This window comes from Streptomyces sp. 3N207 (genome assembly GCF_052246355.1).
In the GTDB taxonomy this organism is placed as follows: domain Bacteria; phylum Actinomycetota; class Actinomycetes; order Streptomycetales; family Streptomycetaceae; genus Streptomyces.
This window is the reverse complement of sequence record NZ_JBQQBV010000003.1, coordinates 230,687-287,776: the sequence shown is the minus strand read 5'-3', so window position 1 is coordinate 287,776 and position 57,090 is coordinate 230,687. Positions and strand designations below refer to the sequence as shown.

Here is a 57,090-nt window from a genome sequence, read left to right as displayed (position 1 = left end):
TTGCGCGCCTCGTACAGCACCTCGTAGACGGCCTTGTCCGCCTCGTACGCGCGCAGCAGTACGGCGTCGTCGCGCGGGTCGCGCCCGCATGCCTCCGCGTAACCGGCGCAGTACGCCGCCCGGTTGGCCGCCGCCCACTCACCGGAGAACGCGGTGCCGGGCCGGGCCGGGCCTTGGCAGGCCGCGTAGTCGAAGGAGCGCAGCATGCCCGCGATGTCCCGCTCCACCGGCTGCGGTGCGCGACGCTCGGTCAGCGGGCGGGCGGGTTCACCCTCGAAGTCGATGAGGGTCCAGCTGTCCGGGACATCCGGTGCGCTGCCGCCCTCGCTCCCCAGCGCCTGGCCGAGGTGCAGATCGCCGTGTATGCGCTGGGTGGGCACCGAGCGCCTGCGACTGCTGTGGCTGCCGTGCGCGGCCAGCGCCCGGAAGGTGTCCAGCAGCGCCGCCTTGTACGGCCGCAGTGCGGGCACCGCCGCGCTTGCCGTCTCCAGCCGCCCTGCCATGCGGTCCGCCGTCCGCTCCAGCTCCCTGCCGTTCAGCGTGGAGGTGGGCAGTGCCTCGGCCAGCCCGGTGTGGACGTATGCCGTCGTACGGCCCAGCGCGCGGGCCGCGGGAGTGAAGTCGGCGCCCGCCGCGAGCGTCCGCAGCGCCAGCTGCCAGCCGTCGCGGGTGCCGGGGAGGTAGGGCTGGAGGATGCCCAGGGTGCGTAAGGCGCCGGCGCCGCATCCGGTCCCGTCGCCGTTCGCCTCGAACCATGCCAGCGGCGGTGGCACCTGCGGGCAGCCGTGCCGGGCGAGGGCGAGGGTCAGTTCCAGTTCGGGGTTGACGCCGGGCTCCACCCGGCGGAAGACCTTCAGTATGGCCGCGTCGCCGTATACCACCGAGGAATTGGACTGCTCGGCATCGAGGGGGCGGGGTGCCGGGCGTCCCGGGAGCGGGGTGCCCGGCTCCCGCACGAAGCGCAGCGGCCCGAGGGTGCCAGGAGTGCGGAGCCGTTCCAGCAGCAGCCCGGTCAGCCGCGGGTCCCGTAACGCCTCGTAGACCGCCGTACCGCGTAACGGCCCCGTCGTCGGCCGCCCGATGAGGGCGGGAGCCAGCTCGGGCGGCAGCACCTCGCGCACGCCGAGCAGCAGTTGATAGCAGTCACCGTCCTTTGGCGGTCGGACCCGGACCAGCAGGTGGAGCAGGCCGGGATTACCGTCACCGCCTGTGCTGTACGGGAGTACTTCGGTGGCCGCCACCAGCGACAGACCCGCCAGCGGACGCCCCTTCCCCGCGAACCAGCGCTGCCGAGGGAGCCACTCCATCAATAACGGACCCAGCTCCGACATGGCGTCCTCTCCCTTTCGGTCGGACCTTGCGCGCCCCGAAGGGGGCGCGGGGAACTGCGCGCCGAGCCACAACTCACCCGCAGTCTGCGGGACCGAGCAAGGGGCCCCCTCATCAGCACAGCCGGGGGCTAACGCTTACGAAGCCGGAACCAATAAAAACCGTGCCCCGCAAGCGTCAGCAGATAGGGCAGCTCCCCGATGGCGGGGAACCGCACGCCGCCGATCAGTTCCACAGGAACCCGCCCCTGCCACTCCCTCAGATCCAACTCCGTCGGCTGCGGGAACCGCGAAAAGTTGTGCACGCACATCACCAGGTCGTCCCCGCCGCCGGGGAGTCTGAGCTCCCGCAGGAAGGCGAGGACCGCCGGGTTCGAGGAGGACAGCTCCTCATAGGAGCCCAGCCCGAACGCCGGATTCTGTTTGCGGACCTCGATCACCCGTCGCGTCCAGTGCAGCAGCGAACTCGGCGAGCTCATGGCCGCCTCGACATTGGTGACCTGGTAGCCGTGCACCGGGTCCATGATGGTCGGCAGGAACAGCCGCCCCGGGTCGCAGGAGGAGAACCCCGCATTGCGATCGGGCGTCCACTGCATCGGCGTGCGGACGGCGTCGCGGTCGCCGAGCCAGATGTTGTCGCCCATGCCGATCTCGTCGCCGTAGTAGAGGATCGGCGAGCCGGGCAGCGACAGCAGCAGTGCGGTGAACAGCTCGATCTGTTTGCGGTCGTTGTCCAGCAGCGGCGCAAGCCGGCGCCGGATGCCGATGTTGGCGCGCATCCGCGGATCCTTGGCGTACTCCGCGTACATGTAGTCGCGTTCCTCGTCGGTGACCATCTCCAGGGTCAGCTCGTCGTGGTTGCGCAGGAAGATGCCCCACTGGCAGCCGGAGGGGATGGGCGGCGTCTTGGCCAGGATTTCCGAGACGGGGTAGCGGGACTCGCGGCGTACGGCCATGAAGATGCGCGGCATCACGGGGAAGTGGAACGCCATATGGCACTCGTCGCCGCCCTTGGTGTAATCGCCGAAGTAGTCGACGACGTCCTCGGGCCACTGGTTGGCCTCGGCGAGCAGCACGGTGTCCGGATAGTTCTCGTCCACCATCCTGCGCACGCGCTTCAAGAAGGCGTGGGACTGCGGCAGGTTCTCGCAGTTGGTGCCCTCCTGCGCGTAGAGGTAGGGGACGGCGTCCAGCCGGAAGCCGTCGATGCCCAGGTCCAGCCAGAACCGCAGCGCGGAGATCATCTCGTCCTGGACGAGCCGGTTCTCGTAGTTGAGGTCCGGCTGGTGCGAGAAGAAGCGGTGCCAGTAATACTGCTTGCGCACCGGGTCGAACGTCCAGTTGGACACCTCGGTGTCGATGAAGATGATGCGCGCGTCCTGGTACTGCTTGTCGTCGCCGGCCCAGACGTAGTAGTCGCCGTACGGCCCCTCGGGGTCGCGCCTGGACTCCTGGAACCACGGGTGCTGGTCGCTGGTGTGGTTCATGACGAAGTCGATGATGACGCGCATCCCGCGCTGGTGGGCGGCGTCCACGAACTCCACGAAGTCCGCGATGTCGCCGAACTCGGGGAGCACGGAGGTGTAGTCGGAGACGTCGTAGCCACCGTCCTTCAGCGGCGACTTGAAGAACGGCGGCAGCCACAGGCAGTCGACGCCCAGCCACTGGAGATAGTCCAGTTTCGCCGTGAGCCCTTTGAGGTCGCCGATGCCGTCCCCGTCACTGTCCTGGAAGGACCGGACGAGCACTTCGTAGAAGACGGCGCGCTTGAACCAGTCAGGGTCGCGGTCCTTGACGGGTGTGTCCCCGAAGGTGTCGGGGACGGGCTCATTGACGGTCATGAGTGGGTGACCCTCCGGTCGGTGAGGACGGTCGCAGGGTGAGGATGTGGGCCGCGGCGGGAGACTCACCTCCCGGCGTGAGCCGCACATAGTTGTCCCTGCCCCAGTGATAGGTCTCTCCGGTGAGCTCGTCGCGCACCGGGAAGGACTCGGCACCGCTCAACTGAGCGGCACTCAGTCCGGATGCGAATTGCGCCATGTCCAACGACACCGTCGCCTCGTGGGTGTGGTGCGGGTCGAGGTTGACAACGACGAGCACGGTGTCGATCCGGGGCCGGGTCGCGTGCTTGGAGTAGACGAGGACGTTCTCGTTGTCCGCACGGTGGAAGTGCAGGTCACGAAGTTGCTGGAGCGCCGGGTGGCGGCGGCGCAGCCGGTTGAGCGCGGTGATCAGCGGGGTGATCGAGCGGCCCCCGCGGTCGGCGGCGGCCCAGTCGCGCGGGCGCAGCTCGTACTTCTCCGAGGACAGATACTCCTCGCTGCCGGGCCGCACCGGCGTGTTCTCGCACAGCTCGTACCCGGCGTACATCCCCCACGTCGGCGAGAGCGTCGCCGCCAGCACGGCGCGGATCCCGAAGGCGGGACGGCCCCCGTGCTGGAGGTAGGCGTGCAGGATGTCCGGGGTGTTCACAAAGAAGTTGGGCCGCAGATACGCCGCGGACTCGCCCGTCAGTTCCGTCAGATACTCCGTCAGCTCCTGCTTGGTGTTGCGCCAGGTGAAGTAGGTGTACGACTGCTGGAAGCCGGTCCGCGCCAGGGTGTGCAGCATCGCGGGGCGGGTGAACGCCTCGGCGAGGAAGAGGACATCGGGATCGGTGCGGTTGATCTCGGCGATGACCTTCTCCCAGAACACCACGGGCTTGGTGTGCGGATTGTCGACGCGGAAGATGCGCACGCCGCGGTCCATCCACAGCCGCAGCACCCGCAGCGTCTCGCGCAGGATGCCCTCGGCGGCCGTCGGGTCGTCGTCGAAGCACAGCGGATAGATGTCCTGGTACTTCTTCGGCGGGTTCTCGGCGTAGGCGATCGTGCCGTCCGGGCGCTTGCGGAACCACTCGGGGTGCTCCTTGACCCACGGGTGGTCGGGCGAGCACTGGAGGGCGAAGTCCAGGGCCACCTCCATCCCCAGCCCGCGGGCGCGTGCGACGAAGTGGTCGAAGTCCGCCATGGTGCCCAGATCCGGGTGGACGGTGTCGTGCCCGCCGGCCGCCGAGCCCACCGCCCAGGGGGAGCCCACATCGTGCGCCGAGGCGGAGAGGGTGTTGTCCGGACCCTTGCGGTAGGCGTCGCCGATGGGATGGACGGGCGGCAGATAGACCACGTCGAAGCCCATCGCGGCCACCGCGTCGAGCCGTTCGGCGGCCGTCCGCAGCGTACCGCTGACCGGCGGCTCACCCTCCCGTACGACCGCGCCCTCGGAGCGCGGGAACAGCTCGTACCAGGAGCCGAACAGTGCCCGCCGGCGCTCCACCTGGAGGGGGAGGGGCGGTGAGGAGGTGACCAGTTCGCGCAGCGGATGGCGGCCGAGGACGGCGGTGACCTCGGGCGTGAGTGCCGCGGCGAGCCGGGCCGCTGCGGGGCTGTCGGTGTCGCGCAGTGCGTCGGCGGCCTCCAGCACCACGGAGCGGCCCGCGCGCCGGGGTAGCTGTGCTGCGGCGCGCTCGTGCAGCGCGGCGCCTTCGGCCAGGACGAGTTCGGTGTCGATCCCGGCCGGGACCTTGATCTGCGCGTGCTGCCGCCAGGTGGTGACCGGGTCGCTCCACGCCTCCACCGCGTAGCTCCAGCGGCCTTCCGCATCCGGGGTGACTCGGGCTTCCCATCGGTCGGTGCCGGGCGCCAGTTCGCGCATCGGTGTCCATGGACCCGTCTGCCCTGCCGGACCGCGCAGCACCACGTTGGCGCCGACCGCCTCATGGCCCTCGCGGAAGACCGTTGCCGAGATCGGGACGCTCTCACCCACCACGGCTTTCGCGGGACGGCTTCCGCACTCCACGAGGGGGCGGACATCGAGCACGGGAATGCGACCGATCATGGGCTCACCTATGGGCATAGGGATATATAACGGGCGCGCGTAGGACGACTCCTCCCCGCGTCACCCGGGTGGAGGATGCGGGCTTCGAGTACGTAACTCCGATATGAGCCGCGTTCCCGACACTACGTGATACATCCGTGACCGCAAGGGCGCTCGCCTGATCAAATCCCTTTGAAAACCCGGGAGTTGAGCAGGCATATCGCTGCGGCAATACCCATGCCGTACACACGCGAACGGCCCCGCCCCCCAGAGGGGACGGGGCCGGTGTGCCGTGGGTCAGGTCGGAGCCGGGGGCCAGGGGGCGAAGCCCCCTGGTTCACTTCCCGCCGCGACGGCGCCAAGCCACGGTGGCGAGGGTCGTGGCGGAAGAAAAGATCGCCGCAACGACCGCGATCAGCTACCCGTAACGTTCACCCCGGTCCAAGCGGCCTTGACTGCCTTCACCTCGGCGCTGTCCTTGCCGTACAGGTCGGTGGCGGACTTGATGGTCGCGTTGCGCGCGCCCGCGTAGTCCGTCGTCGAGGTCATCTGCTCGGTCAGCGCCTTGAACCAGATCTGCTCGGCCTTCTTGATGCCGATGCCCTTCAGCTTCGAGCCGTCCTTGGTGGGCGAGTCGTACTTCACGCCGTTCACCTCCTGCTTCCCGCTGCCCACGGACAGCAGGAAGAAGAAGTGGTTGGCGATGCCGGAGGAGTAGTGGACGTCCACGTCGCCGGCGTTGGTGTCCCAGTAGTCCAGCGAGTTGCCGTCCTTGCTGGGCTTGTCCATGTAGCGCAGCGGGCTGCCGTCGCCGTTGATGTCGATCTTCTCGCCGACGAGGTAGTCCGGCACGTCCTCCGGGCTGTTGGCGTGGAACTCCACCGCGGCGGCGAAGATGTCGGAGGTGGCCTCGTTGAGGCCGCCCGACTCGCCCGCGTACTCCAGGTTGGCCGTGGCCGAGGTGACGCCGTGCGACATCTCGTGCGCCGCGACGTCCAGCGAGGTGAGCGGCTTCTTGTTGCCCTCGCCGTCGCCGTAGGTCATGCAGAAGCAGGAGTCGTCCCAGAAGGCGTTGACGTAGTTGTCGCCGTAGTGGACGCGGCTGGCCGCTCCCTTGCCGTCGCCCTTGATGCCCTCACGGCCGTGCGTGTCCTTGAAGTAGTCCCAGGTCTTTCCCGCGCCGTAGTGCGCGTCCACGCCCGCGGTCGCCGGGTCCTTGGCGGAGCCGTCGCCCCAGGTGTCGTCCTCGTCGGTGAACGGCTCGCCGTCGCCGCTCTCGCCGTTCTTGAGGTTGGTGGTCTTGTTGCCGCCCCGCTTCTCGTCGGTCATCGTGAACTTGCCGTCCGAGCCCGAGGTGCCGATCTCGACCTTGCCGCTGTACTGGCTGTTGCCGGTGCCCTCCTTGATCCCCTGGAACTCGAAGAGCTTCTTGCCGGTCTTCGCGTCCGTGATCACGTGGAGTTCGTTGGGTGCGCCGGACTTCTGGAAGCCGCCGATGACGGTTTCCCAGGCGAGTACGGGCTTGCCCTCGGCGGCCCAGACGACCTTCCGGGGCGCCTCGCTGCCCTTGGCCTTGGCGGTGGTGGGCTTGTGCGCGCCGGAGACCGAGGTGTTCACCGCGATCTTCGTGTTGGTGGCCTTGGAGGTGCCGGTGCGCTTGCCGCTGGCGTTCTTGTGCACGACGAGGTCGCCGCCGAGGACGGGCAGCCCGTCGTAGGTGCGCTCGTAACGGACGTGCGTGGCCCCGTTCTTGTTCTTGATGACGTCCTTGACGTGGAGCTTCTCCTTGGCTCCGAGGCCCAGTGCGCGGGTGTCGGCGGACTTCGCCGCCTCGGTGTCCGCCGCTTTGACCAGCTTGGTGTGCTGGGCCGCGGTCAGCTGCGCGGGCAGCGCGCCGTTCGCGGAGGTCTTCCCGCCGGGGGCCGCGCCTGCGGTTCCCGCGGTGATGCCTGCCGCTACCAGGGCCGCGGTGGCGGCCAGGGCGGATATCCGCTGCTTGGAGGTGAGGGGTCTCACGTCGGTGGCTCCTTCTGCCATGGGGACCGGACGGCATGGGAGATCAACCGTCCGGGCAGAACTGAAGTGCGGTACGCCACGCGGAAGTACGGCCGCTGGTCGTGCTGCTGTACGAGTCCCGCATCGCGTGCAGGCGAGCCTGCCACCATGAGCATGGGCATGTCACTGGCGCGTCGGTCTCTGACCGGAGGTTGGCCAGATTCTGTTCGTTGATACGAAACCCGCGCCCGTATAGCGGACAAGTGGAAGCGGGTGCCTCCGCCCCCACCTGGGAATTGACTCCGCGTCAGTCCTGGTCGGCGGGGTAGACGACCTCCAGCAGCGTGCGGACGTACCGGACGGGGTCATCCAGCCCGGCTGCCGCCAGCGTGTGCTCGCCCCTCGCCAGCAGATGCGGCAGTGCGGCGTGCATGACCAGGGTGACGACGGTCGCGCGCTCCGGGGTGACGGGGAGTCCAGCGGCCCGCTGTGCGGCGCCGAGCGTGGTGAAGTCCGAGGCGGCCATCGGATCGATCACCGCGGACAGCCACGGCTTGCGCGCCGCCTCCGCCTGGAGCTCCAGGCAGGCGAGCAGCCGGGATCTTCCGGGGCCCTTCACGTTCTCCAGCAGTCCGCTCAACAGCGCCTCCAGCCCCGCCCTTTCGGACGGCGGCGGTCCTGCCGCGGCGAGCTCTTCGGCGATGGTGCGGTACTGCTCGACGCACCGCTCCGCCACTGCGCGCAGCAGCGCGTCGCGGGTCGGGAAGTAGTTCTTCGCCGTACCGGAGGGCACCTCGGCCGCGGCGTCGACGGCCCGATGCGTCAGCCCGCGCCCGCCCTCCTCGGCCAGCACCTCGATGGCGGCGTCCCGCAGTCGGTCGCGGCGGTCGGGGTTCATCGCTGCTCTCCTTGCGGCTTGGCGGCTTGGCGGCTTGTTGGCACGGGTGGCCTTTGCGAGATTACCCCAGGCGTGGTACCACAGGTGTGGTGGTCGGCTGCTCCGGTCGACCCGATGCCAAGGGGGAGACGTCATGCACAGCAACTCCGTACCGAGTGGGTCGGCACGCGCGGCCGTGGTCGTAGGGGCGGGGGTCGGGGGACTGGCGACGGCGCTCGGGCTGCGGCGCGCGGGCTGGCAGGTGACAGTGCTGGAACGGCGTACCGAACTGGAGCGCTACGGCACCGCACTCGGTATCCACCCCACTGCGCAGGCAGCGCTCGGCCGGCTCGGAGAGAGCGTGGCCGCCATGCTCAACCGTCGCGGCGTGCCCTACCGCACCGCGCACGCCCGCAGGCCGGACGGCAGCGAGCTGGCCCGCCTTCCGCTGGAGCGCATCGAGAAGAAGGCCGGCCGTCCGGAACTGCTCATCTTCCGGCCGTATTTGATCGACGCACTGGTCGAAGCGCTGGACGGCTACGGCGACGTGGCGCTCAAGCTGGGCGAGCGGGTCGACGAACCCGCCGCGCTCGCCCGCCAGTACGACCTGGTGGTCGGCGCCGACGGCATCAACAGCGCGGTACGCACCGCCTTCTTCGGCACCCGCAGCCGTCCCCGGCACATCGGCACCGTCGCCTGGATCGGCACCGCCGAGTTCACCAGCCCCGTGTACGGCGAGACCTGGGGCCAGGGCCACTTCTTCGGAATGACCCCCGTCGAGCCCGGCCGTACCAATTGGTACGCCGTAGCGCCCGAGGCCACTACCGCCGACGAACTGTCCGGACTGTTCGCCGGCTGGCACGACCCGATCCCCCGCATCCTCGCCGAGACGGACCCGGCCGACCGGCTCCGGTACGAGATGCGCCACCTCTACCCGGCGCTGCCCTCCTTCGTGCAGGGCGGCCACATCGCCCTCGTCGGCGACGCGGCACACGCCATGACCCCCAACCTCGGCCAGGGAGCCTGCACGGCGCTCCTCGACGCCGAAGCTCTCACCCGCGCCCTCGCCCGGCACGGCGAGGCGGGCGGGCTGCCCGCGGCACTGCGCGCCTACGACACGGAACGCCGCCGCAGCGCCCAGCGCACCGCACTGGCCTCCCGCACCCTGCACCGCCTCATGACCACCCGGCACACCCGCACCCGCGACGCATTGCTGCGCCTGCTGCCGTGACCAGGGGGAGACGCGCCCCGAAGGGGCGCGGGGAACTGCTCCCCCAGCCTCCGGCCGGGAGGTGCCCCCACAAGCCAGAAGACACCCGCAGCCTGCAAACATCAGTCAGGGGCAGCCCCTCGCCAGCACACGCCTTAGGCGCTGACATCCCGCGCAGGCACGCAGGCTTCCCCGGCGGAGGCCGGGGCACCCGAACGAGCTGTCACCGCACGCAGATTGCGGACAGCCGGAACGGCAAGCAGTGCCGCGCTGATGCCGACCATGATGACGCCGCCCGCGAGCAGCACCGTACGGCCGCCGAGCAGTTGGGCGGCCGGGCCCGCCAGCGCCTGGCCCGCCGGCATCATGGCGAGGGAGCCCGCCACCTCGTAGGCGTGGATACGGTTCAGGATCTCGCCGGGCACCTGGGTCTGCACGCTGGTCGCCCACATCACGCTCCAGATGCCACCGCCCACGCCCCACAAAGCTGCTGCCGCCATCATGGCGGCCGGCGGCAGGCCCAGCCCGACAGCGGCGGGGTAGAAGCAGCAGCTGACCAGCGCGATCGAACCGGCGCGCAGTTGCAGCACCGGTCTGAAACGCAGCGCCAGCAGCCCGCCCAGCGCGGTGCCGCCGCCCAGCGCCGAGTTGACCAGGCCGTACACGCCGGGACCGTCGGCCGGAATGATCTCGGACGCGGTCAGCGGCACCAGCGGGCCCGAAACGGTGACCATGTAGACCATCCAGATGAGGATGACGCTCCACATCCAGGTGCGCGCCCGGAACTCCCGCCACCCCTCGACCAGATCGGCCCGGTAACCGGGGCGCTCCGCAGGCCGCCGCTCGGCCGCCGGGGGCAGCCGGAGCAGCGCCAGACAGAGCGCGCTGAGCAGGTAGGTGGCGGCGTGCGCGGCGAACACCCCGCCGGGCGAGAAGGCACCCACCAGCGCACCGGCCAGCGCGGGGCCCAGCAGCATCGCCAGTGACTCGGCGGTACGGATCAGCCCGTTGGCACCCTGCACATCGGCGGCCACCCGGGGGATGGTGCTGGCCACGCCCGGCTGGAACAGGCCCGCACAGATACCGTTCACGGCGCCGATCGCGCACACCTGCCACAGCACCACATGTCCGCTCAGGAACAGCGCGGACATTCCCACCTGGGTGACCACCCGCACCAGGTCGGAACCGATCATCAGCGCCCGGGTGTTGAACCGGTCGCAGAAGACACCGCCGAAGATGACGAAGCCCGCCAGGAACACCGTCAGCGAGGCGAGTGCGGCGCCGATCGCGCCCGGCCCATGCCCGTGCTGGATCAGCCCGGCCGACAGCGCGATGGGCAGCATCGCGTCGCCCAGCTTCGCGACGGCCCGGCCGGTGAAGAAGAGGGTGAAGTTGCGGGAACGGAGGGAAGCCGCCGGGGCACCGGGAGGGGTCACGTCCAACGAGTGTGGGACCGGTGGAGCATGGGGGCGAACTCTTTTCCGCCGAACCGGTGGCGGCCCGGCCGACTCCGGCTCCCTCCTCCGATCCTTCCCGGCGGGGAAACCTCGCTCACTCGTGTGATCGCGGTGTCCCTGTCGCATGCGCTTCGTTGGTCCGTTCGTCCAGGTGAGCACGGCAGCGGAAACGCACCGGACAGTACGTACGCACAGGAGCGGGGACGGTATGGGACGGGGCGCACAGGCCACGACAGCACGAGACGGCGGGGTGCCGCACCACTGCGCGCGGGATGTGCGGCGGGCGCTGCGCTCCCTGGTGGCCGCGGTGGGGCTCGCGCTGCTGTGTGCCACGCCTGCCGGCTGCGGCGTGATGGACGACGGCAAACCACCCGGCGACGCCATCCGCGTGACACCAGGCGACGGTTCCCGCAGCGTTTCGACGGACGCCCCGGTGGAGGTCTCCGTACCCGAGGGAAAGCTGCGCAGCGTCCGAATGCAGCGCAAGGGGAAGGACGCCGGGCGGGCCATCGCGGGCCGCTTCTCCGCCGACCGGCGCAGCTGGCGCCCGCTGCCCGCCGACCGCGCCAACGCCCCCGGGAGCAGAAGCACCGGCCGGCGCGAGGGCACCGTGCTGGAGCTTGCGAGCACCTATGCGGTGGACGTGGTGGCGGTCGACGGCGACGGGGACCGGGTGATCCGGCACGCCACCTTCTCCACCCGCGTCCCCCCGCACCGTTTCCTGGGCTACTTCCGGCCCGAGCACCGGCAGACGGTGGGCACCGCGATGATCGTCTCTCTCGACTTCAGCCGTCCCATCGCCGACCGGGCGGCCGTGGAACGCGCCATCAGCGTCACCTCCCGCCCCCGCGTCTCCGTCGCCGCACACTGGTTCGGCCGCAACAGGCTCGACTTCCGGCCGCGTACGTTCTGGCGGCCCGGCACGGAGGTCACCCTCGATCTGCGGCTGCGCGATGTACGCGGGGCGCCCGGCGTCTACGGCACCCAGCAGAAGAAGGTGCACTTCACCATCGGCCGTGACCAGCGCAGCGTCGTCGACGTGGGCCACCGCACCCTGACCGTCCAGCGCGGCGGGCGCACCGTCGACCGGCTCAGGATCACGGCGGGGACGAAGAAGAACCCCACCTACAACGGCCTCATGGTGCTCAGCGAGAAGTTCGAGGAGACCCGGATGAACGGCGACACCGTGGGCTTCGGCGGCGAGTACGACATCAAGGACGTCCCGCACGCGATGCGGCTGACCCGCAGCGGCACCTTCCTGCACGGCAACTACTGGGCGCCCCGGCGCACGTTCGGCGAGAAGAACACCAGTCATGGCTGCATCGGTCTGGAGGACAAGCGCGGCGGTGACGACAGGTCACCCGCCGGGCGGTTCTTCCGCCGGTCGCTGGTCGGCGACCTGGTGACCGTGCGCGGCTCGCACGACCGGACCGTGGCGGCGGACAACGGGCTCGGCGGCTGGAACATGCCCTGGGAGAAGTGGGTGGCGGGCTCGGCCCTCAAGTGAGCTCCGGCCGCGACGACCTACCCGGCTTCCGCGTCGAAAGCCGCGGTCTCCTTCCGTCCTCCCCAAAACCGCGACCGAACGGTGACCACCAGACGCCGCTCGGTGTCGTTGTGGTGTGGTTATCTAACAAGGCGGATGCGCGCCGCCGTTCATGGTGCCCCGGCCTTCGGCCGGAAGACCCCACATGACCGGGCGGCGCGGCGTTGTGTTTTTCGGGGGCGCACACGGGTGCGCGAAACCGTGTGAGGACGAAGGATGGGGCCGTCTTGGATCTGAAGACCGTGGCCAGGGACAAGCTCAAGTGGGAGACGATCCGGGGGGACAGCCGCGCCCAGGTCATCGGCGGCTCCGCCGTCGGCCTCGTCGTGCTGCTGGTCGTACTGCTGCTCACACTGACCACCTGCGGCGGGGGCGGCGGTTCCGGCGCCCGCGCGAACGGCAAGAACGACGACGACAAGCCGGCCAAGGGCCCCTCCGAGGCCGTGGTGACCGTCGCACCCAAGGACGGCGCCGACGGTGTACGGACCTCCGGCGCGCTCAAGGTCGCGGCAGCCAAGGGCAAGCTCACCAAGGTGACCGTCCAGGACAGCAAGGGCAAGAAGATCAAGGGCGCCCTCGCCAAGGGCGGCACGGTGTGGCGGCCCGCCACCCATCTGTCGGCCGGGACGAAGTACACGGTGGACGCCGTTGCCAAGGACTCCGAGGGCCGGGCCTCGGCCAAGCACGCCGCATTCACCACGTTCGTGCCGCAGAACACCTTCGTCGGCTACTTCACGCCGGAGAGCGGCGACAAGGTCGGCGCGGGGATGCCGTTCTCGGTCAACTTCAACCGCCCGGTCGCCAACCGCGAAGCCGTCGAGAAGGCGATATCCGTGAAGGCCGACCCCGAGGTCGAGGTGGCCGGCCACTGGTTCGGCAACCAGCGCCTCGACTTCCGCCCCCGGGAGTACTGGAAGTCCGGTACGAAGGTCACCGTCGATCTCAACCTGAGCGGTGTCGAGGGCTCCGACGGCGTCTACGGAACACAGCGCAAGACGGTCAAGTTCACCGTCGACAGGCAGCAGGTCAGCGTCGTGGACGCCAAGAAGAAGACGATGACCGTGACCCGGGACGGCAAGAAGATCAAGACCATCCCGATCACCTCCGGCCGCCCGGCCAACCCCACCTACAACGGCAAGATGGTCATCAGCGAGAAGCACGAGGTCACCCGGATGAACGGGGAAACCGTCGGCTTCGGCGGTGAGTACGACATCAAGGACGTGCCGCACGCGATGCGGCTGAGCACCTCGGGCACCTTCATCCACGGCAACTACTGGCTGCCCAAGTACCAGTTCGGCAAGGTCAACGGCAGCCACGGCTGTGTCGGCCTGTTCGACATGCGTGGCGGTGGCGCCAACGGTTCACCCGGTGCCTGGTTCTTCCAGAACTCGATGGTCGGTGACGTGGTCGAGGTCAAGAACTCCCAGGACGAGACGATCAAGCCGGACAACGGCCTCAACGGCTGGAACATGTCCTGGGCGAAGTGGACGGCGGCGCAGTAGGCCGGAATCCCCTGCCGTACGGGCCCCGGTGCTGTGAGGAACGGCACCGGGGCCGCGGCGCGTAACGGCCGTTAACCTTCCCTGCATGACGGACAACGAACCCGGCGCCACCGCGCGCCTCGAGGTCGCCGACGGCGTCGGCACCATCCGGCTCGACCGGCCGAAGATGAACGCCCTCGACATCGCCACCCAGGACCTGCTGCGCGAACTCGCCGAGGAGGCGGCACGCCGCGTTGACGTGCGTGCCGTGGTGCTCTACGGCGGCGCGAAGGTCTTCGCGGCCGGCGCGGACATCAAAGAGATGCGCGAGATGGACCACGCCGCGATGGTCGTACGCTCCCGTGGGCTTCAGGAGGCGTTCACCGCCGTCGCGCGCATCCCCAAGCCCGTTGCCGCGGCCGTCACCGGCTATGCGCTCGGCGGCGGCTGCGAGCTGGCGCTGTGCGCGGACGTCCGGTTCGCGGGCGAGAGCGCCAAGTTGGGCCAGCCGGAGATCCTGCTGGGGCTGATCCCGGGCGCCGGGGGCACCCAGCGGCTGTCCCGGCTGGTGGGCCCGGCCAAGGCGAAGGACCTGATCTTCACCGGGCGGACGGTGGCGGCGGACGAGGCCGCCCGGATCGGACTGGTCGACCATGTGGTGCCGGACGCCGAGGTCTACGAGCAGGCGCACGCCTGGGCCGCGCGGCTCGCGGGCGGCCCGGCGCTGGCCCTGCGGGCGGCCAAGGAGTCGGTCGACTTCGGTCTCGAGGCCGACATCGAAACGGGTCTGGCGATCGAACGGAACTGGTTCGCGGGGCTGTTCGCTACGGAGGACCGGGAGATCGGCATGCGGAGCTTCATTGAGGAGGGCCCTGGAAAGGCGCGGTTCCGCTAGCGCCGGCCCCCGGTTGTTCCGGGGAGGGGGTGCCCGTGCTTCTCGTCCGCGGGCTGCGGGTGAGCTGTGGCTTGTCGCGCAGTTCCCCGCGCCCCTTACGGGGCGCGTCCCCCCATGCCAGGTGCGCGCTCTGGGCGGGGTGGTGGGGGGTGGCGTGCCCGCCGTGTGGGGGAATTGGCCGGGGCCGGGTGGGGGCGGGCTGTGATCACTTGTATGCGAGGTGTCATTGCTGGTCAGCGGGCATATGCGCGGAGCCGCAGTGGCGCGGGGCCGCGTGCGTGCGCTGCGGACGGCGCGGGTTCGCCTTTTCGGAAACCGCCGAACCGCCCCCAGGGGCTCTCAGCTGCCGCCATGATGGGGGTCATGGCGGGTCAGGGAGATGTGGCGAGCGTGACCGAACGGGTTCCGGAAGGCCCAGCACAGACATGGTGCGCCGAGCCGGTGAGCACCGTTCTCGACCGGGCGGGCGATCCGACCGTACGGGAGGTGCCGCTGCCGAACCTCCCGGAATCCGCGCGTCTGGCCCGTCGGCTCGCCGAGGCGGTCCTCCGGCAGCGCTGGGCCCTCTCCGCGCAGCGCACCGAGTACACCGTGCTGCTGGTCTCCGAGCTGGTCGGCAATGCGGTCCGGCACACCGGCGCACACACCATCGGCATCCGGATGCTGCGCCGCTCGGGCCGGCTCCGTGTCGAGGTCCGCGACCCCTCGCGCGGGCTGCCCTGCCTGCTGCCGGTCGGCGAGCTGGACACCAGCGGCCGCGGGCTCTTCCTGGTGGACACCCTGGCCGAACGCTGGGGCGTGGACCTGCTGCCCCGCGGCAAGACCACCTGGTTCGAGATGCTCTCCGCGGACTGAGCACCCGTCAGGCCGCTACGTCACCCCCGCCCATCGCAGCCCCGCGGTGACCGCCGCGGCACCCAGCACGGTGCCCAGGAACGGCGCCCGGAACCACGCCAGGGCGGCGCCCGCCAGCACGCCGGCCGGACGCGACCAGCCGGCGAACCCCTGCCCCTCCATCAGCGCCGAGGTGGCGATCAGGGCGCAGAGCAGCACGGTCGCCGCGTCGGTCAGCAACTGCTGGGCCCGGGCCGGGATTTCCGTACGAGCGCGCAGCACGGGGCCGCACAGCCGCAGCCCGTAGGTGCCGACCGCCAGCAGGGATATGGCGACGAGCGTCATACCGAACCTCCTTCCGGGCGGGGTGACGCCTTGCGCGCACCCCGCGCCAGCAGGCCCAGCAAGGCCAGCAGCACCGGCGTGCCCGGCGGCAGGAACGGAGTCGCCACGAGTGCCAGTACCGCACCGGCGAGTGCGGCGCGCCGGGTGGCGGCGCCGTTCTCCTCCGCGCTCCCGCTCCGGCCGCGCCGGAGTGCGGGCAGCACCAGGGCGAGCAGCACGATGGGTTCGGCGGCGTCCAGTCCCAGCGCACCCGGGTCGCTCAGGGTGCGGCCTGCCAGTACGCCGAGCAGGGTGCCGAGGTTCCAGGCGAGGTAGAGCGCGCCGCCGCAGGCGAGGAAGACGGTGCGGCGGCGCGCCGGATCGCGTTCCGCCAGGGCGAGCGCGGCCGACTGGTCGACCAGCAGCTGGCTGCCCCACAACCGCGCGCCCCTGCGCTCGCCGTGCACATCGGGCAGCGCGAAGCCGAAGAGCGCCAGCCGGGCGTTGAGCACCAGTCCGGCGGTGACGGCGGCAGCCGTCCCGGCGCCGCCGAGCGCCAGGTCGAGGGAGGCGAACTGGGCCCCGGCGGCGAAGACGGTCAGCGACATCGACAGCGGCACCCATGGCGGCTCGCCCCGTGAGACCGCGACGGCGCCGAAGGAGAGCCCGACCAGCCCGATGGCGATCGCGAGCACGGTGATCTCCCGCAGCGGGAGCCGGCCGGGGCTTTCCCCGGGTGTTCTCTGTGGCGAACGCATGGGCGATATAGTGAACAGCCCAATGAGTGTTCGTCAAGGAGAACCGGTGGACCGAAACGCCGAACAGCCCTCGCCCCGCCAAGCGCCCGGGGGTGCCGCCCGGCCGCCCCTCGCCCGTATCGCCGCCGCCATCCGCGCGGAGCGCACCGGCGCCGGGCTCTCCCTCACCGAGCTCGCCAAGCGGGCCGGAATCGCCAAGTCGACGCTCTCGCAGCTGGAGGCCGGCACCGGGAACCCCAGCGTGGAGACGCTGTGGGCGCTCGGCGTCGCGCTGGACGTGCCGTTCAGCAGGCTTGTCGATCCACCCCGCCCGCGCTCCCGGGTGCTGCGCAAGGGGGAGGGCATCGCCGTCCCGTCCGAGCAGGCGCAGTACGTGGCGACGCTGTTGTCCGCCTGCCCGCCGGGTGCGCGCAGGGATCTGTACACGGTGTACGTCGAGCCGGGTGCGCCCCGCGCCTCCGAGCCGCACTCACCCGGCACGTACGAGCACGCCGTCGTCGCCTCGGGCCGGGTGCGCATCGGGGCCGCGGACGAGCCGGTGGAGCTCGGGCCCGGCGACTGCATCAGCTATCCGGGCGACGTGCCGCACCTGTGTGAGGCGTTGGAGCCGGGAACGAGCCTGGTGCTGCTGATGGAACACCGCTAGCACCCGTGGTGCACGTGTGGCGCCTTGCGCATGTGGAACTCGGGGGTGGAAGCGCACCGGTGCGGTCGCCGTCCGGACCGCGAAGGCGGAGGATGGAAATCGGGAACCGGTCGAAAGTTCCTATAGCGGACAGACCTATAACGGACAGACGACCGACAGTGCCGACCGCGACAGCACCAGACCGTAGATTACGGAGGAACCATGCCTGCAGGGTCGAACCGCAAGCGCGAGCGCCAGTACGAGCACATCAAGGAGGGCGCCCAGCGTCGTGGCACCTCCACAGGCCGGGCCAAGGAGATCGCGGCCCGCACGGTGAACAAGGAGCGTGCCCAGAAAGGCGAGTCCAAGAGGGCCAGCCGCACCTCCGTGCAGGACAAGCCGGCGCCCAAGCGCGGCGGCCAGCGCTCCGGCAACCGCACCGGCCCCGTCGGTCCCACCCGTGACCAGCTCTACAACGAGGCCAGGCAGCGTGGCGTCGAGGGCCGCTCCCACATGAACAAGGACGAGCTCCGGCGCGCCCTCGGCCGCTGACCGTCCCGCTGCGTGCATCCTTCGCCCGCTGCCGGGGCACCAGCGCGCCTGCCGAAGTGGCGGAGGAACCGCGGGGAGAGGGCTTCGGCACGCCGCGGGCGGGCTGTTGACATAGCCGAGCGACCGACCGCCGTGCGAACGGCAGTCGGCAGGTCGGCGCTGCTCTCCCTACGTTTTGCCCCCTCCGAGGATTGGAGCGCACCGTGGCACCCCACCATGCATCCACCAACGGTTCGAAGCCGTCCTACACCGTCCCGGGAATGTCCACGGCCGACGGTGGCAGCGTCATCAAGCTTCTGCGGATGCGACTGCACGCTCTCAACGACCTGGCGCTGACGCTGAAGCATGTGCACTGGAACGTGATCGGACCACACTTCATCGCCGTTCACGAGATGCTCGACCCACAGGTCGAGGAGGTCCGCGAGATGATCGACAACACGGCCGAGCGCATCTCGACGCTGGGCGGCTCGCCCTGGGGCACCCCGGGGGTGCTGGTCGCCGAGCGGACCTGGGGCGACTACTCGCTCGGACGGGCCGAGGCCATCGAACACCTCGGTGCCCTCGATGTCGTCTACACCGGTGTGATCGAGGACCATCGCAAGGCGGTCGAGGCCACCGACACCTCGGACCTGGTCACCCAGGACCTGCTCATCGAGCACTTGCGGAAGCTGGAGCTCTTCCAGTGGTTCGTTCGCGCCCATATCGAAAACTCCGGCGGCAAGCTGTCGACGGGCCCGCACGACTCGGAGTCGGCCGCCGCGGAGAAGGCCGCCAGCCAGGCCCGCGGCAAGCCCTGATCCCGGTCCGCGAGCCCCGACCCCGGTCCGCGAGTCCGGGGCGCGGCCGCCGGGGACGGCGAGCCGGACCCCCGCCATCAGCAGCGCGGGGGTCCGTGGCTGCCGAGGCGCGGGAGGGCGTTTCCCCGGGCGCACCACTCGACGGGCGACGGCGGTCGGCTGCCCGCATGATGGGGAGGTGGTCCCGCCCAGCGCCGCCGCGGCTGTCGCTGAGCGGGGACCCAGGCACCGGGGCCACGCGATCGGGAGACAGCGATGCACCGCTTCCGCCAACCGAGCACGGGGCCCACGCAGCGCGGCGATCCACCGGTTGCCGCCCACGTCGCGCTGGCCGTCAACGGGATGGGCAGCTTCTGCTGGGACCTGAACACCGGCGAGATGCGGTACGACGATGCCGGTCTGACCGTCCTCGGGTTCAAGCCGGGGGAGTACGACAACCGCCCCGCCACCATCGCCGAACGGATGCTGCCCCAGGAACTGCCCGAGATCCAGGCGCACGTCGGCCGCGCCCTGAAGGAGCGGACGGGCTACAGCCTCTACTTCCGGGTACGCCACCCTGACGGAGCGCTGCGCTGGACGCACACCCAGGCCACCGTCATCAGCGACGAGAAGGGCACACCTGCGCAGGTCATCGGGATCATCCGGGACGCCAGCCAGGAACTCCAGGCCATCGATCAGACGCGGGAGCTGCGGCAGGCCAAGAGCGACCGGCGCCGGCAGGCCGACATCGTGGGCCACGTCAACGACGCCCTCGCCCCCACCGTCACCGTGGACGACGTCGCCGAGGCGCTCACCGCCACCCGGCTGGTGCAGCGGCTCGGCGCGGCCAGCATCATCGTGGGGCTGGCCGACAGCGGACGGATCGGGCTGGTGGGCTCCAACGGCGTCCCGGACGAGGCCATCCGCGACTTCCACCTTGCCCGCATCGGCGCCCCACTGCCGCTCACCGAGGCGATCCGCACCCGGGAGCCGGTCTTTGTGACGGACCGCGAGCAGTTCGCCCAGCGCTACCCGGGACTGCGCCGCTATCTGAAGCTGGTGCCCGACGCCACCGCCGCCGTCTACCTTCCGCTGATCGCGCACGACACCGCCATCGGCGCCGTGGGCCTCACCTACGAGGGCAAGACCCGCTTCACCCACGACGAGCGCACCGTGCTGACCGCGCTCAGCAGCACCATCGCCCAGTCGCTCCAGCGGGCCCTGCTCTTCGACCAGGAGCACGAGCTGGCCGCCGGTCTCCAGACGGCGATGCTCCCCGGGCACATCCCGCATGTGGCAGGGCTGGGCATGGCGACCCGCTACCGGCCCGCGCGGGCCCGCGGCGGTATCGGCGGCGACTGGTACGACGCCGTCACGCTGCCGGACGGCCGGATCGCCGCGGTCGTCGGTGACGTACAGGGGCACGACGTGACCGCCGCCGCCGTGATGGGGCAGCTGCGGATCGCGCTGCGCGCCTACGCCGCCGAAGGGCACCCGCCGCTCACCGTCATGGCCCGCGCCTCGTCCTTCCTCGCCGAACTGGACACCGACCGGTTCGCCACCTGCCTCCTCGTCCTGTTCGACCCCCGCACCGGCGTCGCCGTCAGCGTCCGCGCCGGTCACCTGGAGCCCGTGCTGCGCCGCCCGGACGGCAGCTGCGTATGGGTCGACGTCCCCGGCGGGCTGCCCCTCGGACTGACGGCGCCGGGAGCCCAGCCCCCGTACCGGATGTCCGAAACGGTGGTGGAGCCCGGCTCCACGCTGCTGCTGTTCACCGACGGCCTCATCGAGTCCCGTACCCAGGACATCGACGAGGGGCGGGCGAAGCTCCTGGACGCGGTACGGGCCGGTCCCGTACGCCCCGACAACCTTGCCGACCATCTGCTGCGCACCATGGGCGACTTCACCGGCGAGGAGGACGATGTCGCCCTCCTGCTGCTGCGCCGCGCCTCCGGCAGGCGGGCCGCCGCACCGCAGATGGCCGTCACCATCTCCCCCAGCGACCCGGGATCCCTGCACGCGGCACGGCAGGCCCTGCGTACGGCGTTGCACCGCTGGTCCCTCGGCACCCTCGCCGACACCGCCGAACTGCTCGCCAGCGAGATGGCGACCAACGCGCTGCTGCACACCGAAGGCGACGCCACCCTGACAGCGCGGCCGGTCCGCAACGGCGGCCGCGCCCTCCGTATCGCCGTCACCGACACCTCACCGACCTCCCCGCAACGCCGGGCCGCCACGGAGCAGTCCACCTCGGGGCGCGGCCTGATGCTCATCGAGGAGCTCGCCACCGACTGGGGGGTCGAACCGCGCGGCAACGGCAAACGGGTGTGGTGCGAAATTCCGCTGGCACCGCACTAGGTGCCGGGCTCCGGGTGAGCGCGGACCGGGGGGATTGACGCCGCGGGCGACGGGCACCCGGGCGGGACGCCGCAGACGACCGGAGGAAGCCGCCGCAGTGCCTACCGCAACACCCCCAGCCAGTCAGGAGTCCGTCAAGGTCAGCATCGTCGTCCCCACGTACAACACGGGAGAGACGGTGCTGACCGGGTTGCGCTCCTTCCTCGCGCAGACCATGCCCCGTTCCCAGTTCGAGATCATCTACGTGGACGACGAGTCGAGCGACAACACCGTCGCACTGCTGGAGGCCGAGATAGCCGAGCAGGGCGCCGAGGCGACGGCGCGCGTGGTGCGTACCGAGCACTCCGGCTGGCCCGGACGCCCCCGCAACATCGGGACGGAGCTGGCCCAGGGCGAGTTCGTCCACTACGTGGACGACGACGACCGGCTCGCGCCCGAGGCCCTGGAGCGGCTGTACGCGCGGGCGCGGGAGACCGGTGCCGACATCGTCATCGGCCGGATGGCCGGGCACGGCCGGCGCGCGCCGCGGGCCCTGTTCGAGCAGCCGATGACCTCCTGCGACCTGCGTACCGACACCGCACTGCTGGCCTCGATGACGGTCCACAAGCTCTTCCGCCGCGCCTTCCTGCGTGAGCACCGGCTGCGCTTCCCGGAGGGCAGGGTGCGCTTGGAAGACCACATGTTCACCCTGCGCGCCTTCCTGCTCACCGACCGGGTGGCCACGGTGCACGACTACACCTGCTACCACTGGGTGCGGCACTCCGACGGCAAGCACAACGTCAGCTACCGGACCATCGAGCCGCACCCGTACGTCGAGAGCATCCGCCGGGTCCTCGCGGTCCTCGAAGCGCCCGACACCTATGTGCCGCCGGGCCGGCACCGGAACCGGCTGGTGGCCAAGTGGTACGGCAAGAAGGCGCTCGACCGTATCGCCGGGCAGCCGTTGCTGGACCAGCCCGAGGAGCGCAGGACCGAGTGGATCGAAGCCGTCGGCGCGCTGGCCGCCGAACTGCCCCCGGAAACGGACACCGCACTGCCCACCCGGCTGCGGATCGTCGCAGCCCTCGCCCGGCACGGCGATCGCACGCTGCTGGAGGAGCAGGCGCGGTTCGAGGCCGGAGTCGGGCACCGGCCGCGCGTGGAGTCGGCGTGGTGGCGCGAGGGGCAGCTCACGGTCCGCTGTTCGGCCTCCCTGGTACGACGTGCAAGCGGCCGGGGGAGGGGGCGGGGCTCTGTTCCCCTCGCCTTCACCCGCGACGGCGACCGCCGTGTGCTGCGGCTGCCGCCGCGGGTGGCCGCCGTGGACGCGGTCGCCGCGCGGGCCGACTTCGCCAAGGCCGTACGGCGCAGCAACGTCCGCGGCCAGCTCCGTCACCGCGAGGGCGGCACCGTGCTGAATCTGGCGACCACTTGGCGTGTGGTGGAGGTTCCGGTCGCGGTGCCGGAGGGCTCCCGGCCGGGCGGACGGACTGCCCGAATCCGGTCGGCCTGCCGGAAGGCGGCGCGCCTGGCCGCGCGGCCGGCCGCACGGCTTTTCGCGCGCCTGACCGGTCGGCCCGGCGGGCGGCTCTCGGGTGCCGGTCGTCGCGGGGAGGACGTCTGCACGCTGCGGTACGAGGCGGAGTTCACCATCGACCCCGCAACGGCCGACCACGGCCGTCCGCTGGCGCCCGGCACCTGGGACCTGCACTTCCAGCTGGGCTGCGGCGGCTGGTGTACCTCGCGCCGACTGCGCGGCCACTCGATCGCCGTACCGGAGGCGACGGGGCGTACCGCGGAGTCGGCACCCCAGCAGGTGCCGTCCCCGCGGCAGCCCCGTACGCCCAGCACGGCGGCCCGCACCTGACGGGCGGGCAGCCGGTCACCGTTGCTGCGGCGGCGGTTGCGGCGCTGCCGCGACCGGGTGCCTCAGGTGGCGACCTTCTGCAACCGCACCGGGCGGCGGTCCTGCTTGCGTTGGAGGGCGCGGAAGTCGTCGAAGAACCCGTAGCTGCGGGCCGGCAGGCCGTCGCGGGGCTGTTCGACGGTGCGGTTGGAGTAGAGGCTGTTCAGCAGCCAGGGCTGCCCCGTCGTATCGCGGTGGACTCGGCAGGTCCTGCATCCTGTCGCGTGTGTCTCCACCGCCGTCGTGTGGGCCGCTCAGGCAGTGGCAAGCAAGGCGATGGCGGCAGGGCCGAAGGCGGCGCCCAGCAAGTAGCAGAGGTTGAACAGGCCGATGGCCGAGGGGCGTTCGGTGTCAGGCAGGGCGGCGGTGGCCTGGACGGCGAAGACGCCCTGCCCGGAGGAGGCCGCGATGGAGGCAATTGCCTGGGCGGCGAGCAGCAGCAGGGGTGCGGTGCTGAAACCGGTGACCACCGGTGCCGTGAGGCCGAGGAGCAGCAGTACGACGATGATGGGGCGACGGCCCAGCCTGCCCGAGATAGCGACCACGAACCAGGACAGCGTCCCGCCGAGGAGCGCCGGCCAGACCATGGCGGCGCCGATCTGACCGGGCAACCAGGTGGTGTGCTCGTCCAGCCGGTCCGCGGTGGCGTACAACAGCCCGAAGTTGACCACCGCCAGGAGGAAGGCCAGCGCGGATGGGAGCAGGAACGCCGGCTTGCCCACCACCGCGGCGGGGACGAATCCGCGCGGCCGGTCCCGCAGCCGCTGAATGAGCAGGAGCAGGCCGACGACGGAGCCCACGGCCGCCGGCAGCGGGTAGTGCGGGACGAAGACCAGCGCGGTCACCAGCAGCGTCAGCAACAGCGCACCGAGGGCGTCGGACCGCTCGGCGGTGAACGTCTCGCGCGTGGAGTGGCGCAGCACAGCCGGCACGGCGAGGACGCTGAGCACGGGCAGAGCGAGCGTCAGCTTCCAGGACAGCACGTCGTTGGTGAGCGAACCGGCCAACGGTGCGGTGGATCCGACCACCGCCAGTGAGGCGGTGATCAGGCCCACGCGCAGGGGCGAGGAGCCCGCCAGGTGCATCGCCGTTGCGGTCAGCCCCGCGGTGCCCAGGGCCTGCAGAGCACATCCCGCGATCAGGGCGGGCAGGGCAGGCACGGCGAACACAAGGGCGGCCCCGGCCAGCACCAGCAGAGCGCAGGCCGTCAGCGTGGCCCGCGCGCCCCGGTGCCGGAGCAGACCCGCCATCAACGGGGTGCCGACCGCTATGCCCCAGCCGAATGCGGTGACCGTCCAGGTGGCGGCGCCGGTCGTCGTGTCCAGGGCCCGGGCGATGGTGTCGAGCACCAGGGAGGGCGCGGCGATGCCGAAGGAGAGGGGGCCGGCGATCAGAGCGAGCCACAGGACGGGCACCGGACGGGCATCCGGTGATCGCTCATGGCGCACTGCAACGGAAGTTTTCTGAGCGGTTGTTGAGTGACGCATCAGTTCTCCACAAAGTGTGGTTCGGCCGGGGAGAGGACTGCGGCCCGCGCTTGCGGGCTCGTGACGACGGCGGTCAGCCACGCACCGGCAGCGAGTGCGCGGCTCCCTCAGTGCCGCCTTCCTGCTTGTCCTCCTGATGCGACCGTGCCCGACCGGACGGGGTCGCCCCGCGGCGGTCGCGCAGCATGGTGAGCGAGATGGCCGCGCTGACCGCGGTGATGACGGCGCAGGCGATGCCGATCGCGTTGAGCCCGTTGGTGTAGGCCGCCTTGGCGGCGGTCAGCAGAGCGTCGCCGGCTTCGGCGGGCAGCCGGCGGGTGGCGGTGACGGCGTTCTCCATGCTCGTCCCCGCAGCTTCGGCTGCGCCCGCCGGGGTGCCGGCGGGAGGTGTGAGGGTGTCGCGGTAGACGGCGGCGCCGAGGCTGCCGAGGGTGGCGACTCCGAGAGCGTTACCCAGGTCGCCGCTGATGGAGGACAGAGCTGCCGCCGAGCCGCCCCGCTCGGGCGGGACGGACCCCACGACCATGTTGGTGCCGAGAGCTCCGAACGTACCGACACCGACGAAGATGATGACGAAGCCGGCAAGGAGGAGCGGTAGTCCGCCGATGGGGTCGACGAAGACGAGCATCGCGTAGCCGGTCGTGCCGATGAGCAGGGACACCCCGATCACCGTGCCCAGCTGGAAGCGCTTGGCGAGGATCGGCGCCGCCTGCGCGGCGAGGATCGACGCGAGGGCCGAGGGCACCATCCACAGACCCGCCTCCATCGGCGAGAATCCCTCCACCATCTGCAGGAATCCGGTGATGAACAGGTAGCCGCCGCCGGTGCCGAGCATCGACACCGTCAGGATCAGCAATGCGGCGGTGAACGCGCCCACCCGGAACAGCTTCAGATCGAGCAGCGGGTGCTCCAGCTTGCCCTGCCGGTTCACGAACACAGCGCCGACGGCAATACCGACGACGACCGCGACGACGGGCGCCGTCTCGAAGCCGTTGCGTGCCAATTCCTTGAGTCCGTAGATGAGCGACAGGATCGAGGTCAGCGACAGCAGCACGCTGAACAGGTCGATCCGGCCGGCGTTCGGATCCCGGTACTCCGGTAGTACGAGCGGCGCGACGATCAGCAGTAGTGCCATGACGGGCACGCCGAGCAGGAACACCGAGCCCCACCAGAAGAACTCCAGGAACAGCCCGCCGACGACCGGGCCGAGCGCCGTACCGCCCATGAAGCAGCTGGCCCACACCGCGATGGCACGGCCCCGCTGGTAGGGGTCGGGGAACATGTTGCTGATGAGGGCGAGCGTGGACGGCATGAGCGTCGCGGCGGCGACACCGAGCAGCGCGCGGGTGACGATCAGGGCTTCCGCGCTGGTGGCGTACGAGGCCGCCACCGAGGTGACACCGACCGCCGTAGCACCGATCATCAGCAGCTTCCGGCGGCCGATGCGGTCGCCGAGCGTGCCCATGGTGATGAGGAACCCGGCGATCAGGAAGCCGTAGATGTCCATGATCCACAGAGTCTGGGTACCGGTTGGCCGCAGGGATTCCGCCAGATGCGGCAGCGCGAGGAACAGCACGCTCTGGTCGAGGGAGATCAGCAGGGTGGGCAGGGCGAGGACGGCCAGTCCGGCCCATTGGCGGGCACCGGCCTTGGCGGGTGCGGCCGCAGCGTCATTCGAGGGCATGGGTTTACTTCCCTAGGTCGTGCGCTCAGGGTTGGCGCGCAACGGCGGCGAATTGGGGATCAGGTGCGGGCGGGGGTGCCGGCCCGCACCTGGAGACGGTCAGACGGAGGCGCGCCCGCGCCGCAGCGCGGAGGCGATCTCGACGGCTCGGCGGGCCTGGAACTCGACGGCGGCGAGGTTGGCCTCGGCCACGTTGTCGGGGCTGTTGCCCGAGATGCTGCTCGCCCCGTAGGGGTTGCCGTTGGCCGGGTCGAACTGGATGGGGTCGGCGAAACCGGGCGGGACGATGATCGAACCCCAGTGGTAGAAGGTGTTGTTCAGCGCCAGGAGGGTGCTTTCCTGGCCGCCGTGGGTCGCCGAGGTGGAGGTGAACGAGGACACGACCTTGTTCACGAGCTTGCACTGCGCCCACAGACCGCCAGTGGTGTCGATGAACTGCTTCAGCTGCGCGGCGGGCAGGCCGAATCGGGTCGGGGTGCCGAGGAGTATGACGTCCGCCCACTCCAGATCGGCCGGGGCCGCCTCGGCGATGTCGGCGGTGGCGGCCACGTGCTCGGCCCAGGCGGGGTTGCTCTCGATGGCCGCGGCGGGCGCCAACTCGGCGACCTTCAGCAGCCGGACCTCGTCCGCGCCGGCCTTCTCGGCAGCCTGGGCGGCGGCCTTCGCCATGGTGTGGATGTTGCCGGTGGAGGAGTAGTGGATGACCGCGACGTTGGTCATGAGGATCCCGTCCTTCGTGGGTGGCTTCGCTGTGGTCGGTGGTGAGGCGGTGTGAGGGAGTGGCGTCAGACGAAGAAGCTGTCGTGGCGCAGGAAGAACTCCCTGCGCTCGTCCTCGCTGAGGCCGGCCAGCTCGGTGACGCCCTCGAAGTAGTCCTCGCGCGGTGCGCCGGGGGCGAAGAGCATGAGCATGGAGGCGGGTTCGCCGGATTCGTTGCGGAAGGCGTGCAGCCCGCCCACCGGCACGTACAGGTAGTCGCCGGAGGTGGCGTCGACCCAGCGTCGGCCGTCGAACAGCCGCATGGTGCCGGACAGGATGAAGAACGACTCCGACATGGCCTTGTGGAAGTGCGTGCTGGGCCCGCTGGCTTCCGGGCCCATGTCCACCCGGTACAGGCCGTACTCGCCGCCGGTGGAGACGGTGGTGGACAGGTAGTGGTAGGCGGTGCCCTGGGGGGCGCCTGGACCGTCGGGGTCTTCGGCGGCGGGGGGCTTGGCGACGAAATCGGGCGCGGTGCTCGCGGGCCGGAAGCTGGCACTGATCTCGCCGTGCTCGCCGAAGTAGCGGGGGTCGGGGTAGGACATGGTTGCTCCTTGGAGGAGTCGTGGACATGGAGGTTGAGGGCAGCGGAGAGCGGAGCCCCCCGCCCTTTAGGCGAGAGGCGATTAAGTGAGTGCTAAGCTAAACCCAACTTGCGCGAGCGTCAACTAAATGAGCGCTCATCTATCTGTGCCTGGAGGACTTATGGCGGATGCGGCGGCTACCGGAGACGCGGTGGAGGCGGTGCTGGAGCAGTGGCGCCGGGAGTGTCCTGACCTGGACTTCTCGCCGATCGGCGTCGTCGGCCGGATCATGCGGCTGTCCCGGCTGTGGGACAAGGAGATCAAGGACTTCCTCGCCGAACACGGCCTGGAGCCGGGCGAGTTCGACATCCTGTCGACGCTGCGGCGCTCCGGCGAGCCCTACGAGCTGACAGCGAAGACCTTCCTCAAGGCGTCACTGGTCACCACCGGAGCGATCACGTTGCGGGTGGACCGCATGGCGGCCAAGGACTTGGTCACCCGCGTACCCGATGCCACCGACCGCCGATCGGTCAGGATCCGCCTGACCCCGCACGGCCTGGAGACGATCGACCGGGTCCTGCCCCTCCATCTGGCCAACGAGGCCCGCCTCCTGCACGGCCTCGACGCCGACGAGCGCCAGCACCTCGCCGCCACTCTTGCCACAGTGCTGGAATCCCACGGCGACACCCCCGCCGGCACAGCCCGCTGACGGGCAGGACAGCGGGGACCATGCCTCCCGGAGAAACCCGTGACGGGCCGTGAGGAGCATCGTCGGCAGCAGAGGATTCCCAGGCCCAGCCAGTGCCGGGGGTGGAAGCAGCCGGGCTCGTCACGGGGGAACCGCGGTGGCGGTTGCCCTTCGGGGCTGAGGATTGCAGTCGTTGTTCCAGCCCCGGGAGCACTGGGGCAAGGCCCGATGCGTAGGAGGACCGGGGTCGGTCCGGCAGGGACACTCCAGGGACTTTCAGCTCTGTCACAGGGACTTCCGAGGGACTTTCCGCCGTACAGAAGGATAAGCCCGTGGCAGCGCTGAAAGACGCGAATCACCTGGTCAAAGGTGGTGCGCTCAGCACTCGATGACGTTCACCGCGAGCCCGCCGCGCGCGGTCTCCTTGTACTTGACCTTCATGTCGGCACCGGTGTCGCGCATGGTCTTGATGGCCTTGTCGAGGGAAACATGGTGGCGGCCGTCGCCGCGCAGGGACATGCGGGCTGCGGTGACGGCCTTGACGGCGGCCATGCCGTTGCGCTCGATGCAGGGGATCTGGACCAGGCCGCCGACCGGGTCGCAGGTGAGCCCGAGGTTGTGCTCGATGCCGATCTCCGCGGCGTTCTCGACCTGTTCGGGGGTGCCGCCGAGGATTTCGGCGAGGCCGCCCGCGGCCATCGAGCAGGCGGAGCCGACCTCGCCCTGACAGCCGACCTCGGCACCGGAGATGGAGGCGTTCTGCTTGAAGAGCATGCCGATGGCGCCCGCGGCCAGCAGGAAGCGGACGACGGCGTCGTCGTCGGCGCCGGGCACGAAGTGGTGGGCGTAGTGCAGGACGGCGGGGATGATGCCCGCCGCGCCGTTGGTCGGCGCGGTCACCACGCGGCCGCCTGCCGCGTTTTCCTCGTTGACAGCCATGGCGTACAGCGTCGTCCACTCCATGGCGTGCGCCTCGACCTGGCCCTCGGCCCGCAGCTGGCGGGCCGAAGTCGCGGCGCGGCGGCGGACCTTCAGGCCGCCGGGCAGGATGCCCTCCTGGGAGAGGCCGCGGGCGACGCAGTCCCTCATGACCTGCCAGATCTCCAGCAGCCCGGCACGGATCTCATCCTCGGTGCGCCATGCCTTCTCGTTCTCCAGCATCAGACGGGAGACCGACAGCCCGGTTTCCCGGGTCAGGCGCAGCAGTTCGTCGCCGGTGCGGAAAGGATGGCGCAGGATGGTGTCGTCCAGTTTGATGCGGTCCTCGCCGACCGCGTCCTCGTCCACGACGAAGCCGCCGCCCACCGAGTAGTAGGTCTTCTCCAGCAGCGGCGTGCCGGCCTCGTCGTAGGCGAAGAGGGTCATGCCGTTGGCGTGGTACGGCAGGGAGCGGCGCCGGTGCAGGATCAGCTGGGTGCGCTCCTCGAACGGGATCTGGTGGGCATCTCCTATTTCGGCGGCGAGGAGGCGGAGCCGGCCCTCCTCGCGGATACGTGCGACGCGGTCGTCCGCCGTCTCGACGTCGACCGTGCGCGGCGACTCGCCCTCCAGGCCCAGCAGTACGGCCTTTGGGGTGCCGTGGCCGTGGCCGGTCGCGCCGAGGGAGCCGAACAGTTCGGCGCGTACGGACGCGGTGTGCGCCAGCGCGCCCTCGTTCTTCAGTCGCCGCGCGAACATCCGGGCGGCGCGCATCGGGCCCACGGTGTGGGAGCTCGACGGGCCGATGCCGATCGAGAACAGGTCGAAGACCGAGATTGCCATGGTGCGGCTCCTGCCCTGGTGGGGCCAGTGGGTTGTTTCTTGGGGGCGGCGCAGAGGGTGGTGCGGTGGTGGTGCGGGTGCCGGAGGGGCTGGAGCAGCCCCTCCGGCAGCGAGGGTGCTACTTACCCAGGGTGGGGTACAGCGGGTGCTTCTCCGCAAGCGCGGCAACGCGCGCGGCGAGGGTCTTTCCCTTGGCGTCGTCGAAGCCCGGCAGCAGCGCCTCGGCGATGATGTCGGCGACCTCGGCGAAGTCCTCGTCCTGGAAACCGCGGGTGGCCAGCGCGGGCGTCCCGATGCGCAGCCCGGAGGTCACCATCGGCGGCCGTGGGTCGTTGGGGACGGCGTTGCGGTTGACGGTGATGCCGATGTCGTGCAGCCGGTCCTCGGCCTGCTGCCCGTCCAGCTCGCTGTTGCGCAGGTCGACCAGGACCAGGTGGACGTCCGTGCCGCCGGACAGTACGGAGACGCCGGCCTCCACCGCGTCCGGGCGCAGCAGGCGCTCGGCAAGGAGGCGCGCGCCGGAGAGCGTACGCCGCTGCCGGTCCTTGAAGTCGTCGCTGGCGGCGACCTTGAAGGCGACGGCCTTCGCGGCGATCACATGCTCCAGCGGACCGCCCTGCTGGCCGGGGAAGACCGCGGAGTTGATCTTCTTGGCGTGCTCCTTCTTGGAGAGGATCACACCGCCGCGCGGGCCGCCCAGGGTCTTGTGCGTGGTGGTCGTGACGACATCCGCGTGCGGCACCGGGCTGGGGTGCAGCCCCGCGGCCACGAGACCGGCGAAGTGTGCCATGTCCACCATCAGATACGCGCCGACCTCGTCGGCGATCCGGCGGAAGGCGGCGAAGTCGAGCTGGCGCGGGTAGGCGGACCAGCCAGCGATGATCAGCTGCGGGCGGTGCTCCTTGGCCAGCCGCTCGACCTCGTCCATGTCGATCCGGCTGGTCTGGTCGTCGACCTTGTAGGCGACGACGTTGTAGAGCTTGCCGGAGAAGTTGATCTTCATGCCGTGGGTGAGGTGCCCACCGTGCGCCAGATCCAGACCCAGGATGGTGTCGCCCGGCTTGAGCAGCGCGAACATCGCGGCGGCGTTCGCCTGCGCACCGGAGTGCGGCTGTACGTTGGCGGCCTCGGCGCCGAACAGCGCCTTGATGCGGTCCCTGGCCAGGCTCTCGACCACGTCGACGTACTCGCAGCCGCCGTAGTAGCGGCGGCCGGGGTAGCCCTCGGCGTACTTGTTGGTGAGGACCGAGCCCTGGGCCTCCATGGAGGCGACCGGAGCGAAGTTCTCCGAGGCGATCATCTCGAGGGTGGACTGCTGGCGGTGGAGTTCGGCGTCGACGGCGGCGGCGACGTCGGGGTCGACCTCGTGGAGAGAACCGTTCAGAAGCGACATGGAAGAACCGTCCCTGGGAAGTGGCGGCGGGGTGGGCAAGCGGCCTCGGGCGATCCGAGGCGGACCTCGGTCACCCGAGGCGGGCGCCTCAGCTGCCTGAGGCGAAAGCGGCGTACTCGTCGGCCGAGAGCAGGTCGTCCGGCACCTCGGAGATCCTCACCTTGAACAGCCAGCCGCCCTCGAACGGGGCGGAGTTCACCAGCGCCGGGTCGTCCACCACGTCCTGGTTGACCTCGGTGATCTCACCGGAGGCGGGGGAGTAGAGGTCGCTGACGGACTTGGTGGACTCCAGCTCGCCACAGGTCTCGCCCGCGGTGACGGTGTCGCCGACCTCGGGAAGCTGGACGAAAACCACATCACCGAGCGCGCCTGCGGCGTGCTCGGTGATGCCGACCGTCGCGACGCCGTCCTCGACGTCGGACAGCCACTCGTGCTCCTTGCTGTAGCGGAGCTGCTGGGGGTTGCTCATGAGTCTGATTCTCCCGGATGCGAAAGGTGCAGTGAAAACGGTCTTGGCAGGTGGAACCGGGGGCCCGAACTCGGCACGGGCCACCGGTGGAAAGAGCTCAGCCCTTCCGAGGACTCAACCCTCCCAGGGCTCAGTCCCTCTTGTAGAAGGGCAACGCCACAACCTCGTACGGCTCGTGGGAGCCCCGGATGTCCACGGCGACCCCCTTCGTGCCGGGTTCCGCGTGCGCCGCGTCCACGTACGCCATGGCGATCGGCTTGCCCAGCGTCGGGGAGGGCGCGCCGGAGGTGATTTCGCCCACAACGGCGCCGTCGGCGACCACGGGATAACCGGCCCGCGGAACCCGGCGCCCCTCGGCGACCAGCCCGACCAGCTTGCGCGGCGGCGCTTTCCTGGCCTTCTCGGCGGCAGCTGCCAGCGCGTCCCGGCCCACGAAGCGGCCCTCGTTCGTCGTCTTCTCGAACTTGACGACCCTGCCCAGACCCGCGTCGAACGGGGTCAGCGCGGTGGACAGTTCGTGCCCGTACAGCGGCATGCCCGCCTCCAGGCGCAGCGTGTCGCGGCAGCTGAGCCCGCACGGCACCAGGCCGGCGTCCCCGCCCGACTCCGTCAGCGCTTCCCAGACCTCGACGGCGTCGTCGGGGGCGACGAACAGCTCGAAGCCGTCCTCGCCGGTGTAACCCGTACGGGCGATGAGTGCGGGCTTGCCGGCGACGATGTCGCGCTCGCCCGCGTAGTAGCGCAGCCCCTCCACGTCGAAGCCGGTCAGCTTCTTGAGGATGCCCACGGCGGCCGGCCCTTGGACGGCGATCAGCGCGTATTTGTCGCGGTCGTCCCGCACCTCGGCGCCGTACCCGTCCTGCCGCTCGACCAGCGCGTCGAGGACGGTCTGTGCGTTGGCGGCGTTGGCGACGACCAGATACTCCCGCTCGTCCTGCTCGCCCAGCCGGTAGACGATCAGGTCGTCGAGAATGCCGCCGTTCTCGTCGCAGATCATGGTGTAGCGGGCGCGGCCGACGGCCAGCTTGGACAGGTTGCCCACCAGCGCGTAGTCCAGCAGCTCGCCCGCCTGCGGTCCGGTGAGAGTGATCTCACCCATATGGGAGAGGTCGAAGAGGCCGGCGGTCGAGCGCACGGCCAGATGCTCCTCGCGCTCGCTGCCGTAGCGCAGCGGCATGTCCCAGCCCGCGAAGTCGGTCATGGTGGCGCCCAGCGCCCGGTGTGTGGCGTCCAGCGCGGTCTTACGGGTGGCCGGTGGCTCAGTCATGCAGGCTCCAGAGTCCCAATGAGTCCCCACAAGGGGTATGACGCGGATGTCCTCCCCATCTGTCATCGGAACCTGAGAGGTTCGCCGACAGCTCCCGAACGGCTGGAGCGCGGCTTGCACCTTGGGTGGGACCACCGGCCCGCGCCGGGGCGGGAGCGCGACGGTCCGCTTTTCAGATCTGCCTAGCCTGCGCGGTAACGGGGCCTGAGAGATTCAAGGGAGGATCTTGCTCCTTCGGCGCCCCGGCATGCTGTTGCGGTTACTGACGTGCGAATACTGCTGTGCCTGCCGGAGACTCTCCCGCGCGGGTTCGAACGGCCGGTATGGAGTTGAGTGCGGACATCATCGCACGGGTGAGCGGGCCGTGACTGCCCCTGAGCGCAAGCCGTTCACCTTGAATCGCATTACCTTTTCTTTACATACTTGGGGGAGGCGGTGGCCGAGCCGTCGCCCAGGGAGGGAGATCCATTGGGCAGCCTGTGCAGTGCGGACGCGATGCCGAGGGGCGCGCGGGCGGGTCCCGCCGCCCGCTCCGTGGTCCGCCACGACCTGCGCCGCACCGCCGCGGTGCGGACGCTTCGCTACCGCGCCGGGGATGTGGTGGTCGTCTCCGGTCTGCCGGGCGGCGGCAAGTCCACCCTGATCAGATCCGCTGTCCCGGCGCGCGGCCAGGTCATCCGTATCGACTCCCAGGACACCCGGGAGCGCTGGGAGCGGCGCATGCCGCGCTGGCTGCCGTACGGCGTCTACCGGCCGCTGGTGCGGCTCGCGCACTACGCGGGGCTGCGCGCGGCGCTCGGCTCGGGGGCCGCAGTCGTGGTGCACGACTGCGGTACGCAGAGCTGGGTGCGCCGCTGGCTGGCCCGGGACGCGGTACGGCGGGGCCGGTCGCTGCACCTGCTGCTGCTCGACGTCTCGCCCGAGGACGCGCTCGCCGGGCAGACCGCGCGGGGCAGGAGGGTGTCCGGGTACGCCTTCCACCGTCACCTGCGTGCCGTACGCAGACTGCGGTCGGCCGCCGAGGCGGGGCGGCTGCCTGCGGGCATCGTCTCCTCGGTGCTGCTGGACCGGGGCGCGGCCCAGGCACTGCGCTCCGTGCTCTTCGAACCGCTGCCCGAGCCGGTGCCGATGGCGGTCTCCACGCATGTGCGGCTGGTGCCCGCACCCGCTCCGGTGCCGCCCGCCCGAGTGCCGGGGGCCCCGGTGGCGCCAGTGCCGCCCGCGCGGGCCGGGCCGCGGACGCCGACGGTCCCGCCGCCCGGGAGGGACGACGGGACCGCGGACGGGGACACCTGTGACCGGGCCCCGGGCGTGACCGGGATCAGCGGCCCGCGTCCGGGGTGACCGGCTTCTCGAGCTGCGGCTCGGCGGGCACCGCCGGGGGCACCAGTCCGAGCGCCGGCTTCTCGGGCGCCTGCCCCTCCGCGGGCTCTGCGGGTTCCGCGGGCTGACCGGGCTTGGCGGGCTGGCTGTGCTGACCGGGCTCGGCGGGCTGCCCGTGCTGGCCGGGCTTGGCGGGTTTCGCGGCCTGGCCGTGCTGACTGGGCTTCGCGGGCTGGCCGTGTTCGCCGGGCTTCGCGGGCTGGCTGTGCTGGCCGGGCTTCGCAGGCTTCGCGGCCTGGCTGTGCTGGCCGGGCTTCGCGGGCTGGCCGTGTTCGCCGGGCTTGGGCTCGGCAGGCTTCGGCTGGGCATGCTGCTGCTTCGGCTCCTGCGGCTGAGCAGGCTTGTGCTCAGTCGTGGGCTTCTGCTCCTCCGACGGGTTGTCGTGCGGGGCGGCAGGCTTCGCCGGCTGGCCCTGGGCGGGCTTCTGCGGCTTGGCGGGCTTCTGCTGCTGGGCGCCCTGGTCACCCGACGGTTCCGGCTTGCCCTGCTCCGTGCCGGTGTCGTGGTCGGCGGGTTGCTGGACGCCGGGCCGGTGCCCCGGGGCGTGGTCCGCGGGCAGCGAGGACGCCGCGGAGGAGGCCGCGCCCGCCGCGCCGATGGCGAGCGAGCCGGCCAGGGAAACGGTGACGGCGGTGGCGGTGAGTCTGTTCACGCGCATGTGCACTCCTCCAATAAGCGTGCCGGATGGCACGTAGTGGGACGAAACCCACTTTTCGGGCGATGGATGGGAGACGCAACCGGAGCGTCGCCGGACGTGTCCCTCCGCCCTCCCTCCCGGGACCGCGCGCGGAGATCATGGATAGGCTTGCCCGTATGACAGTTCCCTCGCAGCCCCAGCCGCAGCAGCCGCAGCACTTCGGGCCCGGGCACGGGGGCGGCTGGCCCGGTAACGAGCTGGAGGAAGCCCTGGCCGCCTCGGTGCAGGTGCCGCACGCGGGCGCCCGGCTGCTGGAGGTGCTGGGCCGCAGCAGCGTATGGGTCCCGCTCCCGGAGGGCGGAAGCCGGGAGAGCCGCGAACTGGACCTGCCCACCGTCGAGTTGGACGGCGCGGTCTATGTGCCGGTCTTCAGCTCCGAGGAGCAGTTCCTGAACGTCGTCGGCTCGCATATGTCCTTCACCATCGCCCCGGCCAGGGAGTTCGCGCGCGGCCTTCCCCCGGGGGTGGGTATCGCGGTGAACCCGGAGGGGACGGTGGGGGTGCCGTTGCCCGCCGAGGCCGTTGCGGAGCTGTGCGCGAACACCCCGGCCGAGCAGGCCGCCGGGGGTGTGGTGCGAGGGGCCCGGGTGCGGCTGTTCGAGCCGGACTGGCAGGACGACCCGCTCTCCTTCCTCACCGCCGCCTCGGCCGAGTTCGCCGCGCTGCCGGCCGTACGGACAGCCCGCCGAGGGCTCGCCAGCACGGAGGGTGATCCGCCCGCGCTGTTCATCGGGATGGAACTCGACCTGCTGGAGCCGGAGCACCGGCAGGCGGCGCACGATGCGCTCGGCAGGGCACTGCACGTGGCCCAAGTGCCCTGGCCGGTGCAGATGGTGCTGCTCGATGTGGCCGACGACCCGGTGGTGGAGTGGATGCGGCAGTGCGTACGCCCCTTCTACGACCGCGAAACGCACGCCTGAGCGCCCCACGGAGCCGAGCTGAGTACGAGTACTGATGTCCCGGCCCGCTCTTAAGCTGGTTGGATAGCGGTGAGGGGCGACGAGTCGGGCAGGAACGGCGGCAGTGGTGGAAGGGCGGCCCAGGTGAGCGCGGGTGGAAGCGTCGAACAGCTCCTGCGGCGGGTTTCGCCCGGCGCGGTGGACACCAACGAGACCTATGAGGCCCTGCTCCAGGCGCTCGCGGGCAGCCAGGTGTGGATGCTGCTGTGGAACGGCCAGGCCGGTTCCCCCGACGCGCAGTACGGCAACATGGAGGTCGCCGGGTACGGTTACGCGCCCTGTGTGACCTCGGCCCAGGAGCTGGCGGCCTCCGGCTGGAACCGCGCACACGAGGTCGTCGGCGGCCGGGACATCGCCGCGGCGCTCTTTCCCGACCGCTGGGGAATCTGGCTGAATCCGCACGCTCCCGGCGGCGGTGTGGGCATCCCGTGGCTCGATCTGCGACGGATCGCGGTGGGCCTCGACCAGCTCCCGGCGGGGCCGCTGCGGATCAGCGAACCGACCCTGGAAATCCCGCAGTTCTACGCACTGCTGACGCAGAACGCGCACCACACCCCCGTCGTCCGCTCACTGCGCCGCGCCTGGGTGCGCCCCGCGCTGGGCGTTCCGTATCTGGCCGTCGGGCTGGACCTCTACGACAACAGCCCGGCGTCCGTCGAGGCTGCGCGGCGGATGATGGCTCAGTCGGTCACCGCGGTGCCGGACGGACTGCCCGTCTCCAGCGTCGGCATGGCGGATGACTACGACCCTGTGGCGATGTGGATGCGCAGTCAGTGCCGGCCCTTCTTCGACCGGGATGCGCATGCTCCCGCAGGCTTCGACGCGTCCCGCCCGCCCGCTCCCGGCTTCGGTTACGGCTACCCTCGCCCGTTCTGAGCCGGGGTCGAAATTCGGGCACGTTTTCGGCGTTGTCGGCTGTCCAGATCCGGACAAACTCCCAGTTCTCACACCGCTCAACGTCCACTTGCGTCCGCATAACGGAACATGGTGCGTCACATCACAGTTGAGCATCCTTTCCCGAAGAGGTCTGGCGACTGATCGAGAGCGCGATGAAGACTCCGCGGTAATAAGCCGCCAGGAGGCCGATGTTCGGCCTTCCGTCGTAACGGCTTGCGAATGTCTTCAGAATTTTGACCGCTACAGCGGTGTGCGTGGACTGGTCAACTGCCGGTCGAGAAGGGGTCCCCAACACGATGACGGCACCACTGCACGAGGAAACGGCCGCGGGAACCGCGGTCGTGGAGCCGGCCCTCAACAAGGCCGAGAAGGCGATCGAGGGCCGCTCACTCGGCCGGATCGCCTGGGAGCGGCTCAAGCGTGACAAAGTGGCGCTGATCGGTGGCACGATCGTGCTGCTGCTGGTCCTGGTCGCGGTCTTCGCGCCGGCGATCGCGGCGCTGACCGGGCAGACACCGAACGAGCGTCACGAGGACCTGATCGACCCGCTCTTCAGCACCCCCAAGGGCGCACTGGGCGGTATCTCCGGAGATCACCTGCTGGGTGTGGAGCCGGTCAGTGGCCGCGACATCCTCGCCCGCATCGTCTACGGGGCGCGCGTCTCCATCCTCGTCGGCTTCCTCTCGGCCTTCGTCGCCGTCATCTTCGGCACCATCCTCGGCACGCTCGCCGGGTACTTCGGCGGCTGGCTGGACGCGCTCATCAGCCGCGTGATGGACATGCTGCTGGCCTTCCCGCAGCTGCTGTTCATCATCTCGCTGATCTCCGTCATGCCGAACGACCTGCTCGGCCTGACCGGCACGGGCGTGCGGCTGCTGGTGATGATCCTGGTCATCGGCTTCTTCGGCTGGCCGTACATCGGCCGTATCGTGCGCGGCCAGGTGCTCTCGCTGCGCGAGCGGGAGTACATCGAGGCGGCCCGCAGCCTGGGCGCGGGGCGCGGCTACATCATCGGCAAGGAGCTGCTGCCCAACCTGGTCGCGCCGATCACCGTCTATATGACGCTGATGATTCCGACCAACATCCTCACCGAGGCCGCGCTCAGCTTCCTCGGCGTGGGCGTCAAGCCGCCGACCGCCTCCTGGGGCTCGATGCTCTCGGACGCCGTGACGTACTACGAGTCCGACCCGATGTACATGATCATCCCCGGCGTCGCCATCTTCATCACGGTGCTCGCCTTCAACCTCTTCGGTGACGGCGTACGCGATGCACTGGACCCGAAGGGGACCCGTTGATCCCCCAACCCAGACCCCGGCCCCGCCCAGCCCGTGCGGGCCGTGACCTACCACGGAGGTTGCGAGACGTGACATCTCTACGCGCATCGACGCGCCGATTGGCCGCGCTGTCGGCCGTCACCGCCGCCACGCTGCTGGCCACCACGGCCTGCGGCGGGGGTGACGGCGACGGCGGGGGCGGCGGCGAATACAACGCGGGTGTCAACAAGGTCGCCAACGCCTCGAACAAAAAGGGCGGGACGCTGAAGTTCGTCGGAGTCCAGGACGCGGACTCCTGGGACACCACCCGGATGTACTACGCCTTCGCCTTCGACTTCGCGCGCTACTACAGCCGCCAGTTGGTCAGTTACACCCCCAAGCCGGGCAAGAAGAGCGTTGACCTCAAGCCGGACCTGGCCACCGACCACGCCCAGATATCCGACGACGGCAAGACCTACAAGTACACCCTCAAAGACGGCCTGAAGTGGGAAGACGGCAAGCCGATCACCGCCCAGGACGTCAAGTACGGCATCGAGCGCCAGTGGGCGCAGAAGACCCTCTCCGGCGGGCCCACCTACCTCAAGGACGTCCTCGACCCGGACGGCAAGTGGAAGGGCCCCTACGACGACAAGGGTGGCTTCGACGGCATCAAGACGCCGGACAAGAAGACCATCGAGTTCCATCTGGCGAAGCCCAACGGTGACTTCGAGCAGATGCTGGCGATGCCCACCAACTCGCCGGTGCGCAAGGACAAGGACACCAAGTCCAAGTACACGCTGCACCCCTTCTCCTCGGGCCCGTACAAGTTCAAGTCGTACACCCCGAACAAGTCGCTGCTCCTGGAGCGCAACAAGCACTGGGACCGCAACAGCGACCCGCTGCGCAAGGCGCTGCCGGACAAGGTCCAGGTCACGCTGCTGACCAACCCGGACGAGCGCGACAAGCGCCTGATCAACGGTGACGCCGACCTCGACCTCAACCAGCGCGGTATGGAGGTCCAGGGCCGGCAGTCCGCGCTCAAGCAGCACAAGGGCAACGTCGACAACCCGGACACCGGGTTCATCTCCTACGTGGCCTTCCCGCAGAGCGTGAAGCCGTTCGACAACATCCACTGCCGCAAGGCCGCCATCTACGGCGCCGACCACAAGTCGGTGCAGACCGCACGCGGTGGCCCGACCGGCGGTGGCGAGCTGGCCGTCAACATGCTGCCGCCCGTGGTGCCCGGCCACAAGGACAGCGACGACCAGTACGGCATCCGCAAGAACGGCGGAAAGGCCAACGTCGCCAAGGCCAAGGACGAGCTCAAGAAGTGCGGCAAGCCGAACGGCTTCAGCACCACGCTCGCCGTGCGCAACACCGACAAGAACGACGTGAAGTCCGCCGAGGCGCTGCAGGCTTCGCTGAAGAAGGTCGGCATCAAGGTCGAGATCGACGAGTTCGACGGCGCCCAGGGCTCCTCGATCGTCGGTAACCAGTCCACGGTCAAGAAGAAGAACTACGGCATGGTGCTCTACGGCTGGGGCCCGGACTTCCCGAGTGGCCAGGGGTACGGCATCGAGCTGTGGCACAGCTCCAAGATCCGGGACAACGGCAACAACAACTACGCGCTGATCGACGACAAGAAGATCGACAAGGGTCTCGACAACGCGATCGCCGAGCTCGACCCGGAGAAGGCCGCCGAGAAGTACGCCAAGGTCAACAAGGATGTCATGGCCGGCGGCTACTACCTTCCGCTGGTCTACATGAAGGTCGTCCAGTGGCGCTCGGACAGGCTCACCAACGCCTACGCCTCCGACTCCTACAGCGGCTGGTACGACTTCGCGTCCCTCGGCGTCAAGTGACCCCCACGGTCACCGTGTCCGCCACCGACATCACCATCTGACGGCGCCACCCGCCGCTGGCACGAAGGGCAGGTGAAGGCCGCTACGGCGGCCCGGCCGCCCGCTCCCTGACCGGGAGCGGGTCCGGGCCGCCGACGGGCGGCCGGAGAGCAGTGCTCACATACCTCATCAGGCGGCTGTTCGCCGTCGCAGTGATGCTGGTCGTCATCATCCTGGCGGTCTTCTGCATCTTCTTCCTGATCCCCAAGTGGACGGGGATCGACCCGGCAACCATGTTCGTCGGCAAGCAGGCCGACAAGGACAGCCTCGAAGCCGTCCGCCAGAAGCTCCAGCTGGACGATCCCGTCCTGGTACAGCTCTTCGAGTTCTTCAAGGGCCTCCTGGTCGGCCGGGACTACACCGCCGGGGGCGACACCACGCACTGCTCGGCACCCTGCTTCGGCTACTCCTTCCGTACCGAGCAGGAGATCTGGCCGGTGCTGACCGACCGGCTCCCGGTCACGCTCTCCCTCGCGCTGGGTGCGGCCGTGATCTGGCTGCTCATCGGGCTGACCGTCGGTGTGCTCTCCGCGCTCAAGCGGGGCAGCCTGTGGGACCGGATCGCCATGACCGGTGCGCTGGCCGGCGTCTCGCTGCCCGTCTACTTCACCGGCCTGATCTCGCTGGCCGTCTTCGCCTACCAGCTCGACCTGGTGAGCAACTCCTTCACCCCGTTCGGCGAGAACGCGGCCAAGTGGTTCAGCGGCATGATCCTGCCCTGGATCACCCTCGCCTTCCTCTTCGGCGCGATGTACGCCCGGCTGACCCGGGCCACCATGCTGGAGGTGATGGGTGAGGACTACATCCGGACCGCCCGCGCCAAGGGGCTCAGGGAGCCGGTCGTCATCGGCAAGCACGCCATGCGCTCCACCATGACGCCCGTCCTCACGCTCCTCGGCATCGACATCGGCGCCCTGATGGGCGGCGCGATCCTCACCGAGACCACCTTCAGCATCCCCGGACTCGGGCAGGCCGTGCTCAAGGCGATCACCGACCGCGACCTCCCGCTGATCCTGGGCGTCACCCTCATCACCGCAACCGCCGTCGTCATCGCGAATCTCATCGTGGACCTGCTGTACGGCGTGATCGACCCACGAGTGAGGCTGGGATGACAGACCACGAGCACAAGTCCCACAAGGACAAGCCGGAGACCGACTCCGACGCCGGGCCGAAGACCGTCGGAGACACCCCGCAGGACGTCGCGCCCGCGGCTGCGGCGTCCGACCTGACCAAGGGATCGGACCTGACCGGCTCCGGTACCGCGACCGGCGAGCCCGAGCTGGACAAGCAGCCGCCCACGGCCTTCCTCGAAGTACGCGACCTGCGGGTGCACTTCCCCACCCAGGACGGCCTCGTCAAGTCCGTCGACGGCCTCTCCTTCACCCTGGAGAAGGGCAAGACCCTCGGCATCGTCGGCGAGTCCGGCTCCGGCAAGTCCGTCACCTCGCTCGGCATCATGGGCCTGCACACCGTCGGGCAGTACGGCCGGCAGCGTCCGCGGCTCTCGGGCGAGATCTGGCTGAACGGCCAGGAACTGCTCGGTGCCGATCCGGAGTCGGTGCGCAAGCTGCGGGGCCGCGAGATCTCCATGATCTTCCAGGACCCGCTCTCCGCACTGCACCCCTTCTTCACCGTCGGCCAGCAGATCGTGGAGGCGTACCGCGTCCACCACAACGTCGACAAGAAGACGGCACGCAAGCGCGCCGTCGAACTTCTCGACCGGGTCGGTATCCCCGAGCCGGGCAAGCGGGTGGACAGCTATCCGCACGAGTTCTCCGGCGGTATGCGCCAGCGCGCGATGATCGCGATGGCGCTGGTCAACAACCCCGAGCTGCTGATCGCCGACGAGCCCACCACGGCGCTGGACGTGACCGTCCAGGCACAGATCCTCGACCTGATCCGGGATCTGCAGAAGGAGTTCGGCTCGGCCGTCATCATCATCACCCACGACCTGGGCGTCGTCGCCGAGCTCTCCGACGACATCCTGGTGATGTACGGCGGGCGCTGCATCGAGTACGGCACCGCCGAGCAGGTCTTCTACGAGCCGCAGCACCCCTACACCTGGGGGCTGCTGGGCTCCATGCCGCGGATCGACCGGGACCGGTCCGACCGCCTGATCCCGGTCAAGGGCTCGCCGCCCAGCCTCATCAACGTCCCCTCCGGCTGCGCCTTCAACCCGCGCTGCCCGTACGCGGACGTCCCCGGCGGCGACATCACCCGCACCACGCGGCCCGAGCTGCGCGAGGTGAAGCCCGGGCACCTGGCCGCCTGTCACATGGCGCAGGAGGACAGGGAGCGGATCTGGAACGACGAGATTGCCCCGAAGCTGTGAGCGCCGTGAGTGAGGACGACGAGCCGATGACGAAACAGACCGCCGGCCAGGCCACCCTGGCCGAGCCGCGCGAGGGCGAGCCCCTGCTGAAGGTCAGCGGCCTCAAGAAGCACTTCCCCGTCACCAAGGGCCTCTTCAAGCGGCAGGTGGGTGCGGTGCTGGCGGTCGACGGCCTCGACTTCGACGTCCGCGCCGGCGAAACCCTCGGCGTCGTGGGCGAGTCCGGCTGCGGCAAGTCCACGATGGGCCGGCTGATCACCCGGCTGCTCGAACCGACCGGCGGCCACATCGAGTTCGAGGGCAAGGACATCACCCACCTGGGCGTCAGGGGGATGCGCCCGATGCGGCGCGACGTCCAGATGATCTTCCAGGACCCGTACTCCTCGCTGAACCCCCGGCACACGGTCGGCGCCATCGTCAGCGCGCCGTTCAAGCTGCAGGGGGTGCAGCCGGAGGGGGGCGTCAAGAAGGAGGTCCAGCGGCTGCTGGAGGTGGTCGGGCTCAGCCCCGAGCACTACAACCGCTATCCGCACGAGTTCTCCGGCGGTCAGCGTCAGCGCATCGGCATCGCCCGCGCGCTGGCACTCAGCCCGAAGCTGGTGGTGGCCGACGAGCCGGTCTCCGCGCTCGACGTCTCCATCCAGGCGCAGGTCGTCAACCTTCTGGACGACCTCCAGGAAGAGCTCGGCCTGACCTACGTGATCATCGCGCACGATCTGTCGGTCATCCGCCATGTCTCGGACCGGATCGCGGTGATGTATCTGGGCAAGCTCGTGGAGCTGACCGACCGGCAGTCGCTGTACGACACGCCCATGCATCCGTACACCCGGGCGCTGCTGTCGGCGGTGCCGGTGCCCGATCCGCGCCGCAAGGCGGCGGACAGCCGGGAGCGGATCCTGCTGCAGGGGGATGTGCCCTCGCCCATGAACCCGCCGTCCGGATGCCGCTTCCACACCCGCTGCTGGAAGGCCACCGAGGTCTGCCGTACCAAGGAGCCACCGCTGATCCAGCTGGCGGCCGACCACAACGTGGCCTGCCACCATCCGGAGAACGCACCGGATCAGGAGCCGGGCGACACCAAGCTGCTGCGCGAGGTCGGGGTCAGCAAGAGCTGACCCCTCCCGGGGGGCTGGGGCCGGCCGCGTTTGCGGGCCCCGGCCCCGCTCTCCGGGTCCCTCCGTTTTCCGGTGAGGGGGTGCCCCTGGCCGTCGCTCGCGGGCTGCGGGTTGCTTGTGGTTACGCGCGCAGTTCCCCGCGCCCCTTCGGGGCGCCTCCGGATACAAAGGTGCGGTGGAAACCCTCTTCAGTCCTCCGTTGCAGCACTGGCTGGACATCGCCGGAATTTTCGTCTTCGCGATCTCCGGGGCGCTGCTGGCGGTCCGCCGTAACTTCGATGTCTTCGGCATCGCCGTCCTCGCCGAGGTCACCGGCCTCGGCGGCGGTCTCTTCCGCGATGTCGTCATCGGCGCCGTGCCCCCGGCCGCCTTCACCGATCTCGGCTATTTCCTGACGCCGCTCGTCTCCACCGTCCTGGTCTTCTTCCTCCACCCGGAGGTCGAACGGATCAACAAGGCGGTGAACGTCTTCGACGCGGCCGGGCTGGGACTGTTCTGTGTGACGGGCACGCTCAAGGCCCACGAGTACGGCCTGGGTCTGACGTCCTCGGTGGTGATGGGCCTGGCCACGGCCGCCGGGGGTGGCGTGCTGCGCGACGTACTGGCCAACGAGGTGCCCTCCCTGCTGCGCTGGGACCGGGAGATCTACGCGGTCCCGGCGATCGTCGGCTCCAGCGCCGTGGCGCTGCTGATCCACCTCGACGCGGTGAGCCCCGGCACCACGGTGGGCGCTGCCCTGCTGGCGTTCGTCCTGCGGCTGCTGGCCCTGCGCTACAACTGGCGGGCGCCCAGGGCGTGGAAGCGCAGCAGCGCGACGGTGGACGCCGAAGCGGCGAACGGCACATCCGATGCACCTACCCACGGGTAACAAAGCCGGTGTACGGTTCCTCCCATGTCCGAGGCACCATCCCAGGTCACTCCGCCCGCCCCCACCGGCAGCAGTGAGTTCGACCGCGACACCATGGTCCGCACCCGTGAGCCCGGCGTGCACGAGGCGCTGCTCTCCCCGGGCTGGGCGATAGGCAAGGCCCTCAACGGCGGCTATCTGCTGGCCGTACTGGGCCGCGCACTGCGCCAAGCGCTCCCGCACCCGGACCCGTTCACCATCACGGCCCACTACCTGACCGCCACGGTGGCCGGCCCCGCCACCGTCCGCACCTCGGTGGCCCGTGCCGGGCGCACGGTCTCCACCGCCTCCGCCGGGCTCTTCCAGACGGACAGCCGCGGTGCGGAGGTCGAACGTATCCACGTCCTGGCCACCTACGGCGATCTGGACGCGCTCACCGACGACGTGCGGACCGGCGCCGAGCCCCCTGCCATGCCGCCGCGTGAGCAGTGCTTCCGCGCCACCGACCACCCCGGCGGCGACGCGGCCGTACCGGAGATAGGGCGCCGGCTCGACCTGCGGCTCGACCCGGAGACCTGCGGCTGGGCCCTCGGCGCTCCCAGCATGCGGGGCGAGATCCGGGCCTGGCTCGATCTCGCGGACGGCCGGGACCACGATCCGCTCTCACTGCTGATGGCGGTGGACGCGCTGCCGCCCACCGGTTTCGACCTGGGCCTCACGGGCTGGGTGCCCACCGTCGAGCTCACCGTGCACGTGCGGGCCCGCCCCGCGCCCGGGCCGCTCCGTGTCGCCATCACCACCCGCAACCTGGCCGGCGGCTTCCTGGAGGAGGACGCCGAGGTGTGGGACACCGCCGACCGCCTGGTCGCGCAGTCCCGGCAGCTGGCCCGGGCGTAGCACGGACACGGGCGTGGCCGAGGTCTGCTTTCTCCGTATGTGCTTACTTTGGGGGAGAAAGAGACTGTCCGAGAGAAAGCGACGCACGTGACCTACACAGTGAAGAGCACGCTTCCCGAGTCGGATCTCCAGACCGTCGCCGAGGCGCTGCAAGGCACGCTGTTGGATCTGATCGACCTCTCCCTCGTCGCCAAGCAGATCCACTGGAACGTGGTCGGGCCGCGCTTCCGGTCCATCCACCTCCAGCTCGACGAGGTCGTCGACACCGCCCGCCAGTATTCCGACACCGTCGCCGAGCGTGCCTCGGCGCTCGGCATCAGCCCCGACGGCCGCTCCACCAGCGTCGCCGGCGGCAGCGCCATCGCCACCGTCAAGGAGGGCTGGCTCCCCGACAACGACGCCGTCCGCCTCATGGTGGAGGCCCTCGGTGCCGTCATCACCAAGGCCCGCGAACGGATGAAGGCCGTCGGCCCCGTCGACCCGGTCACCGAGGACGTCTTCATCCAGCTCACCGGCGTCCTGGAGAAGGAGCACTGGATGTTCCAGGCGGAGAACCGGGGCTGAGGGGATCGGGCGGCCCGTCGGCCGGGTGCGCTGCTACGCGCCGGTCGTGCGCCCCGTGGGGAACCGTAGGATTGGGGAACCATGGCTGACTCCGCCCACCCCGCCTATCTCGACCACGCCGCCACCACGCCCATGTGGCCCGAAGCGGTGCGGACGATGACCGAACAACTCGCGGTCGTCGGCAACCCCTCCTCGCTGCACGGCGCTGGGCGGCGTGCGCGGCGTACGGTCGAGGAGTCCCGGGAGTCGCTCGCGGCCTCGCTCGGGGCGCGGCCCAGCGAGGTGGTGTTCACCGCGGGCGGCACCGAGGCGGACAACCTCGCCGTCAAGGGGCTGTACTGGGCGCGCCGGGACCAGGACCCGCGGCGGACCCGGGTGCTGGCCGGCCCGGTGGAGCACCACGCCGTCCTGGACGCTGTCGAGTGGCTGGCCGAGCACGAGGGCGCACGCCTGGAGTGGCTGCCGGTGGACGGGTACGGCAGGGTGCACCCCGAGGCGCTGCGCGAGGCCATCGAGCGGGACCCCTCCGACATCGCGCTGGCCACGGTGATGTGGGCGAACAACGAGATCGGCACCGTCAACCGGGTGCCGGAACTCGCCCGGGTGGCCGCCGAGTTCGACGTACCGCTGCACTCCGACGCGGTGCAGGCGTTCGGCCAGCTCGACCTCTCCTTCGAGGAGTCGGGGCTGGCCTCGATGGCCGTCACCGGGCACAAGACGGGCGGCCCGTACGGCGTCGGTGCACTGCTGCTGCGGCGCGAATACGCGCCCGTACCGCTGCTGCACGGCGGCGGCCAGGAGCGGCACGTACGCTCCGGCACCCTGGACACCCCCGCCATCGCCGCGTTCGCCACGGCCGGACGGGTGTCCGTCGAGCGGCGGGCCGACTTCGTCCGCGAGGTGGGCGCGCTGCGGGAAGCGCTGGTGGCGGCCGTCCGCGACGCCGTGCCCGACGCGGTGCTCAACGGCGACCCCGACCCGGCCGGACGGCTCCCGGCCAACGCGCACTTCTCCTTCCCCGGCTGCGAGGGCGACTCGCTGCTGCTGCTCCTGGACGCACAGGGGATCGAGTGTTCGACCGGGTCGGCGTGCACGGCAGGCGTCGCCCAGCCCAGCCACGTACTGCTGGCCACCGGCACGGAACCCGATCTGGCCCGGGGCACGCTCCGCTTCTCGCTGGGCCACACCAGCACCGAGGCGGACGTGGACGCACTGGCCAAGGCGATCGGCCCGGTCGTCGAGCGCGCCCGGAGCGCCGGCCTGAGCTAGCAGGGGACGCGCCCCGAAGGGGCGCGGGGAAACTGCGCGACAAGCCACAACGCACCCGCAGTCCGCGAGCGGCGGACAGGGGCACCCCCTCATCGGAACAAAGGAGCGGCTGAGCAGCCGGGAGGGGATCACTTGTCCCGGAGCGTGCTCTCCACCTTCATCTCCGTCCGCACCAGGCGCAGGTACTTGTCCCAGTCCCAGTGCCGGCCCGGGTCCATGTGGTCCGCGCCGGGGACCTCGTTGTGACCGATGATGTGCTTCCGGTCGGCGGGGAAGCCGTAGCGCGCGCAGATCCCGGCCGTCAGCTTGGCGGAGGAGCGGTACATGGCGTCCGTGAGGTCCTGCGGACGGTCTATCCAGCCCTCGTGCTCGATGCCGACGCTGCGCTCGTTGTACTCCTTGTTCGCCGCGTGGAAGGCGACATCCAGCTCGCGGATCATCTGGATGATCTCTCCGTTCTGGCAGACGATGTAGTGCGCCGCGGCCTGGTGCGCCGGGTTCCGGAAGACCTTCACCGCGGCTGCGGCGCTGCCCTGGGTGACGTGGATGATCACCCGGTCGATGCCGAAGTCGGCGGGCCGGTCCCCGCGGCGCATGTTGCCGTCCGCAGCGGCCACCCAGCGGGCGCGGGCGTCGTCCACCTCGCCCTCCATCCGGGGTTTGTCGTTCCCCGGCATCCGCCACCACCAGCGTTTGAGCTCCTGTTGGGTGGCCACCCCGAGCACGCCGAGGCCCAGGGCCGTACTGCCCGCGATCAGCAGCCTGCGCCGGGCGACGCCGCGCTCGCGCCGACCGCCCTCGCTGCGGCCCTCGCCGTCGCCGGGACCCTGGCTGCCCTCGCCGGGTCCGGGCTCTCCGGAGCCGTCCGTCCGTTCGTCGTCCGCCGCCTGTCCCATACGCTCCCTAACGCGTTCGGGTCATCGGGTCGTTCCGTCTACCCTGGAGGGCGCTATGACTACTGCATCCTCGCGGGGGACAGCCTCCGCGCGCCCGCTGCGTGTGCTGGCCGCCATGTCCGGCGGTGTCGACTCCGCCGTCGCGGCGGCCCGCGCCGCCGAGGCCGGACACGACGTGACGGGCGTGCATCTGGCTCTGTCCGCCAACCCTAAGTCGTTCCGTACCGGTGCGCGCGGCTGCTGCACCATCGAGGACTCGAACGACGCACGCCGCGCCGCCGACGTCATCGGCATCCCCTTCTACGTGTGGGACCTGGCGGAACGCTTCCGCGAGGACGTCGTGGAGGACTTCGTCGCGGAGTACGAGGCAGGTCGTACGCCCAATCCCTGTCTGCGCTGCAACGAGAAGATCAAGTTCGCCGCACTGCTGGACAAGGCCCTTGCGCTGGGCTTCGACGCCGTGTGCACCGGCCACTACGCCACTGTGGTGACCCATGAGAACGGGCGCCGGGAATTGCACCGGGCGAGTGACGCGGCCAAGGACCAGAGCTATGTCCTCGGCGTGCTGGACGAGCGGCAACTGGCCCACGCGATGTTCCCGCTGGGCGACACCCTCACCACCAAGGACGAGATCCGCACCGAGGCCGAGCGGCGTGGCCTTGCCGTCGCCAAGAAGCCCGACAGCCACGACATCTGCTTCATCGCCGACGGCGACACCCAGGGCTTCCTCGCCTCCCGGCTGGGCCGGGCAGAGGGCGACGTCGTCGACGAGTCCGGCGCCAAGGTGGGCAGCCACGACGGTGCGTACGGCTTCACCATCGGCCAGCGCAAGGGCCTGCGGCTGGGCCACCCGGCCCCGGACGGCAAGCCGCGCTACGTGCTGGACATCTCCCCGGTCGACAACACGGTCACCGTCGGGCCCGCGGCCTCGCTGGATGTCGCCGCGCTCACCGCCGTACGCCCCCGCTGGTGCGGTGAGCCCCCGGCGGACGGCCCCCGCCCGTACACGGCACAGCTCCGGGCGCACGGCGCGGAGACGCGGGTGGAGGCGGAGCTGATCGGCGGCGAGCTGCGGGTGCGGTTCGCCGAGCCGGAGCGCGGAGTGGCCCCGGGCCAGGCGATCGTGCTGTACGACGGGACCCGCGTGGTCGGCTCCGCGACGATCGACCGTACGGAGCGCGCGGTCCCGGCGGCCTGACCCGGACGGCCGGAGGGGTTCAGGCCCCCAGCAGCTCCAGCGCCTGTGGGGCGTCGTCCGCGAAGGTGACCAGGTCCGAGAGGGGGATGGGCAGGAAGCCCTCGGCCTCCATCCGGGCCATCTGCTGCTTGAGCCCGTCGTAGAAGCCTGCGGTGTTGAGCAGCACCACCGGCTTGGCGTGCATGCCGTGCTTGCGCAGCTCCAGGATCTCGGTCGCCTCGTCCAGCGTGCCGGTGCCGCCCACCAGGACCACGATGGCGTCCGCGCGGTCCAGCATGAGTGCCTTGCGCTCGGCGAGGTCGGCGGCGACGACCATCTCGTCGGCGTTCGGCCGGGCGACGTCGCGCAGGAACTCCACCGAGATACCGATGAGGCGCCCGCCCGCGTCCTGCACGCCGTCGGCCACGACCTTCATCAGTCCGGAGTCCGAACCGCCCCACACCAGGCTGTGGCCCCGCTTGCCGATGAGTTCGGCGAACTCGCGGGCCGCGTCGGTATAGACGCTGTCGAGCTCGGCGGCCGAGCAGAAGACGCAGATGTTCATGGGTGCGGAGGAGACCATGCCGCACAGCCTATGACCGGGTTCCGCGCGGTGGAAGCCGTCCTGTACCGGGCCGTCCGTCCTCCCCGGCCCGGGCCGGGGAGGACGGACGGGTGTCCGGTGCGGGGTGTCAGCCCTTCGTCAGGGTGAAGCGGAAGATGCCCCAGGTGAGACGGTGCTTCTGGCCGCCGTCGACCCAGTGGGCGAGGCCCTTCTTCATCTGGCTCAGATAGTCGCTGCTGACCTTCGAGGCGAGCCCTTCGGCCTCCTGCCGCTCGGTCTCCTCCAGCACCCGCCCGTAGTGCGTGACGAGTTGCTCCCGCAGATCCTCGAACCCTTCGTGGGAGTCCTCGTGCTCGCTCGGGACGAAGCCGAGGCGGACGAGTTCGCGCCGGTAGAAGCCGGGGGAGCCCATGTCGTCGAGGTGGATGCGGTCCAGGATGGGTTGGATGGCGCCGAGATCGGTGCCGTCGGCGGCCATCGGGTCGGTGAAGACCAGCCGCCCGCCCGGTTTGAGGACCCGCCGGACCTCCTCCAGTACGCGGAGCCGGTCCCCGCTGTGCAGGAACGCGTCCTGCGACCAGACCACATCCACGCTGGAGTCCGGGAACGGCACGCTTTCGAAGGAGCCGTCCACGACCTCGATCCGGTCGGTGAGACCGCGGGCCGCGTTGAGTTCCTTGTGGCGCTGGTTCTCCACCTCGCTGAGGTTGAGGGCCTGGACCGAGCAGCCGAACGTTTCGGCGAGGTAGCGGGCCGAGCCGCCGAAGCCGGAGCCGAGGTCGAGGACGCGGGACTCCTTGGTGAGGCCGAGCCCGGAGGCCATCCGCTCGACGGTGCGGCGACTGGCGTCGGCGATGGGCTCCTTCGCATCGGCATAAATACCGACGTGAATGTCCTCACCGCCCCACACGGAGGAATAGAAGGTGTCGGCGTCCGGGGAGTTGTAATAACTCCGCGCCGTATTCACGGCACCGCCGTAGCCGCCTTCTTCCTGATCCTCCATCCGGTATTCCTTCTCCGCGACATGCACGAAGAAGTCGGGCTGCTCGTCCCGGTAGGTGTGCTGGAAGTCGCCGTACGTCTCGATGCGCTGGAACCCGACCTCGGACATGAGGCGCCGCGTGTAGTCCTTGCGGAGCGGGAACATGTTGAGGTGGTAGACCGAGTTGTCCGGGAAGCGGTACCGCATGCGGCACAGCCCCTCGTCCATGTATTCCGGCTCGACCGCGACATCTTCGCCGCAGTAGTAGTACGTGTGCTTGCTGGAGTAGCCGCGATCGAGAATCGCGTCGTAGTTGCGCTGATCCAGGATGAGGATTCCGTCGTGCTTCAGCATCGCGTAGAACTCGGCCAGCGCCTTGCGCCGGTCGCGTTCCGAGAACAGATGCGTGAAGGAGTTGCCGAGGCACACGATGGCGTCGTACTCACCGTGAACGTCCCGGTTGAGCCACCGCCAGTCCGCCTGGACGACCCGCAGGATGTGGTCGCCGTTCTTCATTCCGTTCTCGAACGCCATCGCGAGCATATCGGCGCTGCCGTCCGCGCTCACGGTTTCGAAGCCGGCTTCCAACAGCCGTACGGAATGGAACCCGGTCCCTGTCGCGACGTCGAGGACGCTCCTTACGCCCCGCTTTCGCAGCAGGTCGATGAAGAAATTTCCCTCGCTCTCCGCTCGCTTCTCCCAATCTATGAGAGAATCCCACTTCTCCACGAAGCTGGGGACGTATTCCTCTGTGTAGTGTCCGGTTTCCCGAACCTCGACGGGGTTGTCTCCGAATTCCTGAGCCGGTCGCGCGGAAATGACGAAACCTCCAGTGGTAGAGACGGTGGCCCATGGCGCGGTCGCCGAGGACGCACCAGGCTTTGGGCTCGGTGAACCGCGCGTGGTCTCCGGTGCATAGCTATCCACCCCCCGCAGATCTATGCCACCAACTCGGGGGAGCACACGTGCGATTGTCCGGAAAACGCGCTCCGACCAGCGCCTTTCCGATTCCAGATTCTCGGCGTGCCGGTGCGTGCCGGTGTGGGCCACCTGCCGCAGCAAACAGGACAGTTGGGTATGCTGCGGCTGGCAGCACCACAATTCGGCACGACTCGTGCCAGCCCTCACAACCTCGTTACAACCACGTACAACTTCGTACAACACCGCACCGAACATGGTGAGTCCACATGGCTAAGCGCACCCACTCCGCCCTCACCGGCGCCTCCTCTCCGTTCCGCGGCCGCGACATCGGCATAGACCTCGGCACGGCCAACACGCTGGTGTACGAGCGCGGACGCGGCGTCGTCCTGAACGAACCCTCCGTCGTGGCGATCGACACGAACACCGGGAAGGTGCTCGCCGTCGGCGCCCAGGCCCGTCAGGCCGTGGGCCGCACCCCGGGCTCCATCACCGCCACCCGTCCCCTCAAGGGCGGCGTGATCACGGACTTCGAGGCGACGGAGGGCATGCTGCGGTACTTCATCCGCGCGGCCCGCGACGGCAAGGGCCGCGGCCGGTCGCCCCGCGTGGTGGTGTGCGTACCCAGCGGCGTCACCGGTGTCGAACGGCGCGCTGTGCTGCAGACCGCCAGCCGGGCCGGCGCCCGCTCCGTGCGGCTGATCGAGGAGCCCATAGCGGCAGCGATCGGTGCCGGGCTGCCGGTGCACGAGGCACGCGGCTCGATGGTCGTGGACATCGGCGGTGGCAGTACGGAGATCGCCATCATCTCGCTGGGCGGCATGGTCGTCGCCCGGTCGGCGCGGGTGGCGGGCGACGCGCTGGACGCGGCCATCGCCTCCTGGATCGAGCGGGAGTACGCCATCGCCGTGGGCGAGCGGACCTCCGAGGAGATCAAGATGTCCCTCGGCAGCGGCGAGTTCGTACCCGTACGCGGCCGGGACAAGCACACCGGTATGCCCAAGGTCGTCCAGTTGGCGCCCGAGGAGATCGTCGAGGCCGTGGAACGCCCGGTGCGCTCCATCGTGGCGGCCGTGCAGGCGGCCTTCGAGGAGTGCCCACCGGAGCTGTACGGCGACATCATGGAGCGCGGCATCGTGCTGACCGGCGGCGGCGCGCTGCTGCACGGTCTGGACGAGCGGCTGATGAAGGAGACGGGTATGCCGGTCACGGTGGCCGACGAGCCGCTGGGCTGTGTGGCCCTGGGCACCGGCCGCTGCCTGGAGGAGTACGACAAGCTGGAGTCGATCTTTGCGGCATAGCCCGCCCGCTGCGGCGCAGGCGCGGGGCGCGGGCCGCTCGGTGGGCGGACCGGCCCGGTGCGGGATCATGGGGGCATGGCAACACACGTGATCACAGGCGCGGGCTCCGGAATCGGGGCCGAGGTGGCGCGCCGCCTCCAGGACCGCGGCGACACCCTCTACCTGCTGGCCCGCGACGCGGGCCGCGCCAAGGAGCTCGCCGACCGGTTCGACGGCGCACACACGCTGGTCGGCGACCTGGCCGAACCGGGGCGGCTCTCCTGGGCGTTCGGGCATCAGCAGCTCCCCCAGGATGTCGACTCGCTGCTGCACATCGCAGGCGTCGTCGAGCTGGGGACGGTGGGCGAGAGCACTCCCAAGCTGTGGCAGGCCACCCTCGCCGCCAACCTGGTGGCACCCGCCGAACTGACCCGGCTGCTGCTGCCGCAGCTGCGCCGCTCCCGCGGCCATGTCGTCTTCGTCAACTCGGGCGCGGGGCTGCGCGCCAACCCCGAGTGGAGCGCGTACGCGGCCAGCAAGCACGGCCTCAAGGCGCTGGCGGACGCGCTGCGCGGCGAGGAGAGCGGCAACGGCGTCCGCGTCACCTCCGTCTACCCGGGCCGCACCGCCACCCCGATGCAGGAGAAGGTGCACCGCCAGGAGGGCAAGGAGTACGACCCCGGCAAGTGGATTCCCGTCGAGGCAGTGGCGACCACCGTGCTGACGGCCCTGGATCTGCCCCGGGGCGCGGAGGTCACGGACCTGAGCGTGCGGCCCGGAGGCTGACCAGGTGAGCGAGAACAACGGATCCGTCCCCTGGGGCCCCGCGGCGGTGACCGGAATCGGGTCGATGCCCGGCACCGATGCCCGCGAGGCCGCGAAGTCGGTCACCGGCCTGCTGGAGGAACCGCAGCACCTGCCGTACCTCCCCGAGCTCCCCGCCAGAGGCCCCGGAGCGGACATGCTGGGCCGCACCGCGGGGCTGCTGGCCGAGCTGTACGTCCATCTGGAACCCAGCGGATGGCGGATCAGCGACCGGCCGGGCCGCGACACCCGCCGGGCGCGTGCCTGGCTGGGCGAAGACCTGGACGCCCTGGAGGAGTTCACCCAGGGGTACGGCGAGGGGGACCGTCCGCGGGGGATCAAGGTGTCGGTCGTCGGCCCCTGGACGCTGGTCGCCGGCCTGGAGCGGCGCAACGGCGAGGCCATGCTGGGCGACCACGGTGCTGTCCGCGATCTGGCCGGCTCGCTCGCCGAAGGGCTGGCCGGGCACCTGGCGGAGGTACGCCGCAGGGTGCCGGGCGCCGTCCCCGTGCTGCAACTGGACGAGCCGTCCCTCACCGCGGTGCTGCGCGGCAGTGTGCGTACGGCCAGCGGCTACCGCACCCATCCGGCAGTGGACCGGGCGATGGTCGAATCGACGCTCCGCGAACTGCTGGCGGTCCACGACGGGCCCACCCTGGTGCACTCGTGCGCCCCGGACGTACCCCTCGGGCTGCTGCGCCGGGCCGGGGCCGACGGTATCTCCCTGGACCTCTCGCTGCTCACCGAGCGTGATGACGAGGCGGTCGGTGAGGCCGTGGAGGGCGGCGTGAAGCTCTTCGCGGGTGTCGTACCGGCCACCGAGCCGGCGAGCGGGGCATTGTCAGACCCTGCCGGTAGCGTCGGGGGTGTCAGGTCGTTGTGGCGCAGGCTCGGGCTGTCTCCGGGTCTGCTGACCGAGTCCGTCGTGGTCACCCCCACCTGCGGGCTCGCGGGAGCCTCGCCCGCGTACGCGCGGGGGGCGCTCGCCCACTGCGCCCGGGCGGCACGAGCACTCGCTGACAACCCTCAGTGACGGGAGGACCTACGGTGGCCGGCGAACAAGACGTGACGGTCTCCGCCGAGACGCGCGATGAGCACCAGCGCCTCGCGGAGCAGATCGAGGAACACCGCTTCCGGTACTACGTCAAGGACGCCCCGGTCGTCAGCGACGCCGAGTTCGACCGGCTGCTGCGCGAGCTGGAGGCCCTGGAGGAGGAACACCCCTCCCTGCGTACCCCGGACTCGCCGACCCAGAAGGTCGCCGGGCAGTACGAGACGGAGTTCACGGAGGTCGCCCACCGGGAGCGGATGCTCTCGCTGGACAACGCCTTCGACGACGCGGAGCTGGGCGAGTGGGCGGACCGGGTGGCCCGCGAACTGGAAGGTGTGGACTACCACTTCCTGTGCGAGCTCAAGGTCGACGGCCTCGCCGTGAACCTCACCTACGAGCACGGGCGGCTGACCCGCGCGGCGACCCGTGGCGACGGCCGTACCGGTGAGGACATCACGCCCAACATCCGTACCATCGCCGACGTCCCCGAGCGGCTGACCGGCGACGGGCTGCCGGAGCTGGTCGAGGTGCGCGGCGAGGTGTTCTTCCCCATGGAGCGCTTCCAGGAGCTGAACGCCCGGCTGGTCGAGGCGGGCGAGAAACCGTTCGCCAATCCGCGCAACGCCGCGGCCGGCTCGCTGCGCCAGAAGGACCCGCGGGTGACGGCCACCCGCCCGCTGCACATGGTGGTGCACGGCATCGGCGCGCTGAAGGGCTTCGCCAAGGAGGACTTCGCCCGCCTCTCGAACGTCTACCACCTGCTGCGCGAATGGGGCCTGCCGACCTCGGCGCACGCCGCTGTGGTGGACGGGCTGGAGGGCGTACGCGAATTCATCGCCCACTACGGCGAGCACCGGCACTCGGTGGAGCACGAGATCGACGGCGTCGTCGTCAAGCTGGACGAGATCCGCCTCCAGGGCCGGCTCGGCGCCACCTCGCGGGCGCCACGCTGGGCCATCGCGTGGAAGTACGCGCCGGAAGAGGTCAACACCAAGCTGGTCGACATCCGCGTCGGTGTGGGCCGCACCGGCCGGGTGACGCCGTACGCGGTGGTGGAGCCGATCACGGTCGCCGGCTCCGAGGTCGAGTTCGCCACCCTGCACAACCAGGATGTCGTCAAGGCCAAGGGCGTGCTCATCGGGGACACGGTCGTGCTGCGCAAGGCGGGCGATGTCATCCCCGAGATCCTGGGCCCGGTCGCCGATCTGCGGGACGGCAGCGAGCGGGAGTTCGTGATGCCCGCCGAGTGCCCCGAGTGCGGATCGCCGCTCCAGCCCATGAAGGAGGGCGATGTCGACCTGCGCTGCCCCAACGCCCGCTCCTGCCCGGCCCAGTTGCGCGAGCGGCTGTTCTATCTGGCGGGCCGCAAGGCGCTGGACATCGAGCACTTCGGCTACGTCGTGGCCAGCGCGCTGACGCAGCCGCTGGAGCCCAAGGATCCGCCGCTGCGCGACGAGGCCGGGCTGTTCGATCTGACCGTCGAGGACCTGCTGCCGATCGTGGCGTACGTCGTCGATCCGGACTCCGGACTGCCCAAGCGCGACCCCAAGACCGGCGAGGAGAAGACCGTCACCCTCTTCGCCAACCAGAAGGGCGAGCCGCGCAAGAACACGCTGGCGATGCTGGAGAACATCGAGGCCGCCAAGAACCGCCCGCTCGCCCGGATCATCACCGGGCTGTCCATCCGGCACGTAGGCCCGGTCGCCGCCGAGGCGCTGGCCCGCGAGTTCCGCTCGCTGCAACGGATCGCCGAGGCCGAAGAAGAGGAGCTGGCCGCGACCGAGGGCGTGGGGCCGACGATCGCCGCCTCCCTCAAGGCGTGGTTCGCCGAGGACTGGCACCGCGAGATCGTGGAGCGGTGGAGAGCCGCCGGAGTCCGGATGGAGGAGGAGTCCACCGGCGAGGAGGGGCCGCGCCCGCTGGCGGGGCTGACCACGGTGGTCACCGGCACCCTCGCCTCCTACACCCGGGACGGCGCCAAGGCCGCGCTCCAGGAACAGGGCGCCAAGGTCACCGGATCGGTGTCGAAGAAGACCGACTTCGTCATCGTGGGGGAGAACCCTGGCTCGAAATACGACAAGGCGGTGCAGGCGAAGGTGCCGATTCTGGACGACGACGGGCTCGCCGTCCTGTTGGCCGAGGGGCCCGAGGCCGCCCGGGAGGTGGCGCTGGCCACTGGGGAAGCGGAGGAAGCGGACGCCTGACGGCGGAGTGGGCCACCAGGGGTGAGTCCGGGGCAACCCCCAACGCACCTACCTCGCACCAGCGTTCACGCACAGGCCACATCCAGCCACCCGCGCCCCGCCCCTCACGCCCCCGGATCACGGCTGTCGTTGACCAGCAGCCTTACGGCACACCGGAGTTGGGCACGATCGGCATAGACGCATTCAGGGCAACAGCGGCCGATCGCTGCCCCTCTCCCCAGGCAGCGGCCTACTGTTGACATAGACGCCTGTCGTGGCGAGGGGCAGGCGTGGACGGCTGCGAGAGGGACCAGGATGCTGGATTTCTCCGGGGG

49 protein-coding genes, 1 pseudogene and 1 riboswitch (2 of these 51 only partly in view) are annotated in these 57,090 nt (G+C 70.3%); of the genes and pseudogenes, 29 read left to right on the top strand and 21 right to left on the bottom strand.

All coding sequences use genetic code 11. From position 1 onward, the window contains the following. The 5 genes from ACTWP9_RS06770 to ACTWP9_RS06750 form a co-directional block, all read right to left on the bottom strand. Positions 1–1,331: the 5' portion of a maltokinase N-terminal cap-like domain-containing protein gene (locus tag ACTWP9_RS06770; protein WP_443245058.1), read on the bottom strand. Its footprint begins 76 nt before the window's first position; the window shows 1,331 of its 1,407 coding nt (coding positions 1–1,331); it begins with the start codon at positions 1,329–1,331; its stop codon lies off the left edge, out of view. Between the two features lie 128 nt (positions 1,332–1,459). Beyond that, on the bottom strand, positions 1,460–3,169 hold the full coding sequence (gene treS, locus ACTWP9_RS06765; protein WP_443245057.1) for a maltose alpha-D-glucosyltransferase: 1,710 nt from the start codon (positions 3,167–3,169) through the stop codon (positions 1,460–1,462). Further along, positions 3,156–5,201 (bottom strand): maltotransferase domain-containing protein, encoded by a 2,046-nt coding sequence (locus tag ACTWP9_RS06760; protein WP_443245056.1) that lies wholly within the window; start codon positions 5,199–5,201, stop codon positions 3,156–3,158. The genes treS and ACTWP9_RS06760 overlap by 14 nt, the downstream gene beginning before the upstream one ends. Before the next feature lie 393 nt (positions 5,202–5,594). Beyond that, positions 5,595–7,196 (bottom strand): M4 family metallopeptidase, encoded by a 1,602-nt coding sequence (locus tag ACTWP9_RS06755; RefSeq protein WP_443245055.1) that lies wholly within the window; start codon positions 7,194–7,196, stop codon positions 5,595–5,597. A 286-nt stretch (positions 7,197–7,482) separates the two neighbouring features. Beyond that, positions 7,483–8,073 carry a TetR/AcrR family transcriptional regulator gene (locus ACTWP9_RS06750; protein WP_443245054.1) on the bottom strand — a complete coding sequence of 197 codons (591 nt, stop codon included), beginning with the start codon at positions 8,071–8,073 and terminating at the stop codon, positions 7,483–7,485. Positions 8,074–8,206: 133 nt separating this feature from the next. Between ACTWP9_RS06750 and ACTWP9_RS06745 the strand changes: the two genes are divergently transcribed. After that, entirely contained in the window at positions 8,207–9,283 is a 1,077-nt protein-coding gene (locus tag ACTWP9_RS06745; protein WP_443245053.1) for an FAD-dependent oxidoreductase, read from the top strand. 134 nt (positions 9,284–9,417) lie between these two features. Here ACTWP9_RS06745 and ACTWP9_RS06740 read toward each other — a convergent pair whose 3' ends face one another. Continuing rightward, positions 9,418–10,698: an MFS transporter gene (locus ACTWP9_RS06740; protein WP_443245052.1), complete on the bottom strand. Its 1,281-nt coding sequence runs from the start codon at positions 10,696–10,698 to the stop codon at positions 9,418–9,420. 229 nt (positions 10,699–10,927) lie between these two features. Here ACTWP9_RS06740 and ACTWP9_RS06735 point away from each other — a divergent pair, with 229 nt between their 5' ends. The 4 genes from ACTWP9_RS06735 (at position 10,928) to ACTWP9_RS06720 (ending at position 15,496) form a co-directional block, all read left to right on the top strand. Continuing rightward, positions 10,928–12,226: an Ig-like domain-containing protein gene (locus tag ACTWP9_RS06735; protein WP_443245051.1), complete on the top strand. Its 1,299-nt coding sequence runs from the start codon at positions 10,928–10,930 to the stop codon at positions 12,224–12,226. Positions 12,227–12,492: 266 nt separating this feature from the next. Further along, entirely contained in the window at positions 12,493–13,767 is a 1,275-nt protein-coding gene (locus ACTWP9_RS06730; RefSeq protein WP_443245050.1) for a L,D-transpeptidase, read from the top strand. Between the two features lie 85 nt (positions 13,768–13,852). After that, positions 13,853–14,641: an enoyl-CoA hydratase/isomerase family protein gene (locus ACTWP9_RS06725; protein WP_443245049.1), complete on the top strand. Its 789-nt coding sequence runs from the start codon at positions 13,853–13,855 to the stop codon at positions 14,639–14,641. A 354-nt stretch (positions 14,642–14,995) separates the two neighbouring features. Continuing rightward, on the top strand, positions 14,996–15,496 hold the full coding sequence (locus ACTWP9_RS06720; protein ID WP_443245255.1) for an ATP-binding protein: 501 nt from the start codon (positions 14,996–14,998) through the stop codon (positions 15,494–15,496). 15 nt (positions 15,497–15,511) lie between these two features. Here ACTWP9_RS06720 and ACTWP9_RS06715 read toward each other — a convergent pair whose 3' ends face one another. Further along, positions 15,512–15,820, bottom strand: a complete 309-nt coding sequence (locus tag ACTWP9_RS06715) for an AzlD domain-containing protein (protein ID WP_443245048.1) — start codon at positions 15,818–15,820, stop codon at positions 15,512–15,514. After that, positions 15,817–16,557 carry an AzlC family ABC transporter permease gene (locus ACTWP9_RS06710; RefSeq protein ID WP_443245047.1) on the bottom strand — a complete coding sequence of 247 codons (741 nt, stop codon included), beginning with the start codon at positions 16,555–16,557 and terminating at the stop codon, positions 15,817–15,819. The genes ACTWP9_RS06715 and ACTWP9_RS06710 overlap by 4 nt, the downstream gene beginning before the upstream one ends. A 46-nt stretch (positions 16,558–16,603) precedes the next feature. Between ACTWP9_RS06710 and ACTWP9_RS06705 the strand changes: the two genes are divergently transcribed. The 5 genes from ACTWP9_RS06705 (at position 16,604) to ACTWP9_RS06685 (ending at position 22,714) form a co-directional block, all read left to right on the top strand. Next, positions 16,604–17,203 carry a helix-turn-helix domain-containing protein gene (locus ACTWP9_RS06705; protein WP_443245046.1) on the top strand — a complete coding sequence of 200 codons (600 nt, stop codon included), beginning with the start codon at positions 16,604–16,606 and terminating at the stop codon, positions 17,201–17,203. Positions 17,204–17,404: 201 nt separating this feature from the next. Next, positions 17,405–17,734 (top strand): plasmid stabilization protein, encoded by a 330-nt coding sequence (locus ACTWP9_RS06700; protein ID WP_443245045.1) that lies wholly within the window; start codon positions 17,405–17,407, stop codon positions 17,732–17,734. 260 nt (positions 17,735–17,994) lie between these two features. Beyond that, positions 17,995–18,531 (top strand): Dps family protein, encoded by a 537-nt coding sequence (locus tag ACTWP9_RS06695; protein ID WP_443245044.1) that lies wholly within the window; start codon positions 17,995–17,997, stop codon positions 18,529–18,531. A gap of 255 nt (positions 18,532–18,786) precedes the next feature. Then, positions 18,787–20,868: a SpoIIE family protein phosphatase gene (locus ACTWP9_RS06690; protein ID WP_443245043.1), complete on the top strand. Its 2,082-nt coding sequence runs from the start codon at positions 18,787–18,789 to the stop codon at positions 20,866–20,868. 97 nt (positions 20,869–20,965) lie between these two features. After that, on the top strand, positions 20,966–22,714 hold the full coding sequence (locus ACTWP9_RS06685) for a glycosyltransferase family 2 protein (RefSeq protein WP_443245042.1): 1,749 nt from the start codon (positions 20,966–20,968) through the stop codon (positions 22,712–22,714). Between the two features lie 62 nt (positions 22,715–22,776). Here ACTWP9_RS06685 and ACTWP9_RS06680 read toward each other — a convergent pair whose 3' ends face one another. The 5 genes from ACTWP9_RS06680 to ACTWP9_RS06660 form a co-directional block, all read right to left on the bottom strand. Next, a complete protein-coding gene (locus tag ACTWP9_RS06680; RefSeq protein WP_443245041.1) occupies positions 22,777–22,989 on the bottom strand; it encodes a hypothetical protein in 213 nt (70 codons plus the stop codon). 18 nt (positions 22,990–23,007) lie between these two features. Next, a complete protein-coding gene (locus ACTWP9_RS06675) occupies positions 23,008–24,168 on the bottom strand; it encodes an MFS transporter (RefSeq protein WP_443245040.1) in 1,161 nt (386 codons plus the stop codon). A gap of 145 nt (positions 24,169–24,313) precedes the next feature. Continuing rightward, positions 24,314–25,924, bottom strand: coding sequence for an MFS transporter (locus tag ACTWP9_RS06670; protein ID WP_443245039.1), 1,611 nt, complete (start codon positions 25,922–25,924; stop codon positions 24,314–24,316). Between the two features lie 99 nt (positions 25,925–26,023). Beyond that, entirely contained in the window at positions 26,024–26,644 is a 621-nt protein-coding gene (gene wrbA, locus ACTWP9_RS06665) for an NAD(P)H:quinone oxidoreductase (RefSeq protein ID WP_443245038.1), read from the bottom strand. A gap of 65 nt (positions 26,645–26,709) precedes the next feature. Then, complete coding sequence (locus tag ACTWP9_RS06660; protein WP_443245037.1) at positions 26,710–27,228, bottom strand: cupin domain-containing protein; 519 nt, start codon at positions 27,226–27,228, stop codon at positions 26,710–26,712. A gap of 160 nt (positions 27,229–27,388) precedes the next feature. Here ACTWP9_RS06660 and ACTWP9_RS06655 point away from each other — a divergent pair, with 160 nt between their 5' ends. Then, entirely contained in the window at positions 27,389–27,916 is a 528-nt protein-coding gene (locus tag ACTWP9_RS06655) for a MarR family winged helix-turn-helix transcriptional regulator (RefSeq protein ID WP_443245036.1), read from the top strand. A gap of 357 nt (positions 27,917–28,273) precedes the next feature. Here ACTWP9_RS06655 and ACTWP9_RS06650 read toward each other — a convergent pair whose 3' ends face one another. The 4 genes from ACTWP9_RS06650 to gcvT all read right to left on the bottom strand — a co-directional run bounded on the left by ACTWP9_RS06650 (position 28,274) and on the right by gcvT (position 32,785). Beyond that, the gene (locus ACTWP9_RS06650; RefSeq protein ID WP_443245035.1) at positions 28,274–29,656 is read right to left on the bottom strand and encodes an L-serine ammonia-lyase; all 1,383 of its coding nucleotides are present in this window, start codon (positions 29,654–29,656) and stop codon (positions 28,274–28,276) included. A 118-nt stretch (positions 29,657–29,774) separates the two neighbouring features. Beyond that, positions 29,775–31,049 carry a serine hydroxymethyltransferase gene (gene glyA, locus ACTWP9_RS06645; protein ID WP_443245034.1) on the bottom strand — a complete coding sequence of 425 codons (1,275 nt, stop codon included), beginning with the start codon at positions 31,047–31,049 and terminating at the stop codon, positions 29,775–29,777. An 88-nt stretch (positions 31,050–31,137) separates the two neighbouring features. Continuing rightward, the gene (gcvH, locus tag ACTWP9_RS06640; RefSeq protein WP_443245033.1) at positions 31,138–31,518 is read right to left on the bottom strand and encodes a glycine cleavage system protein GcvH; all 381 of its coding nucleotides are present in this window, start codon (positions 31,516–31,518) and stop codon (positions 31,138–31,140) included. Between the two features lie 130 nt (positions 31,519–31,648). Beyond that, positions 31,649–32,785, bottom strand: a complete 1,137-nt coding sequence (gene gcvT / locus ACTWP9_RS06635) for a glycine cleavage system aminomethyltransferase GcvT (RefSeq protein ID WP_443245032.1) — start codon at positions 32,783–32,785, stop codon at positions 31,649–31,651. A gap of 182 nt (positions 32,786–32,967) precedes the next feature. Continuing rightward, positions 32,968–33,098, bottom strand: a riboswitch (glycine riboswitch). 182 nt (positions 33,099–33,280) lie between these two features. Between gcvT and ACTWP9_RS06630 the strand changes: the two are divergent. After that, positions 33,281–33,889: pseudogene (locus ACTWP9_RS06630) on the top strand (AAA family ATPase); the annotation flags it as partial. 217 nt (positions 33,890–34,106) lie between these two features. Here the strand turns inward: ACTWP9_RS06630 and ACTWP9_RS06625 are convergent. Beyond that, entirely contained in the window at positions 34,107–34,826 is a 720-nt protein-coding gene (locus ACTWP9_RS06625) for a hypothetical protein (protein ID WP_443245031.1), read from the bottom strand. 155 nt (positions 34,827–34,981) lie between these two features. On the opposite strand from ACTWP9_RS06625, the gene ACTWP9_RS06620 reads away from it, so the two are divergent. The 11 genes from ACTWP9_RS06620 to ACTWP9_RS06570 all read left to right on the top strand — a co-directional run bounded on the left by ACTWP9_RS06620 (position 34,982) and on the right by ACTWP9_RS06570 (position 46,899). After that, the gene (locus ACTWP9_RS06620) at positions 34,982–35,785 is read left to right on the top strand and encodes an enhanced serine sensitivity protein SseB (RefSeq protein WP_443245030.1); all 804 of its coding nucleotides are present in this window, start codon (positions 34,982–34,984) and stop codon (positions 35,783–35,785) included. A 123-nt stretch (positions 35,786–35,908) separates the two neighbouring features. Next, entirely contained in the window at positions 35,909–36,700 is a 792-nt protein-coding gene (locus tag ACTWP9_RS06615; protein ID WP_443245029.1) for an enhanced serine sensitivity protein SseB C-terminal domain-containing protein, read from the top strand. A gap of 317 nt (positions 36,701–37,017) precedes the next feature. Beyond that, positions 37,018–38,016: an ABC transporter permease gene (locus ACTWP9_RS06610; RefSeq protein ID WP_443245028.1), complete on the top strand. Its 999-nt coding sequence runs from the start codon at positions 37,018–37,020 to the stop codon at positions 38,014–38,016. Positions 38,017–38,084: 68 nt separating this feature from the next. Beyond that, positions 38,085–39,836, top strand: coding sequence for an ABC transporter substrate-binding protein (locus ACTWP9_RS06605; protein ID WP_443245027.1), 1,752 nt, complete (start codon positions 38,085–38,087; stop codon positions 39,834–39,836). 152 nt (positions 39,837–39,988) lie between these two features. Then, on the top strand, positions 39,989–40,987 hold the full coding sequence (locus ACTWP9_RS06600; protein ID WP_443245026.1) for an ABC transporter permease: 999 nt from the start codon (positions 39,989–39,991) through the stop codon (positions 40,985–40,987). Continuing rightward, the gene (locus ACTWP9_RS06595; protein WP_443245025.1) at positions 40,984–42,207 is read left to right on the top strand and encodes an ABC transporter ATP-binding protein; all 1,224 of its coding nucleotides are present in this window, start codon (positions 40,984–40,986) and stop codon (positions 42,205–42,207) included. The genes ACTWP9_RS06600 and ACTWP9_RS06595 overlap by 4 nt, the downstream gene beginning before the upstream one ends. 26 nt (positions 42,208–42,233) lie before the next feature. Continuing rightward, positions 42,234–43,322, top strand: a complete 1,089-nt coding sequence (locus ACTWP9_RS06590; RefSeq protein ID WP_443245254.1) for an ABC transporter ATP-binding protein — start codon at positions 42,234–42,236, stop codon at positions 43,320–43,322. Between the two features lie 175 nt (positions 43,323–43,497). Next, positions 43,498–44,190, top strand: coding sequence for a trimeric intracellular cation channel family protein (locus ACTWP9_RS06585; RefSeq protein ID WP_443245024.1), 693 nt, complete (start codon positions 43,498–43,500; stop codon positions 44,188–44,190). Positions 44,191–44,214: 24 nt separating this feature from the next. Continuing rightward, positions 44,215–45,066 carry a thioesterase family protein gene (locus tag ACTWP9_RS06580; RefSeq protein WP_443245023.1) on the top strand — a complete coding sequence of 284 codons (852 nt, stop codon included), beginning with the start codon at positions 44,215–44,217 and terminating at the stop codon, positions 45,064–45,066. 87 nt (positions 45,067–45,153) lie between these two features. Beyond that, complete coding sequence (locus tag ACTWP9_RS06575) at positions 45,154–45,630, top strand: Dps family protein (RefSeq protein ID WP_443245022.1); 477 nt, start codon at positions 45,154–45,156, stop codon at positions 45,628–45,630. An 81-nt stretch (positions 45,631–45,711) separates the two neighbouring features. After that, on the top strand, positions 45,712–46,899 hold the full coding sequence (locus ACTWP9_RS06570) for a cysteine desulfurase family protein (protein ID WP_443245021.1): 1,188 nt from the start codon (positions 45,712–45,714) through the stop codon (positions 46,897–46,899). Positions 46,900–47,027: 128 nt separating this feature from the next. Here ACTWP9_RS06570 and ACTWP9_RS06565 read toward each other — a convergent pair whose 3' ends face one another. After that, positions 47,028–47,795 carry an N-acetylmuramoyl-L-alanine amidase gene (locus ACTWP9_RS06565; protein ID WP_443245020.1) on the bottom strand — a complete coding sequence of 256 codons (768 nt, stop codon included), beginning with the start codon at positions 47,793–47,795 and terminating at the stop codon, positions 47,028–47,030. A 55-nt stretch (positions 47,796–47,850) separates the two neighbouring features. Here ACTWP9_RS06565 and mnmA point away from each other — a divergent pair, with 55 nt between their 5' ends. Continuing rightward, the gene (mnmA, locus tag ACTWP9_RS06560) at positions 47,851–48,993 is read left to right on the top strand and encodes a tRNA 2-thiouridine(34) synthase MnmA (protein ID WP_443245019.1); all 1,143 of its coding nucleotides are present in this window, start codon (positions 47,851–47,853) and stop codon (positions 48,991–48,993) included. 19 nt (positions 48,994–49,012) lie between these two features. Here mnmA and ACTWP9_RS06555 read toward each other — a convergent pair whose 3' ends face one another. Together ACTWP9_RS06555 and ACTWP9_RS06550 are read right to left on the bottom strand one after the other, a co-directional pair. Further along, positions 49,013–49,537 carry a TIGR00730 family Rossman fold protein gene (locus tag ACTWP9_RS06555; RefSeq protein WP_443245253.1) on the bottom strand — a complete coding sequence of 175 codons (525 nt, stop codon included), beginning with the start codon at positions 49,535–49,537 and terminating at the stop codon, positions 49,013–49,015. A 127-nt stretch (positions 49,538–49,664) separates the two neighbouring features. Continuing rightward, positions 49,665–51,338, bottom strand: a complete 1,674-nt coding sequence (locus ACTWP9_RS06550; RefSeq protein WP_443245252.1) for a glycine/sarcosine N-methyltransferase — start codon at positions 51,336–51,338, stop codon at positions 49,665–49,667. Positions 51,339–51,706: 368 nt separating this feature from the next. On the opposite strand from ACTWP9_RS06550, the gene ACTWP9_RS06545 reads away from it, so the two are divergent. From ACTWP9_RS06545 to ACTWP9_RS06525, 5 genes are all read left to right on the top strand, one after another. Continuing rightward, positions 51,707–52,738, top strand: coding sequence for a rod shape-determining protein (locus ACTWP9_RS06545; RefSeq protein WP_443245018.1), 1,032 nt, complete (start codon positions 51,707–51,709; stop codon positions 52,736–52,738). A gap of 75 nt (positions 52,739–52,813) precedes the next feature. After that, the gene (locus tag ACTWP9_RS06540) at positions 52,814–53,503 is read left to right on the top strand and encodes an SDR family oxidoreductase (protein WP_443245017.1); all 690 of its coding nucleotides are present in this window, start codon (positions 52,814–52,816) and stop codon (positions 53,501–53,503) included. 4 nt (positions 53,504–53,507) lie between these two features. Further along, on the top strand, positions 53,508–54,554 hold the full coding sequence (locus tag ACTWP9_RS06535) for a methionine synthase (RefSeq protein WP_443245016.1): 1,047 nt from the start codon (positions 53,508–53,510) through the stop codon (positions 54,552–54,554). A 14-nt stretch (positions 54,555–54,568) separates the two neighbouring features. Then, positions 54,569–56,776, top strand: a complete 2,208-nt coding sequence (ligA, locus tag ACTWP9_RS06530; protein ID WP_443245015.1) for an NAD-dependent DNA ligase LigA — start codon at positions 54,569–54,571, stop codon at positions 56,774–56,776. A 294-nt stretch (positions 56,777–57,070) separates the two neighbouring features. Continuing rightward, on the top strand, positions 57,071–57,090 hold the start of the coding sequence (locus ACTWP9_RS06525; protein WP_443245014.1) for a putative bifunctional diguanylate cyclase/phosphodiesterase. Its footprint extends 2,230 nt past the window's final position; the window shows 20 of its 2,250 coding nt (coding positions 1–20); its start codon is at positions 57,071–57,073; the stop codon falls past the right edge of the window.

Excerpts from the sequence above, each read along its gene's own strand:
- treS (WP_443245057.1), bottom strand. The coding sequence starts at position 3,169 with ATGACCGTCAATGAGCCCGTCCCCGACACCTTCGGGGACACACCCGTC.
- ACTWP9_RS06760 (WP_443245056.1), bottom strand. The coding sequence starts at position 5,201 with ATGATCGGTCGCATTCCCGTGCTCGATGTCCGCCCCCTCGTGGAGTGC.
- ACTWP9_RS06750 (WP_443245054.1), bottom strand. The coding sequence starts at position 8,073 with ATGAACCCCGACCGCCGCGACCGACTGCGGGACGCCGCCATCGAGGTG.
- ACTWP9_RS06745 (WP_443245053.1), top strand. The coding sequence starts at position 8,207 with ATGCACAGCAACTCCGTACCGAGTGGGTCGGCACGCGCGGCCGTGGTC.
- ACTWP9_RS06735 (WP_443245051.1), top strand. The coding sequence starts at position 10,928 with ATGGGACGGGGCGCACAGGCCACGACAGCACGAGACGGCGGGGTGCCG.
- ACTWP9_RS06725 (WP_443245049.1), top strand. The coding sequence starts at position 13,853 with ATGACGGACAACGAACCCGGCGCCACCGCGCGCCTCGAGGTCGCCGAC.
- ACTWP9_RS06720 (WP_443245255.1), top strand. The coding sequence starts at position 14,996 with ATGGGGGTCATGGCGGGTCAGGGAGATGTGGCGAGCGTGACCGAACGG.
- ACTWP9_RS06715 (WP_443245048.1), bottom strand. The coding sequence starts at position 15,820 with ATGACGCTCGTCGCCATATCCCTGCTGGCGGTCGGCACCTACGGGCTG.
- ACTWP9_RS06710 (WP_443245047.1), bottom strand. The coding sequence starts at position 16,557 with ATGCGTTCGCCACAGAGAACACCCGGGGAAAGCCCCGGCCGGCTCCCG.
- ACTWP9_RS06700 (WP_443245045.1), top strand. The coding sequence starts at position 17,405 with ATGCCTGCAGGGTCGAACCGCAAGCGCGAGCGCCAGTACGAGCACATC.
- ACTWP9_RS06695 (WP_443245044.1), top strand. The coding sequence starts at position 17,995 with ATGTCCACGGCCGACGGTGGCAGCGTCATCAAGCTTCTGCGGATGCGA.
- ACTWP9_RS06690 (WP_443245043.1), top strand. The coding sequence starts at position 18,787 with ATGCACCGCTTCCGCCAACCGAGCACGGGGCCCACGCAGCGCGGCGAT.
- ACTWP9_RS06670 (WP_443245039.1), bottom strand. The coding sequence starts at position 25,924 with ATGCCCTCGAATGACGCTGCGGCCGCACCCGCCAAGGCCGGTGCCCGC.
- wrbA (WP_443245038.1), bottom strand. The coding sequence starts at position 26,644 with ATGACCAACGTCGCGGTCATCCACTACTCCTCCACCGGCAACATCCAC.
- ACTWP9_RS06660 (WP_443245037.1), bottom strand. The coding sequence starts at position 27,228 with ATGTCCTACCCCGACCCCCGCTACTTCGGCGAGCACGGCGAGATCAGT.
- ACTWP9_RS06655 (WP_443245036.1), top strand. The coding sequence starts at position 27,389 with ATGGCGGATGCGGCGGCTACCGGAGACGCGGTGGAGGCGGTGCTGGAG.
- ACTWP9_RS06650 (WP_443245035.1), bottom strand. The coding sequence starts at position 29,656 with ATGGCAATCTCGGTCTTCGACCTGTTCTCGATCGGCATCGGCCCGTCG.
- glyA (WP_443245034.1), bottom strand. The coding sequence starts at position 31,049 with ATGTCGCTTCTGAACGGTTCTCTCCACGAGGTCGACCCCGACGTCGCC.
- gcvH (WP_443245033.1), bottom strand. The coding sequence starts at position 31,518 with ATGAGCAACCCCCAGCAGCTCCGCTACAGCAAGGAGCACGAGTGGCTG.
- gcvT (WP_443245032.1), bottom strand. The coding sequence starts at position 32,785 with ATGACTGAGCCACCGGCCACCCGTAAGACCGCGCTGGACGCCACACAC.
- ACTWP9_RS06625 (WP_443245031.1), bottom strand. The coding sequence starts at position 34,826 with ATGCGCGTGAACAGACTCACCGCCACCGCCGTCACCGTTTCCCTGGCC.
- ACTWP9_RS06620 (WP_443245030.1), top strand. The coding sequence starts at position 34,982 with ATGACAGTTCCCTCGCAGCCCCAGCCGCAGCAGCCGCAGCACTTCGGG.
- ACTWP9_RS06610 (WP_443245028.1), top strand. The coding sequence starts at position 37,018 with ATGACGGCACCACTGCACGAGGAAACGGCCGCGGGAACCGCGGTCGTG.
- ACTWP9_RS06595 (WP_443245025.1), top strand. The coding sequence starts at position 40,984 with ATGACAGACCACGAGCACAAGTCCCACAAGGACAAGCCGGAGACCGAC.
- ACTWP9_RS06590 (WP_443245254.1), top strand. The coding sequence starts at position 42,234 with ATGACGAAACAGACCGCCGGCCAGGCCACCCTGGCCGAGCCGCGCGAG.
- ACTWP9_RS06580 (WP_443245023.1), top strand. The coding sequence starts at position 44,215 with ATGTCCGAGGCACCATCCCAGGTCACTCCGCCCGCCCCCACCGGCAGC.
- ACTWP9_RS06570 (WP_443245021.1), top strand. The coding sequence starts at position 45,712 with ATGGCTGACTCCGCCCACCCCGCCTATCTCGACCACGCCGCCACCACG.
- ACTWP9_RS06565 (WP_443245020.1), bottom strand. The coding sequence starts at position 47,795 with ATGGGACAGGCGGCGGACGACGAACGGACGGACGGCTCCGGAGAGCCC.
- mnmA (WP_443245019.1), top strand. The coding sequence starts at position 47,851 with ATGACTACTGCATCCTCGCGGGGGACAGCCTCCGCGCGCCCGCTGCGT.
- ACTWP9_RS06555 (WP_443245253.1), bottom strand. The coding sequence starts at position 49,537 with ATGAACATCTGCGTCTTCTGCTCGGCCGCCGAGCTCGACAGCGTCTAT.
- ACTWP9_RS06545 (WP_443245018.1), top strand. The coding sequence starts at position 51,707 with ATGGCTAAGCGCACCCACTCCGCCCTCACCGGCGCCTCCTCTCCGTTC.
- ACTWP9_RS06540 (WP_443245017.1), top strand. The coding sequence starts at position 52,814 with ATGGCAACACACGTGATCACAGGCGCGGGCTCCGGAATCGGGGCCGAG.